40 protein-coding genes and 1 tRNA gene are annotated in these 51,642 nt (G+C 71.3%); 15 read left to right on the top strand and 26 right to left on the bottom strand.

What is annotated here, in order from left to right; all coding sequences use genetic code 11:
* The first annotated feature begins 154 nt into the window (after nucleotides 1–154).
* From AB0B98_RS31120 to AB0B98_RS31085, 8 genes are all read left to right on the top strand, one after another.
* Complete coding sequence (locus AB0B98_RS31120; RefSeq protein ID WP_357367217.1) at nucleotides 155–886, top strand: hypothetical protein; 732 nt, start codon at nucleotides 155–157, stop codon at nucleotides 884–886.
* Nucleotides 887–1,267: 381 nt separating this feature from the next.
* Complete coding sequence (locus tag AB0B98_RS31115; protein ID WP_357367215.1) at nucleotides 1,268–2,560, top strand: MarR family winged helix-turn-helix transcriptional regulator; 1,293 nt, start codon at nucleotides 1,268–1,270, stop codon at nucleotides 2,558–2,560.
* A 79-nt stretch (nucleotides 2,561–2,639) separates the two neighbouring features.
* Nucleotides 2,640–3,629, top strand: coding sequence for a DUF932 domain-containing protein (locus AB0B98_RS31110; RefSeq protein ID WP_357367213.1), 990 nt, complete (start codon nucleotides 2,640–2,642; stop codon nucleotides 3,627–3,629).
* Between the two features lie 119 nt (nucleotides 3,630–3,748).
* The gene (locus tag AB0B98_RS31105) at nucleotides 3,749–4,150 is read left to right on the top strand and encodes a hypothetical protein (protein ID WP_357367211.1); all 402 of its coding nucleotides are present in this window, start codon (nucleotides 3,749–3,751) and stop codon (nucleotides 4,148–4,150) included.
* A gap of 544 nt (nucleotides 4,151–4,694) precedes the next feature.
* The gene (locus AB0B98_RS31100; RefSeq protein ID WP_357367209.1) at nucleotides 4,695–5,024 is read left to right on the top strand and encodes a hypothetical protein; all 330 of its coding nucleotides are present in this window, start codon (nucleotides 4,695–4,697) and stop codon (nucleotides 5,022–5,024) included.
* 75 nt (nucleotides 5,025–5,099) lie between these two features.
* Complete coding sequence (locus tag AB0B98_RS31095) at nucleotides 5,100–5,441, top strand: hypothetical protein (RefSeq protein WP_357367207.1); 342 nt, start codon at nucleotides 5,100–5,102, stop codon at nucleotides 5,439–5,441.
* A 74-nt stretch (nucleotides 5,442–5,515) separates the two neighbouring features.
* The gene (locus AB0B98_RS31090) at nucleotides 5,516–6,562 is read left to right on the top strand and encodes a C40 family peptidase (protein WP_357367206.1); all 1,047 of its coding nucleotides are present in this window, start codon (nucleotides 5,516–5,518) and stop codon (nucleotides 6,560–6,562) included.
* Between the two features lie 582 nt (nucleotides 6,563–7,144).
* A complete protein-coding gene (locus AB0B98_RS31085) occupies nucleotides 7,145–9,541 on the top strand; it encodes a tetratricopeptide repeat protein (RefSeq protein WP_357367204.1) in 2,397 nt (798 codons plus the stop codon).
* Nucleotides 9,542–9,670: 129 nt separating this feature from the next.
* Here the strand turns inward: AB0B98_RS31085 and AB0B98_RS31080 are convergent, their stop codons facing one another.
* The gene (locus tag AB0B98_RS31080; protein ID WP_357367202.1) at nucleotides 9,671–12,253 is read right to left on the bottom strand and encodes a transcriptional regulator; all 2,583 of its coding nucleotides are present in this window, start codon (nucleotides 12,251–12,253) and stop codon (nucleotides 9,671–9,673) included.
* A gap of 204 nt (nucleotides 12,254–12,457) precedes the next feature.
* Between AB0B98_RS31080 and AB0B98_RS31075 the strand changes: the two genes are divergently transcribed.
* From AB0B98_RS31075 to AB0B98_RS31065, 3 genes are all read left to right on the top strand, one after another.
* Entirely contained in the window at nucleotides 12,458–14,509 is a 2,052-nt protein-coding gene (locus tag AB0B98_RS31075; RefSeq protein ID WP_357367200.1) for a hypothetical protein, read from the top strand.
* 1,104 nt (nucleotides 14,510–15,613) lie between these two features.
* On the top strand, nucleotides 15,614–15,823 hold the full coding sequence (locus AB0B98_RS31070; protein ID WP_357367198.1) for a helix-turn-helix domain-containing protein: 210 nt from the start codon (nucleotides 15,614–15,616) through the stop codon (nucleotides 15,821–15,823).
* 4 nt (nucleotides 15,824–15,827) lie between these two features.
* Entirely contained in the window at nucleotides 15,828–17,039 is a 1,212-nt protein-coding gene (locus AB0B98_RS31065) for a tyrosine-type recombinase/integrase (protein WP_357367197.1), read from the top strand.
* A gap of 113 nt (nucleotides 17,040–17,152) precedes the next feature.
* Here the strand turns inward: AB0B98_RS31065 and AB0B98_RS31060 are convergent.
* The 9 genes from AB0B98_RS31060 to ald form a co-directional block, all read right to left on the bottom strand.
* Nucleotides 17,153–17,226: transfer RNA gene (locus tag AB0B98_RS31060), tRNA-Pro, on the bottom strand.
* A gap of 210 nt (nucleotides 17,227–17,436) precedes the next feature.
* A complete protein-coding gene (der, locus tag AB0B98_RS31055; RefSeq protein WP_357274859.1) occupies nucleotides 17,437–18,843 on the bottom strand; it encodes a ribosome biogenesis GTPase Der in 1,407 nt (468 codons plus the stop codon).
* Nucleotides 18,840–19,574: a (d)CMP kinase gene (gene cmk / locus AB0B98_RS31050; protein ID WP_357367195.1), complete on the bottom strand. Its 735-nt coding sequence runs from the start codon at nucleotides 19,572–19,574 to the stop codon at nucleotides 18,840–18,842. Before cmk ends, der begins: the two co-directional genes overlap by 4 nt.
* A gap of 194 nt (nucleotides 19,575–19,768) precedes the next feature.
* Nucleotides 19,769–20,539 carry a pseudouridine synthase gene (locus AB0B98_RS31045; protein WP_238659881.1) on the bottom strand — a complete coding sequence of 257 codons (771 nt, stop codon included), beginning with the start codon at nucleotides 20,537–20,539 and terminating at the stop codon, nucleotides 19,769–19,771.
* On the bottom strand, nucleotides 20,526–21,629 hold the full coding sequence (gene scpB / locus AB0B98_RS31040; protein WP_357367193.1) for an SMC-Scp complex subunit ScpB: 1,104 nt from the start codon (nucleotides 21,627–21,629) through the stop codon (nucleotides 20,526–20,528). The genes AB0B98_RS31045 and scpB overlap by 14 nt, the downstream gene beginning before the upstream one ends.
* Nucleotides 21,622–22,668, bottom strand: coding sequence for a segregation/condensation protein A (locus tag AB0B98_RS31035; protein WP_357367191.1), 1,047 nt, complete (start codon nucleotides 22,666–22,668; stop codon nucleotides 21,622–21,624). Before AB0B98_RS31035 ends, scpB begins: the two co-directional genes overlap by 8 nt.
* Before the next feature lie 41 nt (nucleotides 22,669–22,709).
* Complete coding sequence (locus tag AB0B98_RS31030; RefSeq protein ID WP_124862901.1) at nucleotides 22,710–23,633, bottom strand: AAA family ATPase; 924 nt, start codon at nucleotides 23,631–23,633, stop codon at nucleotides 22,710–22,712.
* A gap of 179 nt (nucleotides 23,634–23,812) precedes the next feature.
* On the bottom strand, nucleotides 23,813–24,778 hold the full coding sequence (locus tag AB0B98_RS31025) for a site-specific tyrosine recombinase XerD (protein WP_357367189.1): 966 nt from the start codon (nucleotides 24,776–24,778) through the stop codon (nucleotides 23,813–23,815).
* A gap of 38 nt (nucleotides 24,779–24,816) precedes the next feature.
* The gene (ald, locus tag AB0B98_RS31020) at nucleotides 24,817–25,932 is read right to left on the bottom strand and encodes an alanine dehydrogenase (protein WP_238670846.1); all 1,116 of its coding nucleotides are present in this window, start codon (nucleotides 25,930–25,932) and stop codon (nucleotides 24,817–24,819) included.
* Nucleotides 25,933–26,158: 226 nt separating this feature from the next.
* On the opposite strand from ald, the gene AB0B98_RS31015 reads away from it, so the two are divergent.
* Nucleotides 26,159–26,500 carry a TM2 domain-containing protein gene (locus tag AB0B98_RS31015; protein WP_091407251.1) on the top strand — a complete coding sequence of 114 codons (342 nt, stop codon included), beginning with the start codon at nucleotides 26,159–26,161 and terminating at the stop codon, nucleotides 26,498–26,500.
* 83 nt (nucleotides 26,501–26,583) lie between these two features.
* Here the strand turns inward: AB0B98_RS31015 and AB0B98_RS31010 are convergent, their stop codons facing one another.
* The 9 genes from AB0B98_RS31010 to recN all read right to left on the bottom strand — a co-directional run bounded on the left by AB0B98_RS31010 (nucleotide 26,584) and on the right by recN (nucleotide 39,409).
* The gene (locus tag AB0B98_RS31010) at nucleotides 26,584–27,189 is read right to left on the bottom strand and encodes an NUDIX hydrolase (RefSeq protein ID WP_357367187.1); all 606 of its coding nucleotides are present in this window, start codon (nucleotides 27,187–27,189) and stop codon (nucleotides 26,584–26,586) included.
* Nucleotides 27,190–27,265: 76 nt separating this feature from the next.
* Nucleotides 27,266–29,017 carry a CTP synthase gene (locus AB0B98_RS31005; protein WP_112697923.1) on the bottom strand — a complete coding sequence of 584 codons (1,752 nt, stop codon included), beginning with the start codon at nucleotides 29,015–29,017 and terminating at the stop codon, nucleotides 27,266–27,268.
* A gap of 163 nt (nucleotides 29,018–29,180) precedes the next feature.
* Nucleotides 29,181–31,595 carry a hypothetical protein gene (locus AB0B98_RS31000; RefSeq protein ID WP_357367185.1) on the bottom strand — a complete coding sequence of 805 codons (2,415 nt, stop codon included), beginning with the start codon at nucleotides 31,593–31,595 and terminating at the stop codon, nucleotides 29,181–29,183.
* On the bottom strand, nucleotides 31,595–32,764 hold the full coding sequence (locus AB0B98_RS30995) for a glycosyltransferase family 4 protein (RefSeq protein WP_357367183.1): 1,170 nt from the start codon (nucleotides 32,762–32,764) through the stop codon (nucleotides 31,595–31,597). Before AB0B98_RS30995 ends, AB0B98_RS31000 begins: the two co-directional genes overlap by 1 nt.
* Entirely contained in the window at nucleotides 32,761–34,449 is a 1,689-nt protein-coding gene (locus AB0B98_RS30990) for a lipid II flippase MurJ (RefSeq protein WP_357367181.1), read from the bottom strand. Before AB0B98_RS30990 ends, AB0B98_RS30995 begins: the two co-directional genes overlap by 4 nt.
* Nucleotide 34,450: 1 nt before the next feature.
* Nucleotides 34,451–35,317: a hypothetical protein gene (locus AB0B98_RS30985; protein WP_357367180.1), complete on the bottom strand. Its 867-nt coding sequence runs from the start codon at nucleotides 35,315–35,317 to the stop codon at nucleotides 34,451–34,453.
* A gap of 67 nt (nucleotides 35,318–35,384) precedes the next feature.
* A complete protein-coding gene (locus AB0B98_RS30980) occupies nucleotides 35,385–36,326 on the bottom strand; it encodes a copper transporter (protein ID WP_238670852.1) in 942 nt (313 codons plus the stop codon).
* A 27-nt stretch (nucleotides 36,327–36,353) separates the two neighbouring features.
* Entirely contained in the window at nucleotides 36,354–37,532 is a 1,179-nt protein-coding gene (gene steA / locus AB0B98_RS30975) for a putative cytokinetic ring protein SteA (RefSeq protein WP_091407271.1), read from the bottom strand.
* 119 nt (nucleotides 37,533–37,651) lie between these two features.
* Nucleotides 37,652–39,409, bottom strand: a complete 1,758-nt coding sequence (recN, locus tag AB0B98_RS30970; protein ID WP_357367219.1) for a DNA repair protein RecN — start codon at nucleotides 39,407–39,409, stop codon at nucleotides 37,652–37,654.
* Between the two features lie 89 nt (nucleotides 39,410–39,498).
* Between recN and AB0B98_RS30965 the strand changes: the two genes are divergently transcribed.
* A complete protein-coding gene (locus AB0B98_RS30965; protein WP_238670853.1) occupies nucleotides 39,499–40,518 on the top strand; it encodes a helix-turn-helix domain-containing protein in 1,020 nt (339 codons plus the stop codon).
* 79 nt (nucleotides 40,519–40,597) lie between these two features.
* Here the strand turns inward: AB0B98_RS30965 and AB0B98_RS30960 are convergent, their stop codons facing one another.
* From AB0B98_RS30960 to AB0B98_RS30940, 5 genes are all read right to left on the bottom strand, one after another.
* Nucleotides 40,598–44,317, bottom strand: a complete 3,720-nt coding sequence (locus tag AB0B98_RS30960) for a S8 family serine peptidase (RefSeq protein WP_357367177.1) — start codon at nucleotides 44,315–44,317, stop codon at nucleotides 40,598–40,600.
* Nucleotides 44,318–44,475: 158 nt separating this feature from the next.
* On the bottom strand, nucleotides 44,476–45,360 hold the full coding sequence (locus tag AB0B98_RS30955) for an NAD kinase (protein ID WP_238670855.1): 885 nt from the start codon (nucleotides 45,358–45,360) through the stop codon (nucleotides 44,476–44,478).
* Between the two features lie 109 nt (nucleotides 45,361–45,469).
* On the bottom strand, nucleotides 45,470–46,330 hold the full coding sequence (locus AB0B98_RS30950; protein ID WP_357367175.1) for a TlyA family RNA methyltransferase: 861 nt from the start codon (nucleotides 46,328–46,330) through the stop codon (nucleotides 45,470–45,472).
* A 38-nt stretch (nucleotides 46,331–46,368) separates the two neighbouring features.
* On the bottom strand, nucleotides 46,369–46,644 hold the full coding sequence (locus AB0B98_RS30945) for a hypothetical protein (protein ID WP_357367173.1): 276 nt from the start codon (nucleotides 46,642–46,644) through the stop codon (nucleotides 46,369–46,371).
* Nucleotides 46,641–47,231 (bottom strand): hypothetical protein, encoded by a 591-nt coding sequence (locus AB0B98_RS30940; protein ID WP_238670858.1) that lies wholly within the window; start codon nucleotides 47,229–47,231, stop codon nucleotides 46,641–46,643. Before AB0B98_RS30940 ends, AB0B98_RS30945 begins: the two co-directional genes overlap by 4 nt.
* A 111-nt stretch (nucleotides 47,232–47,342) precedes the next feature.
* On the opposite strand from AB0B98_RS30940, the gene AB0B98_RS30935 reads away from it, so the two are divergent.
* The gene (locus tag AB0B98_RS30935) at nucleotides 47,343–47,681 is read left to right on the top strand and encodes an SCP2 sterol-binding domain-containing protein (RefSeq protein WP_238670859.1); all 339 of its coding nucleotides are present in this window, start codon (nucleotides 47,343–47,345) and stop codon (nucleotides 47,679–47,681) included.
* 12 nt (nucleotides 47,682–47,693) lie between these two features.
* Here the strand turns inward: AB0B98_RS30935 and AB0B98_RS30930 are convergent, their stop codons facing one another.
* Both AB0B98_RS30930 and AB0B98_RS30925 read right to left on the bottom strand, forming a co-directional pair.
* Complete coding sequence (locus tag AB0B98_RS30930) at nucleotides 47,694–48,725, bottom strand: HAD-IIA family hydrolase (RefSeq protein ID WP_357367170.1); 1,032 nt, start codon at nucleotides 48,723–48,725, stop codon at nucleotides 47,694–47,696.
* Nucleotides 48,722–49,720 carry a Replicase polyprotein 1ab gene (locus tag AB0B98_RS30925; RefSeq protein ID WP_357367168.1) on the bottom strand — a complete coding sequence of 333 codons (999 nt, stop codon included), beginning with the start codon at nucleotides 49,718–49,720 and terminating at the stop codon, nucleotides 48,722–48,724. Before AB0B98_RS30925 ends, AB0B98_RS30930 begins: the two co-directional genes overlap by 4 nt.
* Between AB0B98_RS30925 and AB0B98_RS30920 the strand changes: the two genes are divergently transcribed.
* The gene (locus tag AB0B98_RS30920) at nucleotides 49,709–51,169 is read left to right on the top strand and encodes a hypothetical protein (RefSeq protein ID WP_357367166.1); all 1,461 of its coding nucleotides are present in this window, start codon (nucleotides 49,709–49,711) and stop codon (nucleotides 51,167–51,169) included. The genes AB0B98_RS30925 and AB0B98_RS30920 overlap by 12 nt on opposite strands.
* The last annotated feature ends 473 nt before the right edge of the window (nucleotides 51,170–51,642 follow it).

Below are 51,642 nucleotides of genomic sequence, written 5' to 3'. Positions count from 1 at the left end.
TGCGCTGCGCCTCGGGGGGGGGCGGGCGCCCGCGGCCAGGCGGGGGGGCGGCGCCCCCCCCCACCCCGCCTTATCCCCCGAAGGCCGGTAGCAGCCCCGCTGCGACCGGCCTTCCCCATGCCCACAGCACGACCGCCGGCAGAGGAGAACCCTCGTGTTCCTAACCGATCCCGCGCTGCGGCGCATCGCCGCCGACACCAACGACGTCCTACCCGAGCACCTCTGGCGCCACGACACCGCCACCCCCGAACCGATCGGAGACCTCGCCCGCATCCTCCACAAGACCGCCCGCGACTTCACCGACAGCACCACCAACCTCGACCAGGCCCTCACCCGGGTCGGTGTGCTCGCCGAGACGGCCCGGCAAGGGTTGGCCACCCGCGCCGACCTGCACATCGCCGGCTACCACCAGACCCTCACCGACGCGATCGTCGCCCGCGAACGGCACACCGTCCTCGGGGCCGCGCTCGTCGCCTGCTACCACGCCTGGCGCAACCACCAGCCGATCAGCGACGGCGACGAGCGGTACCTACTCCTGCGGCGCTGCGACCCGTCGCGCGGCGTCGCGACGCTACGGCGCAAGGACCCGCATACCTGGCTGGTGGTGCCCGACGCCGAGGCCGCCAGTGCGTTCGACATCCCCTACCCGGATCGCGTCGTCGGCGAGGTCACCGAGACCGAGCACAGCTGGACGCCCACCGCCTACATCGCTCGGCCGCCTCACCAAGCCCCGCTCGCCACGGTGTATCAGCTACCCGCGTGCGGTGACCTCGCCTCAGCCTGCCGGTCGCTGCTGCGCTGGTGGCACCTGCGCCACTCCGACACCTGGCGCAACCGCACCCCGAACCAACTCGACCCCGCCGAACTCGCCCACCTCACCAGCTGAAGCGGGGGAGCTGACACCGACTCCTGCCGCCGACAGAACCTCGTCGGACACGCCACCCACGTCAAGGTCGGCACGTCCGACGCCAGGCTCCGCCCGCCCGGCAGCGTCAACCCGCTGTGGCTGTCCCACCTCCCCGACGCCGGTATCTACCGCGACCCGACCGAGGACCGCCTCTACACCCTTCAGCCCGACCAGGCCGTCCCCGGCCACTGACCGGCTGACGCGGCACCACCCACCGCCACGACCACCGGGCCGCACCCCTCGGCAGCGCACGACGTCACGCGCCTGCCGCACTGACCGCTGCCCGCGACCCGGCGCACCACCGCCCGGCACACCACCCGTGCCAGGCGTCCCCACCACGTCCCACGAAAGGAAACCCCGATGGAACACCTGTCCCTGACGCCTGCCACGCAGGCCGTCCTCGACGCCCTGACCGACCTCGGTCAGGGCGACGTCCACGAGTTGGCCGACAAGTCCGGCAAGGCCCGCTCGACCACCGACAAGGCGATCAAGACCCTGGCCGACGCCGGTGTCATCGTCGCGGTGGACCCCAACGCCGACCCGGCCGAGGGCACCCCCGCCCGGTGGACCCTCGCCACGCCAAGCGACGCCGATGCCCACCTGCCCGCCGACGCGGCCGGCGAGACCGACATCGGCGACCCGAACGCCGACAACGCAGCCCACCAGCCGCACACGGAGATGGGCCACCAGCCCCCCGATGCGGTCCACGGCGCCGTCGCCGAGAACGACGGACCGGACGACGGCAGCGGTGCCGGCGCCGACACGCCGCACACCGAGACGGCCGGCCAATCGGGCAGCCAGCTCGACAGCGACGGCGCGACCGAGCCCGACGGCCTAACCGTGGACGACGTCGGGCGCGGCGAGGACGAGCAGGCGCTGACGGTCGCGGCCGTGCCGCCCGCTCGCCCTGGTGACCGCAAGGTCATGGCCATCAAAGGCGTCCTGGCAGACCACGGGGACATCGGCGCCACGCTGGACCTAATCGTGGGCGAGAGCGGTATCAGCCACCCGACCGCCTCGCGGCTACTGACCGCGATGGAGCAGGCCGACGCCGCCCGCCGGCTGCCCGGCCTGCCGCAGCGGTGGATCGCCGGCCCGACCAAGGCCAGCGAGGTCGACCCGAACCCGGAGCCGCCCCGCTGCCCGCTCTGCTACCAGGTCATCCGCGGCCTGGCGACCGCGCCGAGCGCCACGGCGGCAGTGCTGCCCCTGATCCGGCCGGACGGCACGCTGCACGTCGTCGCATCGGACGGCGAGACCCACATCGTCACCCTGCCCCACAGAATGCCGCCACGCGCGCCGGGCATCACCGCGAGCGTGGGCCGCAGCGACGCGACCGCCAACGCCGACGGCAGCCAGCCGTTCGGCCGAGGCGAGTTGGAGAAGCTGACCCTCGACGTCCTGGCCGCGAACCCAGGCCAGACGATGAGCCCGCAGGACATCGCCACCTCCATCAGTGCACAGCTCGGCCGCGCGGTCAGCTCCGGGGCGGTGCGCAACAACTGCACCAAGGCCGCCGCCGCCGGCCGGATCCTCCTGGTCTCCGACACGCCGCTGACCTTCACCTACCCGGCCCAGGCCGACCCGAGCCCCACCGCGAGCACCAACGCGGACCAACCTCGGCAGGACGACAACGACGCCGAGCAGTCCTGACCCGCACCATCCCCAACTCATCGCGGGGGCCGAGCGGATGCGCTCGGCCCTCGCGGCATATATCGAGAAGGAGAACCCCGTGCCGCACGAACTTGAGACGTTCGCCGACGGAACGACCGCTTTCGCCAGCGCCCGCCTGTCGGCCTGGCACCAGCTGGGCACCGTCACCCAGGACACGATGAAGGCCGAGGAGATCATGGCCGCCGCCCGGCTCGGCGACTGGGGCGTACGGACCATCCGCACCGTCGGAATCGACATCGTCAACGGCGTCGAGGTGCAGATCCCCGCCGACGACAAGCGCATGACCGTGCGCCGCAACCCGGTCACCGGCGAAACCGAGTACCTGGGCATCGTCGGCACCGACTACACCGTGGTCCAGAACGAGCAGTGCGCCGAGATGCTCGACCGCCTCGTCGATCAGGTAGGCGGCGCCCACTTCGAGACCGCGGGCAGCCTCCGCCGCGGCAAGTCGGTGTTCGTCACGATGAAGCTGCCGACGGCGATGGAGATCGCCGGGGTGGACCGGCTGGACCTCTACCTCATCGGCACGACCTCGCACGACGGCACCGCCGCCCTGCGGGTGGACGCCAGCCCGATCCGGGTCGTCTGCGCCAACACCCAACGCGCCGCCTTCGCCCACTCTGCCGGGCACTACACGTTCCGGCACACCTCCAACGTCAACTCCCAGATCAGCCAGGCTCGCGAGGCGCTGGGCCTGATGTGGAAGTACATGGAGACCTTCGAGAAGGCCGCCGAGCGGATGCTCCAGACCGAGCTGACGATGCGCGAGTTCAAGAAGATCGTCGGCCAGGTGTGGCCGGTCAAGAACAACGCGTCCGAGCAGACCTACAACAACGCCAAGCAGCGCCTCGGCACCCTCAAGTACCTGATCCGCGAGGCCGACACCCAGAAGGCCATCTCCGGCACCCGGTGGGCCGGCTACCAGGCCATCACCGAGTACCTCGACCACTACCAGCCCGCTAAGAACGAGTTCGCCCGCGCCAACCGGGTGATCACCGGCAACGTCGGCGAACTGAAAGTGGCCGCCTTCGACCTACTGAGGGTCTGACCGCGCCTCGGCCCCTCGGGGCGGCGGTCCACCGACCGCTGCCCCGACCCACACAGAACGGACACGCCCATGGCAGCACCGAGCACCCGGCGACGCGGATCAGACGAGACGGCACGCCGATGATTCGCCACATCCGTCACCCACGCGAACTTCGACAGTCGGTGTGCGGCCTGCCCGCTGCCGACGTTCAGCGGTGGGAGACCGAAGATCCGCCGAGAGTCGCGTCCACCTGCGAAGACTGCTACACCCTGCTCCCCGAAGCCGCCCGACCCGACGACGCCAACCACCCACCCGGAGACGCGACCCTCATCGACACGCTGCGGCGCATCATCGCCGACCGGCAGCACGCCAAGATCGACGGCGTCCTCGTCGACCTGTGGTCGGCCAGCGTCACCGTCCTCATCTGGGACCAACTCCGCGACGACAAGCGGCAACAGCTGCTGACCCTGCCGTCACACGAGCTGATCCTGCGCTGCATCGCGATCTACACCCGCGTCAGCGCGAAGAAGGACCACCAGTGACCGGCCTCCGCCTACCTCAGTGGTTCCACTTCGGGCCGTGGGTGTTCTCGATCGACACCGCGCAGGCGCTAATCGCGGCGTCGCCCCGCGACACCCGACCCCTTGGACGTGCCGGCGTGGGCCGCCGCATACGGCCTTGCCCATCTCGACAACCCCAACCCGTGGGCAACCAGCTTCATCGGCCCGACCAACACCGCACTCAACCGGACCTACACCATGACCACCGACCTGGCCGAGCCCCTGATCGTGGCGCAGATCAGCGTCAACGAACAGCCGCCCGCCACGCTACTCATCGACGGGACCCACCGCCTCTGCCACGCCTGGCGCAAGCACATACCGCGGCTGCCGGCCTACGTGCTCACCGTCGAGGAAACCCGACAGGTCCAGAACGACCTGCTCCTCGGACCAGGCAGAACCTTCGCCATTTCGCCGTCGAACCCAGGACGGCCTGACACAACCCAATCCCTCCGCGTACGCCTCGGAAGCCGCCCCAACGCCGGCGGCGACCGAGGCGTACGCGCATTCACCCCTTGCGGAGGAACCCGTGACGCACACGCCACCGTGGCGCAGGGTCTGCGACTGCCGCTGCATCATCCACTACCGCCTGCCGCGCACCACCTACAACGAGCCCGGCTGCGCCTGCACCATCACCTGCGCCACCCAACCCCTCACACTGCTGGCCCATCAGCAGGGCCGCGCATTCTTCCTCGACCAGGACGGCGACCTCTGGCACGTCCCCGCCATGGCCAACGGCACCTGGGACTGGGACAACGCCACCAAGATCGACACCCGTGCCGACGTCTACGACGCCGGCCTCGTCATCGAGCACCTGCTACGCCAGGCCGCCAACGTCCTCGACAAGTCCACCGACTGACCCGCCCGCTCAAGGTGGGCCGCCCTTGAGGGCGGCCCACGGCCTTTTCGTGCTTCACGACCAAGGGAGACATCTATGCACCGCACCTACCGCAACGCCCGCGTGCGCGCCTGCGACTGCCGCTGCCCGATCCACCACGGCCAACCGCGCTCGATTTACAACAACCCCGACTGCCACTGCCTGGCCACCTGCGCCAGCCAACCCATGACCCTGCTCGCCCCACAGATCAACGGCGCCGTGTTTCTCGATGCCGCCGACGCCCTCTGGTACGTGCCCAGCTTGGAGCCCGGCCACTGGGACTGGCGCTACGCCACCCCCGTCGACGTGGGCCACCCGCTGTTCCCGGCCAGCACCCTGATCACCGGTCTCCTGCGCGAGACCCACGCCGCACTGCTCCCCCTTCTCTACCGCCTCTAGAACGCACGTCGCGGCGTCCAGCCGCGCACCGCACGCAGACCGACCCCTTCTCGCTATCCCGAGAGGTCACCACCATGACAAAGATCATCGTCGGCGTCGGTACCGTCGTCGTCATCGCCTGTCTCGGCCTGCCCCTCCTCCTGCTGTCCTCCGTCACCGGCGGCGGCCCCGGCCGATGCGCCATCGCCGCCCCACCCGGCCTACGCCCCTCCGGGCAGCCGCCCGGCGCCAGCCGATGGGACACCGAGCAACTCGACATCGCCGCCACGATCATCGACGTCGGAGTCACCAAGGGCGTACCCCGCTGGGGCTGGATCGTCGCCGTCACCACCGCAATACAGGAATCCGGCCTGCGCAACCTGCCCCACCTCGGCGACCGCAACGATCACGACTCCATCGGCGTCTTCCAGCAACGCCCCAGCCAAGGCTGGGGCACCATCGCACAACTGTCCAAGCCCGCCTACCAGGCCGGCACGTTCTTCGACAAGCTCCAGACCGTGCCCGGCTGGCAGACGATGCCACTCACCCAGGCGGCGCAGGCCGTGCAGGTGTCCGCGTTCCCCGACGCCTACGCCACGTGGACCGACGACGCCCTGCAACTCGTAGAGCAGTTGACCAGCACCCTCGCGGACTGCGCCACCGATGCCCTGGACGCGCTCCCCACCGGGTTCGCGTTACCCGCCAACACCCCACCCGCCGTAGCGACCGCCATCACCTGGGCCGTCAACCAACTCGGCACGCCGTACCACTTCGGCGGCACCTGCACCGACCCGCACTCCGGCGACCCCGACAAACAATGCGACTGCTCCTCGCTGATGCAAGCGGCGTACCGGGCCGCAGGCATCTCCATCCCGCGCATCACCACGGACCAAGTCGACGCCGGAAAGCCAGTGGCCGACCCCACGCTTCTGCTACCCGGCGACCTCGTCTTCATCCCCGGGCACCAAGGCACCATGGCCAACCCACGCCACGTCGGCATGTACATCGGCGAGGGACTCATCATCCAAGCCCCGAGAACCGGCGACATCGTCAAGATCACCAAGTTGATCAGCTGGATCGACGAGATCGCGGCGGCACGCCGTATCGAAATTCGCTGGCCGCTCGCAGCTTCTCATTCCTGATGACACTGCGCCGCTCGTGTCGTCTTGAATGTTGCTTCCGAGGATGAGACGAACGTCCGTGCGCGCCGATGGTGGTGGAAAGTGAGGGCTTCTGCATCTGATCTGGCCGATGAGTGGTTCCCTGGGCTCATGAGCTGAGCGGGTGAGCGGGCGATCGACCAACTCTTCCTTGTGAAGCCCTTTCTCAGGGGCCGCACCCTCTCAGTGATCCACGATCTTTGACCCTGCCGGCTTCTCTGTAGACGTTGCTTCGTTAGGTCGCACAACGCCCGCCCGGAGCGCGGTAATCAGTTTAATGAGCGCTGTGCTCATCGCTATCAGCGCGCTGATCAATCCGATGATTGCCGCAGAGTTTTCGATCATTCTGCCACTCCTGCCGTTTGGCCACACTGGCAATTCCGGTGTGTCGTGACCGATGATCGCGGGCCGATTCGGCTCGCGGCTGTACCGCGGGTAACGGGGACGGCTCGCTGTTCAAGCGCACAGGCACCATCGTGCCGGGTAGGTGACGTACGCCGACGTTGCGGTTACACCGGCGGTACACCTCGCCTTGGCCACGTCGCTGCTGAGCTGAGATCCTGTATGAAGGCAGGCATCGGTGAAGAGCCAAGGGTGGTGGGTGCGGCGGTGACAGGCAGACCGATCGATCGCACTGGCTGGCCAGCATCCGGGCCACACCGCGCGTTGCTCGAACTTGTTGCCCGTGTGCATGAAGACAATGGACTCAAGAGCCTGCGCGACATCGCCGCCGGCATGAGTCTCACCTCGCGGTCACGAGTCAGCGGTCTCTTACGAGGGGTCGAGGGCGGATTGCCGGTTGATGAGGACCAGCTTGAGAGACTTGTTCGGGCACTCGGTGGCGGTGACGACGATGTGATACAAGCTGTGCCCATGTACCGTGCGGCGCGGGCCCAGCGGCCCGGTAGCGCCACCAGCGCGGAGAAGCAACAAGATCGGATCATTCGCGTCATAGAATCCGAACCGCGTGCCCTCGGCGTCCACGCCGCGATTGTCACGACGGAGGCCCGCCCACGCCTTCCGCCGTATGTCGATCGCGACGCTGACGGTCTCGTCCACGACCTACTGGGCCATGCCGCCGTGAAGGGCGGCCTCATCCTATTAGTCGGCGGGTCATCTACGGGAAAGACCCGCACCTTGTACGAAGCGACGCGCCGCATCGTGCCGGACTTCCTACTTTGGCAGCCCACGAGCACTGAAGATTTAAGGCGGCCACCACCCGGGCTGACCTCTCGAGCCGTCGTCTGGCTGGACGAATTCCAGCATTTCGTCCGGAGTGGGCTAGCCGCTGGTGATATACGAGTTCTGCGTCGACGCTATGATCCGCTGATCGTCGTTGGCACACTGTGGCCGTTGCGGTACCAAAGTTACATCGTGATTCCGCAACCGCGCGCGAAGGAGGACCCCTACCAAGCAGAACGGGAGCTGCTCAATCAAGCGGAAGTAGTGACAATTGATGCGCAGTTTAGCCTTGATGAACGTGAACGTGCTCGGCTCGTGGCAGCCGTTGACGCCCGCATCGCTAGGGCCCTGAATTCCGACTATGGCTTGACACAAGCCCTTGCTGCCGCCCCAGCACTCGTGCAGCGTTGGGAGCATGCTCCCGACCGCCACACGTGGGCCCTGCTGACAGCAGCGATCGACGCACGTCGGATGGGTATCGATGGACCGCTTGGTGCGGATCTGCTCCGCGCTGCGGTGCCGGGCTACCTGACACCCATTCAGCAGGCAAAAGCGCCAGCGAACTGGTTCGAGGAGGCTTTGGCCTACGCTACTCACGACCTACACGGCGCGGTCGCGGCGTTGATGCCGGTCGGGATTGGCATGGGCGTCATCGCCGGCTACACGGTCGCTGACTATCTTCTGCAGCACGGTGTCGAAGCCCGCCGGCTGGTCACACCTCCACAATCGGCGTGGGAGGCGTACCAGGCCTATCTGACCGAGCCGGCCGACCTTCTTGCCGCTGCTCGCGCCGCCGAGGCACGGTCGCTAGCCGAACACGCCGAGAACCTACTTCGAACCGCGCTTGGACGCGGGAGCGACCCAGACGTTCGCCCACGCCTTGCGCGGCTGATGACGAGCCTAGATCGTGTTGACGAAGCCATCGACGTCTGGCGTGCAGCGGCAGAAGCTGAGGAACCCGGAGCACGCCTGCGACTGGCGTCTCTGCTGCTCTCACAAGGACGGATAGACGAGGCCATCGACGTATGGCGTGCCGCTGCCGATGCGGGTGACCCAGACGCTCATCTGCGATTGGGGTCCCTGCTGCGATCGGTTGGGCTAGATCAGGAGGCCGTCGACGTACTCCGCCGCGCGGTGACGGTACGAGCCGAAGGCGCCCGAGCCTGGCTCGCAGCAGCGTTGCATGATGCCGGCCGCACCAGCGAGGCCATCGATGTATGGCGGCAGGGTGTCGCTGACAGCGAGGACGGCGCTCGTGAGGGCCTAACGCTACTACTACAGTCCAGCGGCCAAATTGACCAGGCAATCCAAGAGCTTCAGCAAGCAGTGGTTCTCGGAACGCCAGGCCTCCGTCCCCGCCTCGCCGAACTCCTACATCAGCGGGGTTCCGTCGAAGATGCCCTGCAGGTTTGGCGTGACGGCGTCCGCAACGGCGAACCGGGTGCCCGTGCAGGACTCGCCGTCATGCTCCAATTCGAAGGCCGGCTAGACGAGGCCATCGACGTGCAGCGCGAAGGAGCCAGCAACAAGGACAGAGACGCCATCCGCGGTCTCGCCGAGACCCTCGAACGAGCTAGCCGGACCGAAGACGCCATCGACGCCTGGCGCGCCGCGATCGCCGCCGGTGTACCTGATGCCCGGGCGCAACTCACCAACCTTCTATTAGGGACCGGACGGCTCAACGAGTGCATCGCACTCTGGCAAGAGGCGCTAGCCGCCAACGAGCCGAACGCCGCGAAGTGGCTAGAGACCCTGTCAAACAACGTTGAAGATCAGTGAGCCCATCTGATGCGATTAGCGGTGGGCAGGTCCCTTAGATGGGCTGGGCAGTCCGAGCTCAAGATCTACACCGTGAAGTCCGTTGACCTCGCTGCGGCCTGCTGCGCACACGCGTTAATGCGGGGGCGCTCAGCTTCCGTTGTCATCCAGGCCGATGCGAAGTCGATTGGCTAGCGCGATCGTGTCTTCCTGCGGTTCGGCGTCGAGATCCGAGAGGGCTCTGGTCAGGGCACGCAGCAGGGTTCGGACGCCGCCGGCGTCGCCGAGGGCGTGCCGAGCGCGCATCGCGCTGGTGTACAGGGCTTCATTGTAGCGGTCCAGTCCAATAGCTTTTTCGAGTAGGTCGGAGGCTTTCTGCGGGTTGCGGCTGAGTAGGTCGTCGGCCAGGAGTAGGTGGGCTTCGGTGCCCCACCGGCGGACCATCTCTCGGTGTGGCTGTAGCCACTCGTAGTCCTGGCCGTCCGCGAGGGGTGCGGTGTAGAGGTCGCAGGCGGCGGTGAGAAGTTCGCGGCGGCGCGGTTCGGCGGCGATGGTGGCGTTACGCATCAAGTCGCGCAGAGTCCATACGTCGACTTCCACGGTTGCGGGGTCGAGCAGGTACCGTCCGGCGGACTTGATGACGTAGGCGTTCTTCGTCTCAGCGGTGCCGGCGCGACCGAGGACGTGCCGCAGGTTCGAGGCGTTGGTGTGGACGCGTTGGTCGGCTTGGCTGATGCGGGCGTCGGGTTCGAGGTATTCGCCGATATCGCGAGTACCGGCTCCGTCGGGGTGGACGGCGAGGTAGACCGCCAGTTCCAGGGCTTTGGCTCGGAGCGGCCGACCTTCCGCGGTGATGCCTTCAATGCGCGGGGCGCCCAGCACGCGCAGCCGCGCCCGTCCCGGCCGCGTATCGGCGGTGTGGTTGACGACGATCGGGGTAGCCGGGTCCGTGGCGGTGGGCGTGATGTCGGTGCGGCTGGCGTGCAGGGGCACGATCGTGACCGGGGCGGCTGGTGAGGAGATCGCGGGCGGTTCGCCGGTTTGCGCCTCGCGCAACGTGGTCAGGATCTGGAGGGCGGCGGCCGGTTCGAGTATCGGCAGCCGCGGTGGCACCGGTTCGGCCGACTGCCCGGAGATGAGCGTGGTGTATCCATCCGGGCTGACATCGACGGTTGCGCCGTAGGCCCATTCGCCGAGTAGCAGCGCGGACACGTGCAGACCTTCGCCCAAGGCGAGGGCGACCTTGGTGCGCAGGTGGGCACTGGCGGGTGGGGTCTCGGTGATGAGCATGACGGGCGGTAGGGCTTCCTCGTCGGGCACTGTCCGCCGCAGCTCATCCAGGTCGGTCAGGGCGTGTTCGTCGAGGATGCGGCTGCGGTGCAGCAGTCGGGACTCGATGACGGTGAGCGCGTCGGTGATGCTGTCGGTTACGTGCAGGCGCGGCCATGGGCTGAGGGTCACCGCGTCCGGGCCGAGCAGCGTGGTCAGGGTGGTGGCGTCGATGACGACCTCGCTGTGGGCGTCGGGGTGGTGCGGGTCGCCGGAGGCCAGCACGGCGACGAGGGCGGCACGGGCCGCAGGGTGTGCGCCGTCTCCGACGATCCCGGTTCCGCCGACCGGCAATAGCCGGAGGTCGGGTACGAGAGTGAGTGGAGGGCCACCGTCGCTGCTCGCTGCCGACGGCTCGGGGTTGCGGGCGGCCACAGCGCGGCGGACCTGGACCACGGTCGGGGGCAGTTCGGTGGGCGGATCATCGTCAGGCTTGGCGGTGTATCGACGGCGGCGTTGGAGCCAGAGCATCGCGGCGGCGGCGCTGATCGCGGCGGCGAGCGACCAGGGCAGCCAACCGGAGTCGGACAGATCAACACCCTGGTCGTCTGTGGCCGCCGTAGGACTGTTTGTGGCGGGTGGCGACGTGGCGGGGTTGGGGATCTCCGACGACGGTGCTGGCGACGAAGCGGACCCGCTTGGGGCTGCGGACCGCGTGGTGATGGGCGTGGCGGCCGACTGCTGGGGCGCAGGTGGCGGCACCGTGGGATCGGGCGGGTCCGGTGCGGCGCTCGGCGAGGCGGGTGGTGTGGCGGGCCGGCCCGACCGGGGGGTGGGGGGTGTTGCTGGTGTGGCGGCTTGTGGTGGGCGGGCGTCGGCGGGTAGGCGAAGCTCCCAGCCGGGGTAGATGAGGTCGCAGTTACGCAGGACACCGCCGACGGGAAAGTGGCGGTGCTTGTTCAGGCGGCAGACCTCCGGCCACCGACCCGCGTCGCCGAGCCACTCCTTCGCGACCTTGGACAAGGTGTCGTGTCGCTCGACGGTGTAGAGGTAGCGCTGGTCGGCGACGTGGATGATGGCGGGTCCACGGGCTGCGGCTTGCCGGGGAACTTCGGCACGCTCTGTTGCGGCGGCGGGCGTAGACGGCCGATCCCCGTGCACCGCCGCGTCGAGGGAGCCGGCGGGGGTGACGGCGAGCGCTGCGGTGCCGGCCAGACCGAACACGAGCCGGTGCAACGGGGCCGGCAACCTGAGTATGGGGATACGCCACCGGGTCACCGCCGCGAGGATCTCAGCGAGCAGGAGCAGTGTGAACACGCCCCACAGCAGCCACATAGTCCAGAGGGCCGCGCCGATGAGGAAGTCCGGGGTGAACCGCCCGCTGGAGCGCGCGAACCAGTCGGGGATCTGCGACCAGGCCGGCAGCCGGCGGAGAGGATTTCCACCCGCGGCCCACAGCAGCACCGGAGCGGCGACTAGGAAGAGTCCCGCGCCGATGACGCCGCGAACAGCCCCGCCGAGGGACGGTCGCGCACGCGGTCGCGAATCTGCTGAGATGCGGACGGTGGCGCGTGCACCGTACTCGGCGAGTTTGTCGTCTCTGCCTCGGTGCGTCTGCGGCACCTGTCCCCCTGCCGTTGATCCCCGATCTTTCTCAAATACACGAGGGTGAGTGCCTTCGACTATCCCATCGGGAGAGATTCTCACCATCCGCGTACAACGAGTCACGCTCTGCGGATCACGGTTGACACCCGGATGCCTTCAGGGACGAGACTGCCCCTCATGCCAAGCGGGGGCACTGTCTTGTCGATCGACTTAAGCTCGTCGGCCATCGCCGCCACTGTCAGCCGGCAAGGCCTCAAGATCCCCATCCTCATCGACGGTCGCCTCGTCATGCCACCTGGCGTCGTTATCGGGCCCGCAGGGGAAATCTATGTCGGTCTCGACCCAATGGCCGCGACGACTTTGCCGGTAGACCACCGGTTCGTCGATAACCCGACGGACCTCCTCGGCCGGCCCATCAACACCGCCGATACGACGCAACCCGACCCGGTGGATCTACTCGCCACCGTGCTGCGGCACGTCACCCATCACGCTGCCGTCCACGTCAACGGGCCGATCACCGCGCTCACCGTGACCGTTCCGCCGAGCTGGGGACCACGCCGCTGCGGACACATCAGCGAGGCAGCAACCCGCGCCGGCTTTCCACCTCCCGCCCTGGTCACCGCACCCGCCGCCCTCGCCGCCTACGCCACAATCCTCGGCGTCACCGCGCCAGCAGGCTCCTGCGTGCTGATATGCCAGGCAGACCGCGAACCGGCGACCCTCACCGTCTTGCAAACCGCCGCCGACGGCTACCGCGAACTGGCGACACAGCAGATCAGCCTTGCCCATGACCTCGACCACCTCATCGCCCACCACGTCGTCCAGACGACCACCACAGACTCCGACCCGCTTTACACGATCATCACTGCGCCCAGTAGCGACCAGGCAGACGCCGGACGTGCCCTCCTGGAATCCGTCCGCACCGCCAGGCAGCTACTCACGACCCAAGACCAAGCCCCGATCCTGCTGCCCGCGCCCCGCCAACCCGCCGTCATCACCCGTCACGACGTCACGGCCGCCGCACAGCCCCTCCTCGACCAGATCCCCGACGCAGTCGACGGACTCCTCGACTCGGCCGACATCGACAAAACGCACCTCGCTGACGTCGTCCTCAGACCAGCCCCCGGCGTACCCGCGCTGGCCGAAGCGCTCGCCGCGGCCACCGGCAAAACCCCCACACTCATCGACCACCCCCACGCCCTCGCCGACGGCGCACTCTCCCTCACCACCACGCACCAATCAAGCTCGGCAGACGCCGCACGGCTACCCCGCGTGCGCCTACGTATCAGCGACCTCACCGGTGCCCTACTCCTCGGTGCCTGTTCCCTGGTCCTGCTCCTACAAGCCATCCTCAGCGCCTACATCACCACCTTCAGCACCTGGGTCGTCGGCGTCCGCACCTCCTTACCGCAACTCGGCACCGCTGGCGCACTCGTCATGCTCACCGCATTCGCCGTTGCGCACCTCGCGCCCACCACCTTGCTCGCCGGGACACCCACCGCATCAACACCCGAACCCACCACAGGCAGCCTCATTCGACGCGGATACCTCACCACCGCCGTCGGCGGCGCCATCACCGCAGCGCTCTACGGCCTCGCCACCGGCACCGCCGTCGAATACGACTACACCCCATATCTCAAATGGACCCTCGGGGCAGCCCTACCGTTGGCCGCTTGCGCCGCCCTCATCGCCACGACCGCACCCCGCATCCCCGCCAACGCGCTACCCACGTGGCTCGCCATGACCCGCCCCGCCGTCACCCACGCGATCACCGCCACCGCCGGCATCTACCTCATGCGCGCCGCAATCACCCTCACCACACCCATCTCCACGAACGCCGTCGCCCCCATCGCTGGCAGCATCGGCGCAGCCCTCGTCGGCATTGCCACCGCCCTCACCATCAGCCGCCGCCGTACGATCCGCGCCATCACCGCACCCGGTCTCGCCATCGGCTACGCCCTCGTCTTCACCGTTGACACCACCAGCGCCCTCATCGTTGGATACCTCGCCGCCCTCACCTGGTGGGGCATCCGACTCACCGCACACACCCTGCGGCTCGCCTGTCCCCAGCCAGGAACGGCACTGCGCCGCCTCGCCGACCGGACGGGCAGCTGAAGGACCGCGAAGCCCCTCGGACTGCTACCACCGCAATTACAACGGTGACGGCAGCGACGCCGGGCGCGTCGACCATCCGCGCAGCGTCTATGTCGGCCAGCAGTAGATCCTCGCCCAACTCGACCCATTACTCGTCCATGCTTTCCTGCCTAGCCGCGTCAAGGCAACTGAGCCAGCAGTCCACCAACGTCAACAAGCGACAAGAGAACGCCTGACACGCCCGCCGAGGAGGAGGCAGGCCGAAAGCCACACCTACATACAGCGATACGTATAGCAGCAGACGAGTGCCGGTTGAGCGAAGACTCAGCCGGCACTCGCATTTTCGGAAGGAGTTCCAAAATCGCCGCAGCCACCAACAGTCCCTGGCCATCCAACCCGGCCACCACGATGGCCGACTGAGCCCCGAGAGCGAACAAACTTCGAGTGACCCAAGCACCACGAGACTTCGAGCCGGCCAGTCCTCCCAACGCACGGGCCAGCAATCCGACCAGCGCGCCGACCCTAGGACCTCCAACTCAGCCGCGCCGGCAGACACTCGAACGCCATTGTGGACCAACCGCGCCGAGCGAATGCGGCCACCGCACCTCACCGAAAGGGCACAAACATGGGAACGTTCCAGAATTTCCGGATCCGTATTGATGTCGAGCAGGCCAAGCGGACGTACTCTACAACCTGCTCAACAAACTCCTACGCACCTCAGCCTCGTATGAGATCCCGCGATGGCAAACCATCACTGACTGGAAAATCAGCGGGCACCCACCAATCGCCGACGTCAAGCTTCGAGATCCAGAGCAAGCATTTCCGCCGAGACGAGCCGCAATTCCCACGGGATCCTGCGGTAACAACAATCAACGAGAAGCTTGACACCATACGACCAAACCGGGTGGATAAACGGCCACAGTCGATAAGTCTCACGACCGTCTATGGCAGTGATAGCGCCAAGGACCCCCGATACCAATCATGCTGGAATCCTGAAAGGACATCCGATCCATGCCCGCCCCACCCCCGCACCGCAGCCGGTTCCTCACCGCCCGGTGGCCGGCAGCCTGCCGGCCGCGTCACGCCGCGCCGACTGCCCGGCTCCACCAACATGTTGGGTCGCCGATGAACGTCTCAGCCGCCCCGCAATGGCGGCCAGACCCTCTCCTGAGCATCGACGACGTCGCCGCCTGGCTGGGCAAGCCCAAGAACACCCTCTACGCCTGGCACAGCCGAGGCAAGGGACCCCGCGCCATCCGCGTCGGCAACACCCTGCGCTACCGGCGCAGCGAAGTCGAACGCTGGCTCGACGACCACACCGATGCGGAGCGCTGACCCCATGGCCCGACCTGAACTGCCCATCGGCACCTGGGGCAAGATCCGCGCTCAGAAGCTGGGGCCTAATCGGTTCCGCGCCCGAGCGCGGTTTCGCGACTACGACGGCAAGACCCGCGACATCGAGGCCACCGGCACCACCGGTCCGGCCGCGGAACGGGCGCTGAAGGTCAAGCTACGTGACCGCACCACCCCCAACGACGACGAGATCACCCGGGAGACCCGCGTCAGCAGACTCGCCGAGTTGTGGATCGAAGAGATCACCACCGAGGAGCGGATCGCAGCACAGACCATCCAGCGATATGAGACCAGCACTCGCAACGCGATCCTGCCCGCCCTGGGGAACCTCCGAATCAGAGAAGCCAGCGTCGGGCGCCTGGATCGGTTCCTGCGCGACATCGCCAAAGACCGTCCCTCGGCAGCCAAGGGCGCGAAAGTTGTCCTGAGTCAGATGTTCGCCCTGGCCGTTCGCCACGGCGCGATCCCCACCAACCCCGTACGCGACACCGGCCGGCTCCGTAAACCCCGCCGCATGGTCGTCGCCCTCACCGACGAGAATCTCCAGGCCGTCCGCACGGCTATCCGTGACTGGCAGCGACCGATCCCCGGCAAGCCCGGACCACGGCACAGCGGCGACCTGGCGGACGTCGTCGACCTGATGCTCGCCACCGGCGCCCGCATCGGCGAGATCCTTGCTCTGCGATGGGAGGACCTCGACCTCGCCGCCGAACGCCCCACCCTGACGATCTGCGGCACGCTCGTCTTCGTCAAAGGCCAGGGCTTCTTCCGCCAACCCTGGACCAAGAGCGACGCCGGCTGGCGAATGGTCGTGCTGCCCCGGTTCGCCGTCGGCATGATCATGGCCCGCAAGCTCGTCGCCGCCGACAACCCCCACGACGCGATCTTCGCCTCCCGACGCGGCACCTGGCTCTCGCCCAACAACGTCCGCCGCCAGTGGCGTGAGGCTCGCTCCGACACCGACCTCGCCTGGGTCACCCCTCACACCTTCCGCAAGACCGTCGCCACCCTCATCAAGGAAGAGACCGACACGAAAAGCGCCGCAGCACAGCTGGGACACTCCAGCGAGGAGGTCACCGCCACGTACTACATCGCCAAGCCCGCCCAAGCCCCGGACGTCTCGGACATCCTCGAGCGACTCGGTGCAGACCGCGGGCGACGTCCCACACACGCATTGCCCAACGATGCGCAGGGATGACGAACCTGGTCGCCGACTCCGGTAAATGGGGGGTTTTCGGGGGGCGGTTCAAAACCCCATAGACAAACTTAAAGCCCTGACCAGCGTTTCCGCTGGTCAGGGCTTCTTCTCTGTCGGGACGGCCGGATTCGAACCGACGACCCCTTGACCCCCAGTCAAGTGCGCTACCAAGCTGCGCCACGTCCCGCCCCCGCGTGGTTTCCCCCGCGGCAGCCGGTACAGCTTAGCGCAGCAGCTCCGAGTCGTCCGCACAGGCCCCACCGGCACCGCGATGTAGCCGAACCACCCCGTGAAGAGCTACCGCACAACCCCTAGAGCGTCCTAGGAGGGTGGGGTTGGGTAGGGAAATGCCGGATGGGCGGGGCGCCCATCCGGCATTTGGCAGAACTGAACCGGGTCAGCCGTGCGCCTTGCCTCGGCCGCCGGGGCCGAGCTTCTTGCGCGGGCGGACCGAGATCTCGATCGGGCTGCCCTCGTACCCGAATTCCTCGCGGAGCTTGCGCTCGACGAAGCGCTGGTAGCCGGCGTCGAGCGGGCCGGTGGTGAAGAGCACGAACCGTGGCGGTGCCACACCGGCCTGCGTCGCGAACAGGATCCGCGGCGCCCGCCCACCACGCACCGGGTGCGGGGTGGCCTGCACCAGCGCGGTCAGCCACTGGTTGAGGTGCGCGGTCGGCACCCGGGTTTCCCAGCTGGCCAGCGCCTTGTTCAGGGCCGGGGCCAGCTTGTCCACGGCACGGCCGGTCATCGCCGACAGGTTCAGCCGGATCGCCCAGGGGATGCGGCGCAGCTCCCGGTCGATTTCCTTGTCCAGGTAGTACCGACGGTCGGCGTCGACGAGGTCCCACTTGTTGAACGCGATGACCAGCGCCCGGCCCGACTCGGTCACCATCGACAGGATCCGCTGGTCCTGCTCGCTGATCGGCTCGCTGGAGTCCAGCAGCACCACTGCCACCTCGGCGGCCTCGATCGCGCCGGCGGTGCGCAGGCTGGCGTAGTACTCGGTGCCGCTGGCCTTGCCGACCCGCTTGCGCAGGCCGGCCGTGTCGACCAGCTGCCAGGTCTGACCGCCGATCTCGACCAGGCTGTCCACCGGGTCCACAGTGGTGCCCGCCACCGAGTCGACGACCGCCCGCTCTTCCCCGGAGAACCGGTTGAGCAGGCTGGACTTGCCGACGTTCGGCCGCCCGACCAGCGCCACCCGGCGCGGTCCACGCGGACGGTTCTCCACGATCGCCGGTGCCTCCGGCAGCGCGGCGAGGATGGCGTCCAGCAGGTCGCCGGAGCCTCGTCCGTGCAGCGCGGACACCGGGAACGGCTCACCGAGACCGAGCGACCACAGCGAGGTGGCCTCCATCTCGATGGAGTTGTTGTCGGCCTTGTTGGCCACCAGGATCACCGGCTTGGCGCTGCGCCGCAGCATCTTCACCGCTGCCTCGTCGACGTCGGTGGAGCCCACCATCGCGTCGACAACGAAGAGCACCACGTCGGCGGTGACGACCGCCGTCTCGGCCTGCGCCGCGATGGCCGCGGCCCGGTCCTTGGCGTCCGGTTCCCAACCGCCGGTGTCCACCACTGTGAACGCCCGGCCGTTCCACTGCGCGTCGTACGGCACCCGGTCACGGGTCACGCCGGGGACGTCCTCGACGACCGCCTGCCGGCGGCCGATGATCCGGTTGACAAGCGTCGACTTGCCCACGTTGGGGCGGCCGACCACGGCCACCACCGGCTGCGGGCCGCTCGGTTCCTCGAGGGCGACCTCGGGCTCACGCAGCTCGACCCACCCGCCGCCATCGCTACTCATGCCGCTCCTCCGCTTCGCTCCGGACCGTCATGAGACACAACAGCACGGCTCATCGCCACGCCCCGCTCGGTGAGCAGGTCGCGCATCCGCGCCACGACCTCGTCGATGCCCAGCTCGGTGGTGTCCAGCACCACCGCGTCGGGCGCCTGGGCCAGCGGGTTGACCTTGCGGGTCGAGTCGAGACGGTCCCGCCGGGCCAGATCGGCGGCAGTGGCCGCCACGTCGGCGGCGTCCTCGGCGCTGCGCCGGGCGGCACGGGCCGCCTCGGAGGCGGTCAGGAAGACCTTCAGGTCGGCGTCCGGCGCCACGACAGAGCCGATGTCACGACCCTCGACCACCATCCGACCAGCGTTGGCGATCATCTCGCGCTGCCTGGTGACGAGCAGCTCACGGACAGCCGGCACGGCGGCGACGGCGGAAACCGCGCCGGTCACCTCGGTGCCGCGGATGTCCGCGTCCACGCCCACACCGTCGACTGTCACGGCGTACCCCTGCGGGTGGGTGCCGATGCGCAGGTTGACCTCGCCGGCGACCTTTGCCACCGACGCGGCGTCGGTGAGATCCACGCCGGAGCGCAGCACGGCCCACGTGATCGCCCGGTACATCGCCCCGGTGTCCAGGTAGCGCGCACCGATGCTCGCGGCGAGCCGCCGCGACACGGTGGACTTACCCGAACCGGACGGCCCGTCCACAGCGACCACACATCGCCCGGCCCGTACGTTTTCCTCCACCGTGTCCTCCTCAGCCCGTACCTCACGGATCGCCCGGTGAGCTGGCGCCGCAAGCGGTTGTCAATCGTCATCAATCATGCCCGGGTCCATTGGCGGACCCGCGCGCGACGCCGCCGGAGGCGACCCACGCCACCCGGCGGCCGCGTCCCGGCCATCGGTGGAGCCTACCGGCTGCCGTACCCCGAACTCGGGGGTCAGTCACCCACCGCGTTGAACAGGGCGGCGACCTCGGCGTTCGTCAACCGCCGGATCCGTCCGGTCCGCAGTTCACCCAGCCGGATAGGACCGATCGAGGTACGCACCAGCCGGGTGACCGGGTGTCCGACCTCCTCCATCAGCCGTCGGACGATGTGCTTGCGGCCCTCGTGCAGGCTCAGCTCCACCTGGGCGCTTTTACCCAGAGTGTCCACCACCTTGAACGAGTCGACCTTCACCGGCCCGTCCTCCAGCTCGACGCCGGCGAGCAGCCGCTTGCTCAGGTTGCGCGGGATCGGCCCGACCACCTCGGCGAGATAGGTCTTCAGCACCTCGTACGAGGGGTGCATGAGCTTGTGCGCGAGGGTGCCGTCGTTGGTGAGCAGCAGCAGGCCCTCACTGTCCGCGTCGAGCCGCCCCACGTGGTAGACCCGCTGCTCCACCCGGTTGCCGATGAACTCGGCCAGCTCGTTGCGCCCCTTGTCGTCCGCCATGGAGGTAACCACTCCGCGCGGCTTGTTCATCGCCACGTAGACCAGGCGAATGTCGACCTGGAGGCGCTCCCCGTCCACGTGGATCACGGAGGTGGCCGGGTCGACCTTGTCGCCGAGCTTGGCGACCCGCCCGTCCACGGTAACCCGGCGCCGGAAGATCAGATCCTCGCAGGCACGCCGGGAGCCCACGCCGGCGGCGGCGAGCACCTTCTGCAGGCGCTCAGCCCCCTCGTAGACGGGCGCGTCGGGTTTGGGGGAACGGTTATCGGGTCGCATCAGCAAGCTCTTCTACGTCGTCGGGCAGGAAGGGTGCGAGGGGCGGCAGCTCGTCGACGGTGTTCAGCCCGAGCTTCTCCAGGAACAACGTGGTGGTCCGGTAGAGGAACGCCCCACTGTCCGTTTCGGTGCCGCACTCCTCGATGAGGCCACGGGTGACCAGCGTACGGATGACCCCGTCGCAGTTCACACCCCGGATGGCTGAGATTCGCGAACGGGTCACCGGCTGCTTGTACGCAACCACGGCGAGCGTCTCCAGCGCCGCCTGGGTCAGCCGCACGGACTGCCCGTCCAACACGAACCGCTCAACGTACGTAGCGTATTCCGGCCGGGTGTACAGCCGCCACCCGCCGGCCGCCCGGCGCAGCTCGAACCCGTGCCCGGCCGCTGTGTAACCGGCGGCGATCTCGTCGAGCATCGGCCCGACCCGCTCGGCGGGCTGCTCCAGCACCTGGGCCAGCACCAGCTCGCTGACCGGCTCGTCGACGACCAGCAGAATCGCCTCCAACGCGCCGCGCAGCTCCGGGTCGGACAGCTCGGGCGCGGGCTCCGGCGCGGCGGTCGCCCGCCGCCGCCCCGTCAGCTGCCGCCGGGGTACGCCCCCAGCGCCGCCCGGCTCCCCCACCGTGCCGTCCGTCACCGCACCGAGGTCCGGTCCCGTAGGGCCCACCTCGTCCGCGGCCGCCTCAACGCGATCTGGCTCACCCGGGCCCGCCTCGTCCGAGGCCACCTCAAGGGGATCGGGCCCACCCGCGGTCACCTCGACCGGGTCTGGCCCACCCGGGCCTGCGTCGTCTGGGCCCGGCCCATCCGGGTCAACCTGCGCAGAACCCGACGAGACCATGTCCGGCTCGGCGGAATCGGCGGCGGCGTCGATTTCCGGTCGGCGCGCCGCCGCTTCGGGCAGTGCCTCGGCCGCCGCGGCCCGATCGGTGGTCGGCTCGGCCAGCTCCTCGGTGTCGGGTGCTGCGGCTGAGTCGTCCGGCTCCGTGGGGGTGTCGGCGGCGGCGGGCGGGCGGGGGCGGTCCCACGGGGGGACCCAGGCGGCGGCCTGATCGGCCAGCGAGTCCCGACGTTGCTCGTCACTCATCCCGCGCACCCTCCGTCATTCCCGTCCCGTCCGGCCCGCCGGCCTCCTCCGTCGGCACAAGGTCTGCCCCCGCCGGCACGGGGTCAGCCCCCACCAGCTCAGGCCCATTCCCCGCAGGTTCTGCCACCGCCGGCTCAGGCCCAGCCCTCGCCGGCTCAGGCTCAGGCGACTCCGGGTCGGCCGGTGTGCCGGCGTACTCGTCGACGTGCAGCTCGGTGTCGCCGTCGACCGGGCCGGTCCAGCGCACTGTCAGCTCCTCCAGGGCCTGCTCCTGCACGAACGACACCAGGCCCTCCCGGTACAGCTCCAGCAGCGCCAGGAACCGGGCCACCACCTCCAGGGTGGCCTCGCAGTCGGCGCAGAGCAGCGAGAACGTGGCGGTGCCGGCCCGGCGCAGCCGGGCGGCGAGAATCGCCGCGTGTTCCCGGACACTGACCCGGACCATGTGCACGTGGGCGATGGAGACCTCCGGCACCGGCTTCGGGGTCATCGCCTTCACGGCCAGTTTCAGCAGCCGCTGGGGGCCGATGCCGAGCACCAGGTCGGGCAGCGCCTCGGCGTAGCGGGCCTCCAGGCTGACGGCGCGCGGATAGCGTCGGCCGCCCACGGCCTCCAGCTCCGCGATGTGCGCCGCCGCCTCCTTGTACGCCTTGTACTGCAACAGCCGGGCGAAGAGCAGGTCCCGTGCCTCCAGCAGCGCGAGGTCGGCCTCGTCCTCCACCTCGGCGGCGGGCAACAGCCGGGCCGCCTTCAGATCGAGCAGGGTCGCGGCGATCAGCAGGAACTCGCTGGCCTCGTCCAGGTCCCAGTTGTCGCCCATCGCCCTGATGTAGGCGATGAACTCGTCGGTGACCGTGTGCAGGGCCACCTCGGTGACGTCGAGTTTGTGCTTGCCGATCAGTTGCAGCAGCAGATCGAACGGGCCGGTGAAGTTGGCCAGCCGGACCGTGAAACCGCTGGCGACCGGGTCGGCGGGCGGCACACCGTCGACCACTGCCGCGTCGGCGGTCTCTGGTGGGTCGAGGGGTGGCGCGGTCACCGGACGACCGTAGTCCACGAGTCGGGCACCGGGCGTTCCGGCTACCGCTCCGACTGGGCGGCGATCACCTCGCGGGCCAGCTGACGGTAGTTACGTGCCCCGGAGGAGGCCGGATCCATCGTCGTGATGGGGGCACCGGCCACGGTGGACTCGGGGAACTTCACCGTCTTGGTGATGACCGTCTGGTAGACCTTGTCGCCGAACGCCTCCACGACCCGCTGGAGGACCTGGCGGCAGTGGGTGGTGCGGCTGTCGTACATGGTGGCGAGGATGCCTTCGAGCTCCAGGTCGAAGTTGAGGCGCTCGCGCACCTTGTCGATGGTGTCCAGCAGCAGTGCCACACCGCGCAGGCTGAAGAACTCGCACTCCAGCGGGATGAGCACGCCGTGCGCGACGGTCAAAGCGTTGATCGCCAGCAGGCCGAGTGACGGCTGGCAGTCGATCAGGATGTAGTCGTACTCCTTGCGGACCGTGCGCAGGACCCGGGCCAGGGCCATCTCCCGGGCGACCTCGTTGACGAGCTGGATCTCGGCGGCGGAGAGGTCGATGTTGGCCGGCAGCAGGTGCAGGCCCGCCACGTCGGTCTTGATGAGAACGTCCTCGGCGATCACGTCGTCCTGCATGAGCAGGTTGTAGACGGACAGGTCGAGGTTGTGCGGGTTGACGCCCAGGCCCACCGAGAGCGCGCCCTGCGGGTCGAAGTCGACCAGCAGCACCTTGCGACCGTACTCGGCGAGCGCCGCGCCCAGGTTGATGGTGGTGGTGGTCTTGCCGACGCCACCCTTCTGGTTGGCCATCGCGATGATGCGCGCGGGGCCGTGCCGGTCGGTGGGCATCGGCTCGGGAATGGGCTTGCGCATCGTGTAGGCAGCCGGGTCCGCAGGACCCAGGTCCGCGCCGAGCGTGGCCTGCTGCTCGCGGAGCTCCGACGTCCAGGTCTCGGCACGGTCACCGTTGCCAGCCATGTGCTCGTTGCCCCCTCCCGACGACCCACCCGGCGTCGGAGCCGTCCGACGTCCTTCGCGGCGCCGCTGCGCACCCCGGTCGTGTCGCTCCAGGAGGTCCGCGCCGATGCCGACTGTACGCCACCGACCAGCAGGGGGTTCGGCACCGGCCCGGCGTGTCGGCGTCGACAGCGACCGGTTCAGCCCTGGGCGCGGGGGTGGGCGGTCGCGTACACCTCGCGCAACCGCTCCACCGTGACCAACGTGTAGACCTGGGTGGTGGTCACCGACGCGTGACCGAGCAGCTCCTGGACCACCCGAACGTCGGCGCCGCCGTCGAGCAGATGGGTGGCGTAGGAATGGCGCAGTGTGTGCGGGGAGACCGCGGCGGGCCCGTCGACGGGCAGCCCGGCCCGGTCGGCGGCGCGGCGCAGGATGCCCCAGGCGCCCTGGCGGGACAGCGCGCCGCCGCGGGCGTTGAGGAACACCGCCGGGGTGCCCCGGCCGGCGGCGGCCAGCCCGGGACGGGCCCGGACCAGGTAGGCGCGGACGGCGTCGACGGCGTACCCACCGATCGGCACCAGCCGCACCCGGCCGCCCTTGCCGCGCAGCAGCACAGCGCCGTCGTCGGTGTCGAGGTCGTCCACCGCGGCGCCGACAGCCTCGGAGATGCGCGCGCCGGTGCCGTACAGGAACTCCAGCAGTGCCCGGTCGCGCAGCGCGAGGGGCGCCTCGTCGCCGGTCGCGGTGATCGGGCCGGTGGTCTCCAACAGCCGGACCACGTCGTCGACAGGTAGCGCCCTGGGCAGCCGGCGGGGCGGCGTGGGCGGGCGAACGTCGCGGCTCGGATCGGCGCCGGCCAGGCCCTCGCGCAACGCGAAGCGGTGCAGGCCCCGTACCGCGCTGGCCGCGCGGGCGGCGGAGGAGACCGCCAGCGGTGGGTGCGCGTCGTCGCCCGCGCGTAGCCGCGCCAGGTGCGACTCGACGAGGCCGGCGCCGACCGACGCGAGGTCGGTGACGCCGGCATCGGCCAGGGTGGCGAGATAGCGGTCCAGATCCCGGCGGTACGAGGAGAGCGTGTTGGCGGAGAGGCCACGCTCGACGGTCAGGTGGTCGAGGTAACCGCGAACGGCACGGCGCAGCGCCGGCGTGGGTGCTGTGCCCACGCCGGCGGAGTCCGTGCCGCTGGTCAGCCCGCCACCGCTCAGGCCAGCGCGTCGGCCAGCGGGAGCACGTCCATGCCGTGCGACTCGGCGACCGGGCCGTAGGTGACCTGCCCGGCGTGGGTGTTGAGGCCCAACGCCAGCGCCGGGTCGTTGCGCAGCGCCTCGCGCCAGCCCTGGTTGGCCAGCTCCAGGGCGTACGGCAGGGTGACGTTGGTCAGCGCGTAGGTGCTGGTGTTCGGCACCGCGCCAGGCATGTTCGCGACGCAGTAGAAGATCGACTCGTGCACCTTGTAGACCGGGTCGGCGTGGGTGGTGGGGCGCGAATCCTCGAAGCAGCCGCCCTGGTCGATGGCGATGTCGACGAGCACGCTGCCCGGCTTCATCCGGGAGACCAGCTCGTTCGAGATCAGCGTCGGGGCCTTCGCGCCGGGCACCAGCACCGCGCCGATGACCAGGTCGGCGTCGAGCACGGCACGCTCGACCTCGTACGCGTTGGAGGCGACGGTCTGCAGGTGGCCCCGGTAGATCGCGTCGGCCTGCCGCAGCCGGGCGACGTTCTTGTCCAGCAGCAGCACCTCGGACTGCAGACCCAGCGCGATCGCGGCGGCGTTCATGCCGGAGACGCCGGCGCCGATGACCACGGTCTTGGCCGCGTACACGCCGGAGACGCCGCCGGGCAGCACACCGCGCCCACCGCCGGTACGCATCATGTAGAAGGCGCCCACCTGCGGGGCGAGCCGGCCGGCCACCTCGGACATCGGGGCGAGCAGCGGCAGCGACCGGTCGGGCAGCTCGACGGTCTCGTACGCGATGCCGGTGACCCGGCGGTCGATCAGCGCGTCGGTGCACTCCTTGGAGGCGGCCAGGTGCAGGTAGGTGAAGAGCACCTGCCCCTCGCGCATCCGGTGGTACTCCTCGGCGATCGGCTCCTTGACCTTGAGCACCAGCTCGGCGGTCTCCCACACCTCGTCGGCGGTGGCGAGGATCTTCGCGCCGGCGGCGGCGAACTCCTCGTCGGTGATGCTGGAGCCAACCCCGGCGCCGGACTCGACGAAGACCTGGTGGCCGCTGCGGGTGAACTCGTTGACACCCGCTGGCGTGATCGCCACGCGGTACTCGTGGTTCTTGACCTCGCGTGGGATTCCGACCTTCACGATGCAGACACCTCTCTTCGGGGCTGCTCTCCCCCGACTGCTCGGTGCCACGACGGCCCCTTTGCCATCGCGGTACACCGGTCCTGCGGCGGCAGTCTAGGCGCGCCCGGTGCCGCCGCGAGCCAGCACAGTGGCACCCGGTGCCCGGGTGTCCTGACGAAGTGTCAGGGCGGCGCCGAGATTCGGCGGCCGGGCGTCACCTCAGCCAACAGGACAGTGTTTCACCATTATCGTCCCATCTGCCGGGCGGCGGTGCGGACAGCCGGCGAGTGGATCACTAATGTGTCCGCCCATGACCACTCCTCCTTACCAGCCCGGGTACCCCCAGCCGGGGTACCCCCAGGGCGTCTCCGACAAGAGCAAGATCGTCGCGGGCATCCTCGGCATCCTGCTCGGCACCTTCGGTGCCGGTCGGTTCTACACCGGACACACCAAGATCGCCGTTCTCCAGCTCGTCGTGAGCCTGGTGACCTGCGGCGTCGGCGCTCTCTGGGGCGTCGTCGACGGCATCCTCATCCTGGTCAACGGCGGCACGGACGCGCAGGGCCGTCCGCTGCGCGACTCCTAGACCAACCAGCGAGAGGGGCCCCGCGGCTGACCGCGGGGCCCCTCTCGTGCGTACTCCCCCACCGGCTGGACCGGCGGCGACGCTCAGCGCGGCAGCGGCGCGTCCGCCCGGCGCAGAGACGCGAAGCCGGTGTCCCGGGCGCGGGCTGCGGCCAGCAGCCCGGCCACCGCTGACGCGTTGGTGATCTCACCGGCCAGGACCATGGCGACCGCCTCGTCCAGGTCGATCCGGACGACCTGGAGGTCGGCCTCCTCGTCGTGGCGCTCGTGCCGCTCGTCGGCCGGCACGTCGGCGAGGTCGCGGGCCAGGAACACCCGGACGATCTCGTTGGTGAACCCCGGCGAGCTGTGCAGGTCCACCAGCACGTCGACCCGCCCGGCGGTGAGGTCGGCCTCCTCGGCCAACTCCCGCAGCGCGGCCACCGGCAACTCCTCGCCGGAGACGTCCATCAGACCGGCCGGCAGCTCCCACAGGTGCCGCCCCACCGGGTGCCGGTACTGCCGGATCAGCACCACCTGGCCGGCGTCGTCGAGCGCCACCACTGCCACCGCCCCGACGTGCCGGACGAGGTCCCGCAGCCCGGTCCCACCGCCCGGCATGGTCACCTCCTCGGTGACCACGTCGAAGATCCGCCCCCGGTACCGCTCCTGCCGGGAACGCACCTCGTAGCGGTGCTCCAGCTCGCTCACGCCGTCGCCTCGCTGCTTTCGACGACGGCGCGAGGCGCCACGCTGCTGAGCCTGCTGGTTCGCTCGCTGCGCTCGCTCACGAGGCCGACGACGCCTTCGTCGCGGCCCCGTTGCGGGCGGCCTTGCGCGTCGTCGGGGCCTCCGCCGCCGCGTCCAGGTCGACAGGCAGCTGGTCGGCCTGCGAGTACGCCACAGCGGCCTTGACGAACGAGGCGAACAACGGGTGCGGGCGGGTCGGGCGGCTCTTCAACTCGGGGTGGGCCTGGGTGGCCACGAAGAACGGGTGCAGGCTCCGGTCCAGTTCGATGAACTCGACCAGCCGGCCGTCCGGCGAGGTGCCGGAGATGTGCAGGCCCGCCTTGGTCAGCGCGTCCCGGTAGGCGTTGTTCACCTCGTAGCGGTGCCGGTGCCGCTCGCTGATCTCGGTGCTGCCGTACGCCTCGGCGACGATCGAGCCCTCGGTCAACGTCGCCGGGTACGCGCCCAGCCGCATGGTGCCGCCCAGGTCGCCCCGGCCGGCGACGATGTCCTCCTGGTCGGCCATCGTGGCGATGACCGGGTGGGCCGCCTGCTCGTCGAACTCCAACGAGTTGGCGCCGTCCAGGTCGGCCAGGTGCCGGGCCACCTCGATGGTCATGCACTGCAGGCCGAGGCAGAGACCGAGCAGCGGGATGCCGGCCTCGCGGGCGTACCGGGCGGTGCCGATCTTGCCCTCGATGCCGCGGACGCCGAAGCCGCCGGGGATGAGGATGCCGTCCACGCCGGCCAACGCCGCGGCGGCGCCGGCCGGGGTGACGCACTCGTCGCTGGGCACCCACCGCAGCTGCACCCGGGCCCGGTGGCCGAAGCCCGCCGCCCGGATGGCCTCACTCACCGACAGGTACGCGTCGGGCAGGTCGACGTACTTGCCGACCACGGCGACGGTGACGGTGTGCCGGGGGCGGTGCACCCGCTCCAGCAGGTCGTCCCAGCTGGCCCAGTCCACGTCCCGGAAGGACAGGCCGAGCCGGCGCACCACGTACGCGTCGAGCCCCTCCCGGTGCAGCACCTTCGGGATGTCGTAGATGCTCGGGGCGTCCGGGGCGGCGACGACCGCCTCGGCGTCCACGTCGCAGTAGAGCGACAGCTTCTCCTTGAGCTTCACCGGGATCTCCCGGTCGCAGCGGAGCACTATCGCGTCCGGCTGGATACCGATGTTGCGCAGCTGCGCCACCGAGTGCTGCGTCGGCTTGGTCTTCAGCTCACCCGAGGGCGCCAGGTACGGCACCAACGAGACGTGCAGGTAGAAGCAGTTGTCGCGGCCCAGGTCGTGGCGGACCTGACGGATCGCCTCCAAAAATGGCAGCGACTCGATGTCGCCGACGGTGCCACCGACCTCGGTGATCACCACGTCGGGAAGTTGGCCGTCCTCGTCCGGGTCGGCCATCGCCAGGATCCGCGACTTGATCTCGTTGGTGATGTGCGGGATGACCTGGACGGTGTCGCCCAGGTACTCGCCGCGCCGCTCCTTGGCGATCACGTCGGAGTAGATCTGGCCGGTGGTGACGTTCGCCTTGCCGGACAGCGCCCGGTCGAGGAAGCGCTCGTAGTGCCCGACGTCGAGGTCGGTCTCGGCGCCGTCCTCGGTGACGAAGACCTCACCGTGCTGGAACGGGTTCATCGTCCCCGGGTCGACGTTCAGGTAGGGGTCGAGCTTCTGCATCACCACGCGCAGCCCGCGCGCGGTCAGCAGGTTGCCGAGGCTGGAGGCGGTGAGGCCCTTACCCAGCGAGGAGGCGACGCCCCCGGTGACGAAAATGTGCCTGGTCGTCCGTGCTGATGGGGCCAAGGCCTGCTCCCGTGTCGTCTGTCGCGGTCATGCAGACCGCCGTGCTTGATCAGCAAAGTGATCACGCGATCCACGGGATTCGACGGTAACACCTCCCGGCCGGGTACCCGCAGGCCGCACCCCGGCTGCGACACCTCCGGGCCATCTTGGCGAGGCCCGACGCTCAGGACGCGGCAACCTCCGTCGATGACCGGGAGACCTGCCGGGGCGGCCCGGGCACCGTCGGCGCGGCGTCCGGCGTCGAGAGGCTCGCGGTCGGCTCGTCCGGTTCGTCGGCGTCCCCGTGACGCTCGCCCGGACTGTCCGAAGCCGGTTGGGCGAGGGTCGCCGGGGCGCTCGGAGACGGACCGGCGATCGGACGGGGGTGCACGGCACCCAGTGGCCCACCGCCACCGGTCGGACCGTCGCCCCCACCGACCGGGCCGACCCCGCCGGACCCCGAGTCGTCGTCGGCGCCGTTGGCGCGGGGGCGGCCCGCTACCGGGCGGGTGCGGTCCGCGGCGTGCCCGAGCACCCGCAGCGACGCCAGGGCGGCCATCGGCACCACCAGGGCGGCGGCAGCGCCCATCACGTCCAGGGCCGCGCCGTCGAGCACACCACCGAGTATCGCGGCGACCACGGTGCCGGCCAGCGCGGCCCGGACCGCGGGGTAGATGCCGAACAGCCGCATCAGCCCACCCCACGGCTGCAACAGGGCGAACCACACCAGCAACCCGCCGACCAGCGCCAGCACCGTCAGCGGGCTGTTGACCAACGTCTCGAAATTCTCGGTGCTGGACCGGTGCACAGCGAACCCGCCGGTGCCGTCACCGAGCGCGGAGAGGAACCGGCCCAGGCTGCCTCGCTCCGCCGGAGGACGCCGCAGGTCCACCACCGCGAACCCGATACCGACCGCCAGCGCGGCCATGGTGGCCCAGGCCAGCCGGCTGATCGTCAACCAGCCACCGGCGCTGATCACGGCGGCGACGCTCACCCCGGCGGTGAGCGCGATCGCGCCGACCGGGTCGGCGCCCAGGTACGGGCTGCCGACCACCACCACGGCGAGGCCACCCACCGCCACCATCACCGCCGGCCGCCAGCCCCGGTGCACCCGTTGGGCGAACCAGCCACCGGTGACCAGCGCACCGGCGAGGAACACTCCCAACCCCACAGTGCTCAGCCCGGCGTACCGGCCGCCCTGCAACGCGGAGTAGCCGACCACGCTGTTGAGCTGGAGGCGGGCCCCGGTGAGCACGTCCAGCCCGACCACGAGCGTGCTGAGGCCGGCCACCGCTCCGAGCGGCCCGAGGGTGTTCGCGTACCCGGGGGCGAACCGCACCGCCGCGGTGCCGGCGGCCACCAGCAGCGCTGTCACCCCGGCGAAGATCCACCCCGGGTGCTCGCCGCGCCACCAGGGCACCGCGTCGGCCAGCAGCGCCGCCGGCACGGTCAACGCCACGGCGACCAGCAGCAGCTCCATCACCGCCACGATCCGCCCGGAGACGGGCGTCGGGCCGGCCGGGCCGGCGTGCGGACGGGCCCGGCGCAGCAGCGGCAGGATCGCGATCGCCAGCAGCACCTGCACCCCGGCGAGCAACGCGAAGAACGCCCCGGAGACGGAACGCTGGGCGGCCGCCTCCCGGTCGGCGTTCGCCGGCGCGTTGACGGCCTCGGCCAGGTCGGCGGGACGGCCGCCGGTGCTGATCGCCGGACGGCCGAGGAAGAGCCGCTCCGGCATGGGCCGGCCCAACGCGGCGAGGGCGGTCGGCGCGAGGTCGACGAGTTGCAGGTACCCGTCCCGGCCGGTGCTGGCCGAGGTGAGCCACCCCCGCTCCCAGCCCGGCCCGTCGGCGACCGCCACGTGCAGCCGGGCCGGCTGGGTGGTGTCGGAGATCCCCGCGACCAGCACCAACGACCGTGGAGGTCGCGCCGCCAGCACCCGGGCCAGCTCGGCGTCCGCCGCGCGGGCCTCCTCGGCGCGGGTGGCCGGGTCGGCCCCCTTGACAGTGCCGAGGTCGACGATGCTCAGCACACACGAGCCGAGCAGCGACCGCGGGTCGGCCGGCAACCCCGAGGCGTACCGGTCGACGCGGCCGAACGGTCGGGCGGCGGCCACCGCCGCGCCCGGGCCCACGGCCACGGAGCACCGCACCGACTCGGACAGCGAGCCGGGCAGGGCTCCCCAGGGCAGCCGCTGCTGGTTGTACTGGACCACGCTCTCCTGGTCGGGCAGGTTCGCGCCGATGCCGTCCGGTTGTTCCACAGTCACCGCCGCCGACGGGCAACCGTCGACCGACCGGCTGCCGTTCCACGCGGCGAAGCTGCCCGCGCCCAGGGTCAGCCAGCCGTCCACCGGGCAGGTGGGCCGGTGCGCGGACCGCACCGACAGCGAGCCGATCGAGCCGTCCTGGGCCATCCGCCACAGCGTCGGGGTGCTCTGCGGATCCACGTCCTCCCAGCGCAGCCCGGCGATCCCGGCGAGCACCACGAAGTCGGCGGTGCGTTGCGGGGTGCCCCGGGGTGGGCGGGCGGCGAGAGCTGTGACGCCCAGCGCCACCACGAGCACTGTCAACAGGGCGGGGGCGATTCGGCGCAGCATCACCGGTGTCCCGTTCTCGGGGCGTCGGAGCCCGGGGCGGCCGCCGGACCACCGGGATTCCCGGCCAGCTCGGCGTAGAGGGCGGCAAGCGTGGCGACGGTGTCCGCCTCGGTCGGCCACGTCGCCGCCCGTTCGGCGCCACGCCGGCCCAACTCCGCCCGAGCCGCCGGATCGTCCAGCAACGCGCGGACGGCCACGTCGACAGCGTCCACGTCACCAGCGGGGACAAGCGTCGCGGCGTCGCCGACCAGGTCCGGGAGCCCGCCGACAGCGGTGGCCACCAGCGGCACACCGGCGCGCAGCGCCTCCTGGGCGAAGAGTTGTCGCGCCTCCCAGTCGCTGGTCACCACGGCCAGGTCGGCGCCGGCGAGCAGGTCGGCCACGTCGGTGCGGTGCCCCAGCAGGGTCACCGGGGCGCGGGCGGCGGAGGTCCGGGCGGCCAGCGGCAGATACGCCGGCCCGCTGCCCGCGATCACCACGACCGGCGGCGGGGTACGCGTACGCCAGCGGGCCGCCGCGTCGATCAGCACGTCGTAGCGCTTCTGTGGGTGCAACCGACCAACCGAGACGATCAACGGCTGGTCCGGGCGGACGCCGAACTCGGCGCGTACCGCCGCCGGGCGTCGACGCGGCGCGGGCAGCGTCGGCGCGGCGACCGGGGCGAGCCGGGCGTCGGCGGCACCCACCTCGGCGGCCCGTCGCACCAGGTCCGCGGAGGCGCCGAGCGCCACCCGGACGCCCCGGGCGACCACCCGTTCGACGAGCCGGGACACACCGCCCCGCAGTCCCCCCGCGAGCACCGCGTTGTGCCAGGTGACGATCAACGGGGCGGCCGGACGGGCCAGCACCGCGACCAACCCGGCCCGCAGGCCGTGCGCGTGCACCACGTCGACGTGAGCGGCAGCGAGCACCCGGCGTAGCGCGAGCACCGCCCGCGCGTCGGCCGGAGTCGGGCTGGCCGGGATCTCCACCGGCGCGAACCGCGCACCGACACCGGTGAAGTCGAACTGCTCCTGAGTGGCGGCGGGCCCGCAGACCAGGACGGTGGTGCCGCCCGCGACGAGGCCACGGGCCACCGAACGGACGTGCTGGCCGACGCCGCCGGTGCTGGACGCGAGCACCAACGCGACGGTGCCCGACCAGCCGGCAGGCAGAGCTGGCTCAGTCATCGCGTCGCCGTCTCCTTCCCGTCGCCCCGCTCCGCGGAGCCCGCGCCCGGTGTCGGCGCACCGCCGGACGGCCTCCGCCGGCCCAGACGCCGCAGCACCCCGGCGAGCAGTGGCTGTACGTCCCGCCGGTCGACGAACCAGACCACGGCGAGGAACACAACCCCAACCAGAACCCCGGACAGCATGCCCTGACCGAACGCCGCCGCCGTCGTCGGGGTGCCGCCGTCCGACTGGTCGAGCCAACGGCTGAGGCCCAGCCCGGCGAGCCCGGCGAGCACACCGGCGAGGCCACCGGCCGCTGCGGCCCGTGCCGCCCCGGCGAGGGCGGGACGGCCGGCGCTGCGCAGCACCGCCAGGAGCAGCAGGGCGCCGAGCACCAACATCCCCACCGAGTTCGCGGACGTCACAGCGAGCACCCGGTCCCGCAGTGGCAGCACCGCGCCGAGCAGCAGGACGACGGCCGGCACCACCAGGAAGCCGACCGCCGTGGCCAGCGTCGCCGCCCGGGTCTCGCCCCTGGCGTAGAGCGCCCGGGTGAGCACCGCGAAGAGGCCGTAGCCGACCAGGCCGGGGGCGTACCCGATGATCGCGGCGGCGGCGGTCGACGCGGTGTCCGACGGGAAGAAGAAGTGCCCGACCGGGCCTGCGGTCCCGATCAACGCGGCCGTGCCGAGGCAACTGAACAGGAGCACACCGCGGACTGCCGGTGCCAGAGTCGTGCGGTAGGTCTGCTCGTCCCCGGCGGCCCGCGCCGCCGCCAGGGTCGGGTAGGCGGCGATGGCCAGCGGCACCGCCAGCACCGCCCACGGCAACAGGTAGACGGTCTGCGCCAGGTTGTAGACACCCGGGTTGCTCCGCGCACCGGCGGTGACCTGGTTCAGGCTGACGATCAGAGCGATCTGCTGGGTGGTGACGGTGACCGCGCCGGCCACCGCCAACCCGCCGACCCGGGCCCGCGCGTCGGTGGGGAACCCGAACCCGGGCCGCAGCCCGAGGCGCAACCGGCGGACCGGAATCAGCAACGACAGCGACAGCACCACCACGCCGAGGGTGGTGCCGCCGGAGAGCAGCAGCTCACCGCCGGGGCTCACCCCGCCGACAGTGGCGTAGCGGCCCTGCGTGACGGTGAACCCCAGGTACACGACGATGACGGTGAGGCTGGACAGCAACGGGGCGAGCACCGGCCAGGCGAAACGGCGGTGTGCCTGGAGCACCCCGGTGAGCACGATGCCGACCCCGTACAGCGGCAGTTGCGGCGCGAAGACCCGCAGCATCCGCACGCCGCTCTGCTGCTGGGCGGCGGTCAGGTGGTGGCCCAGCGACTCGACCACCGGGCCGGCGAGCAGCACCACGAGCAGCGCCAGCGGGACCAGCAGGGCCAGCGTCCAGGTCAGCAGCGCACCGGTGGTCCGGGCCACTGCCGTCCGGTCGCCGGCCGCGACAGCGCCGGCGAGCAGCGGCACGACGAGGCTGGCCAGCGCTCCCCCGGCGACGATCTCGAAGATGAAGTTCGGCACCGCGTTGGCCACCACGTAGGTGCCACCGAGGTCGGTGGGCGCCAAGCTCCAGGTGAACACGGCGGTGCGACCGAAGCCGGCGAGTCGGCTGGCCACGGTGAGGACGGCGATGAGCGCGGCTGCCCCGGCCAGCCGGCCGGCGCCGGCGAGGGGTGCCGGTCTGTTCACGTCAGTCGGCGCGTCGGCCCAGTGCGTCGAGTTCGCGTAGCCCCGGGGTCCGCTGGATCACCGCGGTGAAGCTGACCTTCTCGCTGGCGGCGGTGAGCCCGGCCAGGACGGCGAGCAGACCGGCCCGGCCGAGTGGGCCGGTACGGGCGGCGAGCGCGACGCCGAGGACCGCCCCGAGCGCGTTCGCGCCACTGTCGCCGAGCATCACGTCCTCGGCCAGGTCGTCGCGGAGCAGGCCGGCGGCGGCGCCGGCCGCGCCCGCGGCGATCCCGCCCTGCGGGCCGCCGGTCAGCGGCGCGGCGAGCAGCAGCCCGGACTTGAGGGCGCGGCCCGGCCGCAGGTCGAGCAGGTTGAGCAGGTTGGCCGTGCCGGCGATCACGCCGGCGCCGAGCAGCACGTCGACACCCCGGCCGAACGCACCGTGCCGCTGCCGGCGCGGGTGCGCGGCGACCCGGGGGTCGGCGGCGAGCAGCGCGGCGGCGCCCAGCCCGGCGGCGCCCACCCCGACGACCTTGACCAGACCGGCGGTGACCCGCCCCTCGCGCAGCGCGGCGAGGTGCCCGGCGAAGCCCTTGGCAGTCTTCTGCTCCGGCCGCGCGCCGACCACGTCGTCGTACAGGCCGACGCCCCCCGCGCCAAGACCGGCGACCACTGCGGCCCCACCGGCGGCACCGCCGGTGGCACCGAACGCGCCGGCGGCGGCAGCGCCGACGGCGAGCGCCGGCCCGGCGGCCAGGCTCACCGTGCGGCCACGGAAGTTGGTGCGCTCCAGCGCGGGTCCGGCCGGCGAGCTGCGCGCCTCACGCAACGCGTAGCGGGCCGCCGCGGCGCCCGCGCCGGCGATCAACAGGCGGCCCAGGGTGCTCACGCCGTCACCTCGCTGGCTCGGTCACGCGCCACCTGGTCGGATCCGGACACGGGGGTACGTCGTTCGCTCACTGGGGCAGTCTAGGCAGCAGCGACGCGGCGTTGTCGCCGACGCCGTACTGCCCGGCCTTCTTCTCGGTGAGTTGCTGCACCAGGGCGAGGGTGGTGACCACCTGGCCCTGCACGGTGTTGGCGTTGTCGACCGTGGAGATGGTCTGGGCGAGCACCGGGTCGCCGCGCACCACGCCGACCAGGTTGCCGCCGACGGAACCATTGCCGGCCACCACGATCGCCCCGGTGCGGTCGAACTGCTCGGCGATCTTGACCACCGACTCGTCCCGCTTGTCGGAGTCCTTGTCGACGTACGGCTGACCGCTGACCACGACGACCGCCTCGGCCGAGGCGGTGACCTTGTTGCTGTCGGTGGTCAGGTAGCCGGCGTTGTTGTAGGCGGCGAGCACCGCCCGGCGGTCGGCGTCACTGACCGGCGCGACGCCCTGGGCCCGGTCCAGCAGGACGCTGGCCAGCAGCGCACTGGAGGTCTCCACGCCGTGCCCGTTGCCCGGCAGGCCGGTGGTCTGCGCGGTCGGGCGGGCGGCGGTGACGGCCAACTCCAGCAGGTTGGAGTTGTTGTCCGGGTTGATGAACTTGTCCTGGAGGTCGACCTGGCCGGTGATTGTCGCCCCGGCCTGCTGGAGCTTCTTGAGCACGCTCTCGGTGTGGTCGCGCCCGTTGGGCAGGCTGACAACCACGACCCGACGCGCGGTGAGGGTGCCGGGAAGGAGGATCTGGGAGGTCTCCTCGGCGAACTCCTCTTCCAGCGCGAGTTGCTTCTCCATGTTGCTGACCGTCTGACGCCACTGCTGGTTGTCCTTGCGTAGCCCGGTGACCTGCTCCTTGAGCGAGTCGGCGACCGGGCCGTTGAGGGCGGCTGTGCCGACCACCAGGCCGATCGCCAGAGCCAGGAAGACCGCGGTGAGGGACACCACGTGGTAGCGGAAGTTGATCACGCTTGCAGCCTCTTGATCGGTCGGGAACTAGAAGAGCCGGTACAGCTGGAACACGAAATTGTCCCACCACTCGGCGACCACGCCCAGGTACGCCTTTCCGACTGTCGACACGGCCACCGCGGACGCCATCGCCGCGATCGCCGACAGCACCAGCAGCAGCAGCGACGAGCCGGAGATGCTCTGCCGGTAGAGCCGGCTCACCCCCTTGGCGTCGACAAGCTTGCCACCGACCTTCAGCCGGGTCAGGAACGTCGAGGCCATCCCGCCGCGACCCTTGTCGAGAAACTCGACGAGGGTGGCGTGGGTGCCGACCGCCACCAGCAGCGAGGCGCCCTTCTCGTCGGCGAGCAGCATGGCCAGGTCCTCGCTGGTCGCCGCGGCCGGGAAGGTGATCGCCGGCACACCGAGGCCGTTGACCCGGGGCAGGCCGGGCGCGCGCCCGTCCGGGTACGCGTGCACGATCACCTCGGCGCCGCAGCGCAGCACGTCGTCGGTGACCGAATCCATGTCCCCGATGATCATGTCGGGGGTGTAGCCGGCCTCGACCAGGGCGTCCGCGCCGCCGTCGACGCCGATCAGCACCGGCTTGAACTCCCGGATGTACGGGCGCAGCACGTCCAGGTCGGCCTTGTAGTCGTAGCCGCGCACCACGATCAGGCAGTGCCGACCCTGCATCTGGGTCTCGATGTCCGGCACCCCGACACCGTCGAGCAGCAGGTCACGTTCCTGACGCAGGTAGTCCATCGTGTTGGCGGCGAACGCCTCCAACTGCACCGACAGACCCTCCCGGGCGTCCGCCATCGCCTTGCCGACCGACTCGGCGTCCTGAAGGCTGCCGTGGGCCACCGGCTCGTCACCGGCGAAGACCGTGTTGCCCTCGATGCGCACCTGGTCGCCCTCGCGGATGCGCTCGAAGACGCCCTCCCCCAGGTCGTCGAGGAGCGGAATGCCGGCGGCGATCAACACCTCCGGGCCGAGGTTCGGGTAACGGCCGGAGACCGAGGGCTTGGCGTTGAGCACCGCCGCGACCCCGACGGCGACGAGCGAGTCGGCCGCCACCCGGTCCAGGTCGACGTGGTCGATGACCGCGATGTCACCGGGGCGCAGCCGACCGACCAGGCGTTTCGTCCGGCGATCAAGGCGCGCGGTGCCGAGGACTCTGCCCGGTTCGGAGTTCCGGTTCCGGCGCAACGTGGGTAGACGCATCGTGACCATCCTGGCATGTGAGGCAGGCTTTTCTGTCGCGACATGCCTGAGCAGGGCCGCCTACCCAGGGAAGCACACACCGGCACAAGCCGGTGTGCTTGCGCTCACAATACGCGGCGTCACAACCGCCTTTCCTTGGCGGCCACTGCCAGAAGCTCCTCGGCGTGGGCGATACCCAGATCTGAATCGGGCAAACCCGCCAGCATGCGCGCCAACTCCCGGGCCCGCTCGGTGTCCTCCACCACCCGCACCCCGCTGGTCGTCACCGCGCCGCCGGTGTCCTTCGCCACCACCAGGTGCCGGTCGGCGAAGGCGGCCACCTGCGGCAGGTGCGTGACCACCAGCACCTGGTGGCTGCGGGCCAGCCGGGCCAACCGGCGGCCGATCTCCACCGCCGCCTGCCCGCCGACCCCCGCGTCGACCTCGTCGAAGACCAACGTGGGCGGGCCGCCGGAGCCGGCGAACACGACCTCGATGGCGAGCATCACCCGGGACAGCTCACCGCCGGAGGCGCCGCGCTGCAACGGCAGCGACGGCGCGCCCGGGTGGGCCAGCAACCGCAGCTCCACCTCGTCACCGCCGTCCGAGGTGACACCCACCTCGACGCCGTTCACCGCAAGCGTCGGCTCGGCACGCCCGGCCGGACGGGGCAGCACCGCCACCTCGATCCGCGCGTGCGGCATGGCCAGCCCGGCCAGCTCGACGGTGACCTGGTCGGCGAAGCGGACCGCCGCCTCCTGCCGGGAGGCGGACACCCGCCCGGCCAGGTCGGCCACCTCGACGGCGAGCCGCTGGCCCTCCCGCTCCAACTCGTCGAGCACGTCGTCGGACATGTCCAGGTCGGACAATCGGGTGCGCGCCCGATCGGCCCAGGCGATCACCCCGTCGACGTCGTCGGCGTACTTGCGGGTCAACCCGCGCAGCGCCGCCCGCCGCTCATAGACGTGCTGCAACCGGGCCGGGTCCGCGTCCAGCGCCGCCAGGTACGCCGACAGCTCCGCGGACACGTCGGTGACCAGCGTGGCCGCCTCCTCCAGGCGGGCCGCCAACTCACCGAGGGCGGGATCGGTGCCGGACTGCGCCTCCAGGGTCCGCCGGGCGGTGCCGAGCAGCGCCGCCGCGTCCGGGGTCTCCTCGGCGGCCTCCGCGCCACCGGCCACGCACTGCTGGGCGATCTGCGCGGCCGTCCGCAGGCCCTCGGCGTGCTCCAGCCGCTGCGCCTCGGTCTTCAGCTCGTCGTCCTCACCGGGCAGCGGATCGACCCGGGTGATCTCGTCGAGGCCCAACCGCAGCAGGTCGGCCTCCTGGTTGCGCTCGCGGGCGTTGCGTCGGCGGTCGGCCAGGTCGTCGACGACCCGACGCCACCCCGTGTACGCCTCGCGCAGCGCGTCGAGCAGCTTCTCGTGCGCGGGGCCGGCGAACCGATCCAGTGCGGCCCGCTGTTCGGCCGGGCGCAGCAGCCGCAGCTGGTCGGACTGGCCGTGCACGGCGACCGCCTGCTCGCCGACCTCACCGAGCATCGACACCGGCATGCTCCGGCCGCCGACGTGGGCGCGTGAGCGCCCCTCCACCGTCACCGTGCGGCTCAGCAGCACCGAGCCGTCCTCGTCGGGTTCGCCGCCGGCCTCGACGATCCGCGCGTGCACGGCGTCGGCGACCCGCCCGTGCAGCCGCAGCCGCCCCTCCACCACGGCGCGGCCGGGTTGGGCGCGGACCCGCCCGGCGTCGGCCCGGCCGCCGAAGAGCAGGCCGAGGCCGGTGACCACCATCGTCTTGCCCGCACCGGTCTCGCCGGTGATGACGTTCATGCCGCCGGTCAACGGCAGCGTGGTGTCTTCGATGACGCCCAGTCCGGTGATGCGCAGCTCTTCCAGCACAGCCACCGACAGTAGACGCGAGGCCCGACACTTGACCAGCCGACGGGCCCGGGTACGGCCCGTACCCGGCCGACGTACAGTTCTGCCCCGTGTTGGACGTGATCGGCCTGACCTCGGCTGAGGAGGAGCTCTACCGCTGCCTGCTCCAGCTCACCACGGCCCGCATCGACGAGTTGGCCCGTCGCCTGCACCGACCCCATGAGCAGGTCGTCGCCCAGGTCGAGGCACTGCGCGGCAAGGGCCTCGTGCAGCGCAGCGACAACGACCCGGACGCCCCGCTGCGCCCGACCGCCCCGGACGTCGCCCTCGGCGGGACGCTGCTGCGGCGTCAGGAGGACCTGGAGTCGGCCCGCCGACTGGTCACCCAACTGGCCGAGGAGTACCGCTCCGGGCTGCGCCGACACCACGTCGACCACCTGGTCGAGGTGATCACCGGCGCCCGGGTCCTTCGCGACCGCCTGCGCGACCTGCAGAACTCGGCGCGTACCGAGGTGCTCTGGTTCTGCCGGGCGAATCCCCTGGCCATGGCCGGCCCGGAGAACGTCGAGGAGTTCGACGCGCTGGCCCGTGGCGTGAGCTACCGGGCCATCTACGAGCGTGACCTGCTGCTGGAGCCGGGCGCGTTGGCCGACCTGGCCAAGGGGGTCGCCGCCGGGGAGCAGGCCCGCGTCCTGGACCGGCTGCCCGTCCGACTGGCCATAGTGGACGCCAGTACGGCCATCTGCCCGTTGGTGCCCGACCGCGACGGCGGCGAACCGAGCGCCGCCGTGATCGGCCGCAGCCAACTGCTCGACGCGCTGCTCGCCCTCTTCGAGAGTCACTGGCGGGTGGCCACCCGGCTGCGCCTCGACGACCCCCTCGCCGTCGCGGCCCCCGAGGCTCGACGGCCGGAGCCCGCGGAGCAGCCGGGCGACGGTTACCAGCCCGACGCCGACGAGGCCCGGCTGCTGTCGCTGTTCGTGGCGGGCGTACCGGACAAGTCCATCGCCTCCCAGCTCGGGGTGAGCCGGCGGACAGTGCAACGGCGTATCGCCGACCTGATGGCCGCCGCCGGCGTGGACACCCGGCCCGGGTTGGCGTTCCAGGTGGCCCGACGCGGCTGGCTCTGACGCGAGAGGGCCCGCCGTCGACCGACGGCGGACCCTCAACCGGCGAGGCGGGACGGCCAGGCCGCCCCGCCCCACCCGATCAGCGCAGCCCGTACGCCTGGAGCACCGTCTGGTCGACGGTGTTCCCGGCCCGGTCGGCGGCGCGCACCCGCAGCGACACCGTTCCGCGCCCCGCCGGCACGGTAGCGGTGTACCGGGTGCCCGACCCCGTGGTCGGCGCGTTGCGCCAGGTGACGCCCCCGTCGAAGGAGACCTGCACCCGGACGCTGGTACCGATCGGCGTCGGCACCCCGGCCGGCTGCCGCACTGTCAGCCCGAGCTGGTGCGGCCGGTTGCCGCGTACCGTGGCGCGCAGGTCGGCCGGCACCCGGTAGTCCACCTGGAGCAGCGACAACGGCGTGGCGGTGTCGCCCGGCGGTCGGGCCGAGGTGAACTCCCAGGCCGTGTCGGTCCGCGTGCCGTAACGCCAGTCGGCCGAGGACCGCTGGGTGGTCACGTCCAGGCGGTAGCGGGCGGCCCCGGCGGTCGTGGGCACCGACGCCCAACCGTCGGAGAGGTCCGCGATCTGCTGCCCGTCGCGGCTGACCCGTGCGGTGACGGTATCCGACTCCTCGCTCTCGCCGGCCACGCTGTAGTGCCCCTCGGCGTCGACGAACTCCGGCACCCACAACTCCAGGTTGTCACCGGTGCGGGTGGGCACCGGCGCCCCGCTGGCCGGGACGGCCGGGCGGAGCACCGGCGCGTGCCAGGTCTCGGTCACCCGGTCATCGGCGGCGTAGCGCCGGGGCTGCTGGGTCAGACCACCGGTCAGCTGCCCCCACTGCATGAACATGAGCTTGTGCAGCACCCGTTGCTGCCACCAGTTGTCGCCGGAGCTGACGAACTCTCGCCGGGTGGTGCCGGCGCGGACCAGCCGCTGGTTGTCGTTCCACGCGGTGTCCTGCCACTCACGCCACCCGAACCGCTGCTCGCTCGCCCACTCCCCGCCGACGTTCCCGTAGTGGCTGGTCACCTCGGCGGTGTTGCGCTCGGTGACCTTGTGCAGGATCCGCTCCGGGACCCGGTCCTTCGAGACCTGCCACACGTCGTACAGGTACGGACTCTCCACTGTCAACGTCAGGTCCAGCGTCGTGTGGCGCTTCCGGACCGCCGCGATGATCTTCTGCCCGTCGTCGTACGCCACCGCCATCGAAGGGATCGGCAGCCGGTCACCCAACGGCGTCCACGACGTCCACGCGCTCTGGTCGGCCGGTCGGACGACGAGCGCCACAGTCGCGCCAGCGGCGGCCGCCGCCGCGATCTGCTCCTCCTCCGAGGCGTCCGGGCTGGTGGTGAGCAGCGCCGCGGCGCCGCGTACCCGGGTCAGCTCGGCGGGGGTGCCGGTGCCGGCCCAGACCAGCGGCAGCCTGCGCCGGTCGGCCGTCGCCGGCGAGTAGCCCATCAGGTTGATGTCCAGCGGACCGGACACCCCGCTGATCTTCGCGTCCACCATCGGCGCGACCAGTTGCCAGCGCGACGCGAACTCGAACTCGCCCTGCCGCACCGGGCGGGTCGGGGTGACGTTGACCTGCTGGATGGTGCTGTAGGTCATCACGCCGTGGTCGACCTGCCGACCGTTGCCGAAGACCCGGTGCTCGTAGAAGCTGATCGTCGAGCGCTGCTCGGTGGGCTTCGGCGTCTCGATCCGCACCGGGGTGCCCTTGCGCGGGTCGAGCACCACTGTGAGGTCCCGGTCGACCAGCAACTCCGGGTCGGTGACCAGGGTGATCTGCTCGTCCAGCGGTGCGCCGTGTTCGATCAACGCCTCGACCAGGTAGGGGCCCTCCTCCACCTGGAGTTGCACCTCGCCGCCGACCCAGCCGAGCCAGTCGGATTCGGGCTGCTCACCGAAGAGCGTGAGCACCGACGCGAGACCGGGCTGACCCTGCATGTCCAGCGCCTTCACTGTCACCGTGTGCAGCGGACCGCTGAGGGTGAGCGCGACAGCGGTACGCACGGCGACGCCGTCCGCGCCGGTGGCCACCAGCCATCCACTGTGCACACCCCGGTCCAGCTTCGCCGGGTCCGCCCGCAGCGGCACGGCGACGCTGCCGCCGGCCGGCACCGTCACCTCGCCGCCGCCGACAGCGACCCCGTCGGTCTCGGCCGCCCGGGTGTCCAGGTTGCGCAGCTCCAGTGCCAACCGCAGGGTCTGCGGGGCCGTGCCGCCGTTGGTGTACGTCACTGTCCGCTCGGCGGGTGCACCACCGGTGCTGAGCCGGCCGAAGTCCGCGGTGCCGGACCCGTACACCCGCTGGCCGAGCGCGCGGGCCACATCGACCCGGCCGGCGCCCTGCTCGAAGACGGTCAACGCCGGGTTCGCCTTCGTGGTGCTGACCAACGCGTCCTTGAGCTTCGCGGCGGACCAGTCGGGGTGTTCCTGGGCGAGGATCGCCGCCGCCCCGGCCACGTGCGGAGTCGCCATCGAGGTGCCGGACGCGGTCGTGTACGCGTCGTCCACCGGCGTACCCATGGCGGTGCCCGCGGCCCGGGCGGCGACGATGCCGACGCCCGGCGCGGTGATCTCCGGCTTGAGGCCGTTGTCGCCGAGGCGAGGGCCCCTGCTGGAGAACTCCGCAAGGTTGTCGGCACCGTCCACAGCGCCGACGGTGAGCGCCGACGCGGCCGCGCCGGGCGCGCCGACGGTACGCGCGGCGCCCGAGTTGCCGGCGGCGACCACGAACAGCGCGCCGGTCTCAGCGGTCAGGTCGTTCACCGCCTGACTCATCGGGTCGGTGCCGTCGGTCGGGTCGCCGCCGAGGCTCATGCTGACCACCTTCGCGCCGGAGTGGGCGGCCCACTCCATGCCCGCGATGATGGACGAGCTGTAGCCGGAGCCACCGTCGTCGAGCACCTTGCCGACCAGCAACCGTGCGCCCGGGGCGACGCCCTTGCGTTTCCCGTCGGACGCCGCCCCGCTGCCGGCGATGGTGGCGGCCACGTGGGTGCCGTGGCCGTGCCCGTCGCGGGCGCTGCCGCTGCCGGAGAAGTCCTGCGCCTCGGCGACCCGACCGGCCAGGTCGGGGTGGGTGGCGTCGACGCCGGTGTCGAGCACCGCCACCTTGACGCCGGCACCGTCCCGGCCGGCGGCCCAGGCGATCGGGGCACCGATCTGCGGCACACTGTGCTCCAGCGTCGGGCGGACCTTCCCGTCCAGCCAGATCCGTGCGACGCCGGCGCCGAGCCGGGCCGGCGAACCGGCTGTCACCCGCTGCCCGGGCGCGCCGCGCAGCGACGTCCACAGACCACCCAGGTCACCCTTGCCAACCCGCAGCGCGGCGCCGTTGATGCTCTCCAGGGGACGCGCGTCGGTCGCGCCGGCCAGCGGCCTGACCCGTCCGGCGGCCGGCTCCTGATAGCGGACGATCAGCGGCAACGCGCCCTGCGCGGCGTCGCCGTACCCGTCGGCCGCCAACTCCTGCACGTCGAACAGGTCGGGGTCGAGCACCCCCGCGGAGAGGTACGGCATGACGTCGCTGGGCAGCACCCGCAACCCGCCGTCGGCCTCGACCGTCTGGAAGGCGATCCGGTTGCGCCCCGGGCCGGGGTGGACGGTGGCGGCGACCCGACCGGGTGCCGCCTGCACCAGGTCGACCTGGTCGCCGGTGATCAGGGTGATGCGGACGGGTGCGTGCTGGGCGGGCGTGCCCGACGTCGGGCCGGTGGGCCGGGCGGGCGGGTCGGCGGACGCCGGTGCGGCGACGCCGACCACCAACGCGCCGACCGCGCCGACGGCGAGCCAGCGTGGGGACCAGTGCATGCGATGGGCTCCTCTACTCCTCCAGGCCCGTCATCCGTAGACGAGGGCCGATCGGAGTCTGCGTCGGAGCGTGTCATCAGGTCACTAGTCGCCCGCCGCCGCAGCGGCGACATGTCGTCAGGTGGACAACCGACATCCACCGACAGTGTGTGCCGCGGTCACCGGCGGCTGCCACGCCAACCGTGCACGGGGAGGCCGAACTTGGCCACCAGCCGGTCGGTGAACGGGCGGGGGCGCAGCCGCACGATGCGTACCGGCAGGGCGCCCCGGCGCACCGTCACCCGCGCGCCGGGTGGCAGGTCGTAGACGCGCCGGCCGTCGCAGGAGAGCACGGCGAGGGTGGTGAACGGGTCCACGGTGATCACGAAGGTGGACGTCGGGGCCGTGACCAACGGGCGGCTGAACAACGCGTGCGCGCTGATCGGCACCAGCAGCAGCGCCTCCACCTCCGGCCAGACCACCGGGCCGCCACCGGAGAACGCGTACGCGGTGGAGCCGGTGGGGGTGGCGCAGACGACACCGTCGCAGCCGTAACGCGACAGCGGCCGGCCGTCCACGTCAACGAGCAGCTCGAGCATCTGGGCCCGCTCGCCCTTCTCGATGCTGATCTCGTTGAGCGCCCAGGACTCGATCGTCGGCCCACCGTCGAACTCGGCGGTGACGTCCAGGGTCAACCGCTCGTCGACCGTGTAGTTGCGGCCGACGACGTCCCGGACGGCGGTGTCCAGATCGTCGATCTCCGCCTCCGCCAGGAAGCCCACCTTGCCGAGGTTGATGCCGAGCAGCGGCGCCTTGGCGGGCCGGGCCAGCTCGGCGGCGCGCAGGAAGGTGCCGTCCCCACCGAGCGCGAAGACGATCTCGGCACCCTCGGCGGCCTCTGGGCCGGCGACCGGCACCACGCCGGGCAGGTCGAGGTCGTCGGCCTCGTCGGCGACCACCCGTACCTCGAAACCGGCGTCGATCAGGTCGGCGGCGACCGACCGGGCGTGCTCCGTGCTGCGCCGACGGCCGGTGTGGGTCACCAGCAGCGCGGTCCGGCTCATCGGGCCGCCCACTCACGCCGGAGCGGGCGGCGTCGCGCCACCGGCGACGACACCTCGGCACTGCCGCGTGTCACCGCGCGGCCCGTTACGACGCCCTCACTGCGCGCGTTCACCCTGCGACCTCCTCCGCCGCCACGTCCGGCACGTCGCCGGCCGTCGTCGAACCGTCCGGCCCGGCCGCCACCACGGCCCGCACCCGCTGCGGGTCGGCCGCTGGTGCGCCCCGGCGCAACCATACGAAGAACTCCACATTGCCGCTCGGCCCGGGCAACGGGCTGGCCGCAACGTCGGCCAGCCCGAGGCCGAGCCGCGCGGCCGTCGCGGCCACGTCCAGCACCGCTTCGGCGCGCAGCTCCGGATCGCGGACCACACCGCCGGCGCCGACCCGGTCCTTGCCGACCTCGAACTGCGGCTTGACCATCAACGCCAGGTCACCGTCGTCGCGGGTGCAGCCGGCCAGCGCCGGCAGCACCAGCCGCAACGAGATGAACGACAGGTCGGCCACCGTCAGGTCGACCTGGCCACCGATCGTGTCCGCATCGAGGGTACGGACATTCGTGCGCTCCAGGACGCGGACCCGCTCGTTCGTCCGCAGCGGCCAGGCGAGCTGCCCGTAGCCGACGTCCACGGCCACCACCTCGGCCGCGTCGGCGCGCAACAACACGTCGGTGAACCCACCGGTCGACGCTCCCGCGTCCAGGCAACGCCGCCCGGCCACGTGCAGCCCACCGGGGGCGAACGCGGCCAGCGCGCCGGCGAGCTTGTGCCCGCCCCGGGAGACGTACTCCTCGGCCGGGTCCGCACCGGTCACCAGGAGCGGGTCGGCGGGGTCGACCATCGCGGCCGCCTTGCGGGCGACCACGCCCCGCAGTTGGACCCGGCCGGCCTCCACCAACGCGGCGGCCTGCTCACGGGAGCGGGCCAGACCGCGGCGGACGAGTTCGGCGTCCAGCCGGTTACGACGTGCCATGGGTGGTTCTCCGGTCTGCTCAGGCCTGGTCGTCCCGCTCAGGTCTGGTCGATGGTGGCGAGGGTTTCCCGCAGCGTCTCGTAGGCCGCCTCGTACTGGGCGATCTGGTCGGCGGGAGCGAGCGACGCCGCGTTGGCGATGGCCCGCACGGCGGCATCCACCGCCGGATGCCGTGGCTCGTCGTCCCCGAGATCCGGCGGCGGTCCGGGGCGGGCACCCACCGGCGGGCCCGGCCGGGCCGGGAACGAGCCGCCACCCGGCGGACCGGGTCGGGCCGGGAACGAGCCGCCAGCCGGCGGACCGGGGCGGGTCATTCGGCGTCGTCCGGCCGCTGCTTGCGGACCGCCGCCTTCTTGGCGGGCATCACGGCCGGCGTCGGGACGTCCTCGTCGGAGGTCCGGCTGATCGTCGCCGGCGCCTTCTTGGCGATGGCCTTCTTCGCGACCGCCTTCTTCGCGACGGCCTTCTTCGCCACCGGCGCGGAGACCGGAGCACCGGCCGCGGTGTCGGACGGCACGAGACCGGTGCCAGGCTGCGCGGCGACGGTCGGGTCGGGTTGTGGCGTGGGGCCGGCGGTCGGCGCATCGGCCGGCTCGGTGGACCGCGCCTCCCGCAACTGCCGTTCCAGGTCGTGCACCCGCCGGGTCAGCTCGGCCACCTCGTCGGCGGTCGCCAGACCGACAGCGCCGAGGGCCCGGTCGACCTCGAAGCGGACCAGCTTGGTCAGCGCCTCCCGGTTGGCGGCGCCGGTGGTGACCAGCTCCTCGCCGAGGGCCTGGAGTTGGGCGGCGGTCGCACCGCCGGAGCCGACGAGGCGACGTGCCACGTCCTGGGCCTTCTTCCGGGGCGCCTCCGCAAGGCCCATGGCCAGCTCGAGGTAGGCGCGCCACGCGTCCTGCATGCCTGAGTCCTTCCACGGGGCGGGGTGTGCAGGTGTCACGCTACCGGGCACCTCCGACCGACCCGTGCGGTACGGTGCCGAGGACGGCGTGGCGATCAGCGAGGGGGAGATGTGGCCAGCGTGGACGAGTGCCGGCAGGCGTTGCAGGAGCTGGCCGCCCGGTTGGATCGCAACGCCGAGACGGTGCGCGAACGGATCGACCTGGACCGGACGCTCGCCTGCCGGATCACCGACCTGGACACCGCGTTCCACGGCCGGATCACCGGCGGCCGACTGGTCGAGCTGACCGACGGCGACGACCCCAAGGCCAAGATCGCGATGAGCACGTCCAGCGACGACCTGCTCGCCCTGGTCCGGGGCGACCTGGACGTCACCAGCGCGGTGACCTCCCGCCGGGTGTCGATCAAGGCCAACCCGTTCGACCTGCTCAAGTTGCGCAAGCTGCTCTGACGACCGCCCGGCTCACGCCGTCGCGGTCAGCCCGAAACTCTCCACCGCGTGGGCCGCGTCCGCGCCCATCGGACGGATCTTCGGCAGCGCCGGCACCGGCGCCGACCAGGCCACCGCGCAGAGCGCCGCCAAGGCGTCCAGCGGCCGGCCGGCCCCGGCCAGCTCAAGCGTGCCGTCCCGGTCGGTCACGGACCAGCCGCCGGCGTCCGCCGGGCCCGGGACCCGCACGGCGGCAGCCGGGTCGAAGAGCCCCGCCAGGTCTTTCGCGACGTACGTGGGACGTCGCCGCGGCTCGGCGGCCAGCAGTTCCGGTACGCCGTGCACGCCGGTGAGCACGAGCAGGCTGTCCAGCCCGGCCCGGCGGGCACCCTCGATGTCGGTGTCCAGCCGGTCACCCACCACCAGGCTCCGCCCACCGCCACTGCGCTTGGCTGCGGTCTCGAACAGCGCCGGCTCCGGCTTGCCGACCACCACGTCGGGGTCCCGCTCCAGTGCCGTACGCAGCACGGCGACCAGCGAACCGTTGCCGGGCAGCGGTCCCCGCCCACTGGGCAGGGTCCGATCGGTGTTGGTGGCGATCCAGATCGCACCCGCCCGCACCGCGACCGACGCTTCGGCCAGCTCGGCCCAGCCGACCTGCGGGCCGTACCCCTGCACCACCGCGGCCGGCTTCTCGTCGGCCTGGGTGACCGGGTTCAGGCCGACCGCGCGCAGTTCCGCGCGCAGCGCCTCCGCACCGACCACCAGCACCGACGCGCCGACGGGCAGACGGTCGCGCAGCAACTCGGCCGAGGCGGCCGCGGAGGTGAGGACCTCCTCCGGCCGGGCCGGCACGCCCATCCCGGTCAGCAGGTCCGCGACCTCGCTGGACCGGCGTGACGCGTTGTTGGTGGCGTACGCCACCGCCCGTCCCTCGGCGTGCAGCCGGGCCACCGCATCGACGGCGCCGGGGATCGGCCGGTCGATCAGGTAGATCACGCCGTCCAGGTCGAAGACGACCAGGGTGTACCCGTCGACCAGCCGCTCCCCCACGCCCGCGCTCACCGCTGCGTCGACCCCGACTCGTCGTCCCGGGCCGGGACGGTCCCGTCGGCGGTCGCCGCGTCGCTGCTCGCCGCGGCCCCGTCCGTCACGCCGCTGCCGCCAGTGGTGGCCGCGTCGGCGTTCCCAGTCTCGGTGGGGTGGCGGTCCTCGTCTTCGTCGTCGAAGCCTTCGTCGTCAGCGGGACGGCCGACAGCGTCGTCCTCCTCGTCGTCGTCGAAGTCCTCGTCGTCGTCGTCATCGTCATCGTCGTCATCGTCGTCGCGATCGTCGTCGTCGTCATCGTCGTCGTCATCGTCGTCGTCGTCGTCATCGCGATCGTCGTCGTCGCCGGCCAGGTCGGCGTCGGGTCGGGCCGGCACCGCGCCGGGAGCACCCGGGCCCGCGGCGATCTCCTCGGCGGCCTCGTCCTCGTCGTCACCCTCGATGAGCACGCCGTCGAGTTCGAGCAGCCGCTCGGCGGCGTCGGTCTCGCCCTCGGTGTCCACGTCGGCAGCGCGGGAGAACCATTCGCGGGCCTCTTCGCGCCGACCCACCGCGAGCAGCGCGTCGGCGTACGCATACCGCAGCCGGGCCGTCCACGGCACTGTGGCCTCGTTGGTGAGGTCCGGAACCTGGAGCATCGCGACAGCGGCGTCCTTCTGCCCGAGGTCACCCCGCGCCCCGGCGGCGACGATCAGCAGTTCAATCGCCACGGCCTGGTCCAGCTTCTCCCGGTCCGCGCCACGGAACAGGTCAATGGCCCGCTCCGGCCGGCCGAGAGCCCGCTCGCAGTCCGCGAGCACGGCCAGGTGACTCTGCAGTCCGCTCATCCGGTGGTACGTGCGCAGCTCGGCGATCGCCGACTGCCACTCTCCCGCGCGGTACGCGGCCAGGCCGACCGCCTCACGGACAGCGGAGATACGAGACGCGAGCCTCCGGGCGGCCAGCGCGTGCGCCAACGCCTCGGCGGGGTCCTCATCGATCAGCTGCCCGGTGGCGACCAGGTGCCGGGCCACCGTCTCGGCGACCGGCTTGTTCAGCGAGAGCAGCTCAGCGCGGACGTCCTTGTCGAGGTCGGTCGCGACAATGTCGTCCGGCAGCGCCGGGGCCGAGCTACGCCCACCCTCGGACGACTCGGAGCCACCCGCGCGGTCATCGCGACGGAACTCCCCCTCGCGACGCGGCCGATCGTCGGACCGGAAACCCCCGGTACGCTCTCCGCCCCGGTAGCCGCCCTCGCGGTCACCGCCACGGAAACCACCCTCGCGCGGGGCACCCGAGCGCGAACCGTCCCGGTCCCCGCCACGGTAGCCACCTTCACGACGGTCGCCGCCCCGGAAGCCACCCTCACGGGGGGCGCTGGAACGCGAGCTGTCCCGGTCACCGCCACGGAAACCACCCTCACGGGGGGCGCTGGAACGCGAGCTGTCCCGGTCACCGCCACGGAAACCGCCCTCACGGGGGGCGCTGGAACGCGAGCTGTCCCGGTCACCGCCACGGAAACCACCTTCGCGACGGTCGCCGCCACGGAAGCCACCTTCGCGACGGTCGCCGCCACGGAAGCCACCGTCGCGGTCACCGCCGCGGAAACCACCCTCGCGCGGTGGGCCGGAGCGAGTGCGGTCGCCGCCCTGGTAACCGCCCTCACGACGGTCACCACCACGGAAACCACCCTCGCGGTCACCGCCCCGGAAACCACCCTCACGGGGAGCGCCGGAACGCGAACCGTCCCGGTCGCCGCCCCGGAAGCCACCTTCACGACGGTCGCCGCCACGGAAGCCACCGTCACGGTCGCCGCCACGGAAACCACCCTCACGCGGGGCGCTGGAACGCGAACCGTCCCGGTCACCGCCGCGGAAGCCACCTTCACGACGGTCCCCGCCACGGAAACCACCGTCACGGTCACCACCGCGGAAACCGCCCTCACGGGGGGCGCTGGAACGCGAGCCGTCCCGGTCACCGCCACGGAAACTACCCTCACGGGGGGCACTGGAACGCGAACCGTCACGGTCGCCGCCCCGGAAGCCGCCCTCGCGACGGTCGCCGCCACGGAAGCCACCGTCGCGGTCACCACCGCGGAAACCACCTTCACGCGGCGGGCCGGAACGAGTGCGGTCGCCGCCCTGGTAACCGCCCTCACGACGGTCACCACCACGGAAACCACCCTCGCGGTCACCGCCACGGAAACCACCCTCACGCGGAGCGCTGGAACGCGAACCGTCCCGGTCGCCGCCCCGGAAACCACCCTCACGGGGAGCGCCCGAACGCGAACCATCGCGGTCGCCGCCCCGGAAACCGCCCTCACGGCGGTCGCCGCCACGGAAACCACCGTCGCGGTCGCCGCCCCGGTAGCCACCCTCGCGCGGAGCGCTGGAACGCGAACCGTCCCGGTCGCCACCGCGGAAACCACCCTCACGGGGAGCGCCGGACCGGAAACCACCCTCACGCGGAGCACCCGAGCGTGACCCATCACGGTCGCCGCCCCGGTAGCCACCTTCGCGCGGAGCGCTGGAACGCGAACCGTCGCGGTCGCCGCCCCGGAAACCACCCTCACGGCGGTCGCCGCCACGGTAGCCGCCCTCACGGGGGGCGCTGGAGCGCGAGCTGTCCCGGTCACCACCACGGGATCCAGAGTCACGGCCGCCGGCGTATCCGCCTCGGCTGCCGCCGCTGTCGCGGTCTCCCCGGTACGGGGGCCGGCCTTGATCATCGCGGCGTGGGCCGCGGTCGCTTCCGCCCGCGCCGTCAGTACGGTCTTCGTAATGACGGGGACGGTCTCCGCCCTGCGGTCCTGAACTCACAGGTACATCCTTCCTGATTGCGCCACCAATGGCGCTACGCAGTCGAGGGCCGACCCGGATGGGGCGGCCCTCGACTGGAAGATTGTCCGGCGGCGTCCTACTCTCCCACACCCTCACGAGTGCAGTACCATCGGCGC

Source organism: Micromonospora sp. NPDC048947 (assembly GCF_040649495.1).
In the GTDB taxonomy this organism is placed as follows: Bacteria; Actinomycetota; Actinomycetes; order Mycobacteriales; family Micromonosporaceae; genus Micromonospora; species Micromonospora alfalfae.
This window is presented reverse-complemented; position numbering and strand designations above follow the sequence as displayed.

Coding starts and splice junctions, on each gene's coding strand:
- AB0B98_RS31115 (WP_357367215.1), top strand. CDS start 1,268: ATGGAACACCTGTCCCTGACGCCTGCCACGCAGGCCGTCCTCGACGCC.
- AB0B98_RS31105 (WP_357367211.1), top strand. CDS start 3,749: ATGATTCGCCACATCCGTCACCCACGCGAACTTCGACAGTCGGTGTGC.
- AB0B98_RS31095 (WP_357367207.1), top strand. CDS start 5,100: ATGCACCGCACCTACCGCAACGCCCGCGTGCGCGCCTGCGACTGCCGC.
- AB0B98_RS31090 (WP_357367206.1), top strand. CDS start 5,516: ATGACAAAGATCATCGTCGGCGTCGGTACCGTCGTCGTCATCGCCTGT.
- AB0B98_RS31085 (WP_357367204.1), top strand. CDS start 7,145: ATGAAGGCAGGCATCGGTGAAGAGCCAAGGGTGGTGGGTGCGGCGGTG.
- AB0B98_RS31070 (WP_357367198.1), top strand. CDS start 15,614: ATGAACGTCTCAGCCGCCCCGCAATGGCGGCCAGACCCTCTCCTGAGC.
- AB0B98_RS31065 (WP_357367197.1), top strand. CDS start 15,828: ATGGCCCGACCTGAACTGCCCATCGGCACCTGGGGCAAGATCCGCGCT.
- der (WP_357274859.1), bottom strand. CDS start 18,843: ATGAGTAGCGATGGCGGCGGGTGGGTCGAGCTGCGTGAGCCCGAGGTC.
- AB0B98_RS31045 (WP_238659881.1), bottom strand. CDS start 20,539: ATGCGACCCGATAACCGTTCCCCCAAACCCGACGCGCCCGTCTACGAG.
- scpB (WP_357367193.1), bottom strand. CDS start 21,629: ATGAGTGACGAGCAACGTCGGGACTCGCTGGCCGATCAGGCCGCCGCC.
- AB0B98_RS31030 (WP_124862901.1), bottom strand. CDS start 23,633: ATGGCTGGCAACGGTGACCGTGCCGAGACCTGGACGTCGGAGCTCCGC.
- AB0B98_RS31000 (WP_357367185.1), bottom strand. CDS start 31,595: ATGCTGCGCCGAATCGCCCCCGCCCTGTTGACAGTGCTCGTGGTGGCG.
- AB0B98_RS30995 (WP_357367183.1), bottom strand. CDS start 32,764: ATGACTGAGCCAGCTCTGCCTGCCGGCTGGTCGGGCACCGTCGCGTTG.
- steA (WP_091407271.1), bottom strand. CDS start 37,532: ATGCGTCTACCCACGTTGCGCCGGAACCGGAACTCCGAACCGGGCAGA.
- AB0B98_RS30960 (WP_357367177.1), bottom strand. CDS start 44,317: ATGCACTGGTCCCCACGCTGGCTCGCCGTCGGCGCGGTCGGCGCGTTG.
- AB0B98_RS30955 (WP_238670855.1), bottom strand. CDS start 45,360: ATGAGCCGGACCGCGCTGCTGGTGACCCACACCGGCCGTCGGCGCAGC.
- AB0B98_RS30950 (WP_357367175.1), bottom strand. CDS start 46,330: ATGGCACGTCGTAACCGGCTGGACGCCGAACTCGTCCGCCGCGGTCTG.
- AB0B98_RS30945 (WP_357367173.1), bottom strand. CDS start 46,644: ATGACCCGCCCCGGTCCGCCGGCTGGCGGCTCGTTCCCGGCCCGACCC.
- AB0B98_RS30940 (WP_238670858.1), bottom strand. CDS start 47,231: ATGCAGGACGCGTGGCGCGCCTACCTCGAGCTGGCCATGGGCCTTGCG.